Raw genomic sequence first — 57,671 nt, forward strand, 5'->3', positions numbered from 1 at the left:
CACAACAGTAGCAAACTCTATTGAGAATCATTATGAAAGGATTCTGAACTTCTTTGTGAACAGGAGTACAAATGCAGCAGCGGAAGCATTTAATGCTAAAATCAAAGCATTTAGGGCATCATTTAGAGGAGTAGTGGATATGAGCTTCTTCCTTTTTAGGCTAGCAAAGGTATATGCATGAAGGGAATTGACTAAACTTAATCCCCCAAGAATTACAACTGAGCCTTTATTTTCGGCATGATAATGTCCAGTATCAAAAGGTCGAAAGGTTCGTCCTGAAGGATTTTCCAACCAGCGTTTCCGTCATGACAGACGGTTACCGTATGTCCGAACTCTTTTAACCCCCGTTCAATGAAAGAGGCGATGTTTATTTCATCTTCAACTAATAATATCTTTGCCATCATTCAGATTGTTTATGCGCAAAGATACTTTTTTCCTGGCATCTGAAGAAAGAAATTCGCCCTACATTTAAGTGTTTCTCCTTTTTGAGTTGTACTGTTTTTCTGAAATTGCAAGGATACTTATCGCGCTATCCGGGATAATTATCCCTTTGCTTCCTGATACATAAAGCGTTTGATTGACTTTTTCGCAGTCTTTTCAAATTCCTCGAAATGGATCTTTATCTTGCTTATTTGAGAATAGTTAGGAAGCTGTTGATTCAACTCGATACGGTTTTGTTCCATCACTTTCTGAATATCCGTCTGCTGCAATCCATGAGCGAAAGCGTCATCGAAATCCGGATAAATCATTGCTACCAGCTTTTCATGTTGTAAGACAATCAGTGATTCCGCAACATACGGCATATTATTCAGCTTGCTTTCAATTTCTTCCGGATAGATGTTCTGTCCGCTAGAGGTGAGAAGCAGGTTTTTGCTACGTCCGCGAACTGTTACATAACCTTCTTCATCCAACGTGCCGAGGTCACCGGTATGCAGCCAGCCGTTAGCATCGATAATTTGCGCGGTAGCTTCCGGATTTTTATAATAGCCCAGCATCATGTTCATTCCTCTACATACGATTTCTCCGGCATGCGTTTCCGGGTCCGGCGAGTCAATACGAACTTCCATCCGGCTGGTTGCCTTACCACAAGAAGCAAGTTTCAGTGTTTCCCAACGACTGGAGCAAATGATAGGACCACATTCGGTCATACCGTAAGCGATTGTATAGGGGAATCCTATCTTTTTAAGGAAGGCCTCAACTTCAGCATTGAAAGGAGCGCCTCCGATAATAATCTCGTCAAAGTTTCCACCGAAGATTTCCATGGCGGCCTGCCGTGCCAGCGATTTGATTTTATCATTCACGATAGGTACTTTAAGCAATAACTTACCGATTGTGCTGTCTACTTTAGGAAGAATATCTTTCTTAATAATCTTTTCCACAATCAATGGCACACAAGAGATCACTCTTGGCTTGATTTCAGAGAAAGATTGAGAAATGATTTTCGGAGACGGCATGCGCGTCAGGAAATAGATGTGCGCACCTGCAGAAAATCCGTAAAGGAAATCATATACCATACCGAACACATGCCCCATAGGCAACATGGAAACGATATGATCGCCCGGTTTAACGGGAAGCATCTCGAAGCAGTAAGCCACATTCGACCAAAGACTGCGATAGGGGAGCATCACTCCTTTAGAGTAACCTGTGGTGCCGGAAGTATAATTGATAATAGCCAGTTCTTCAGGATGATCCTTCCGGTAGCAAATATGTTCCGGGCGGAAGTTCTTGGGATATTGTCGACCATATATTGCATTCCGGTGTTCAAAAGCATAAGTGAGTTTCTCGTTGCGTGATACTAATGGTGAGAAATCTGTTAGTAAAGCAATACCCTCTAATAAAGGCATGGCGTCCTCATTCAAATTTTCCCAGGCTTGGTCACCGACAAAAAGTAATTTGGCTTCGGAATGGTTGACGATATTATGAATATTATCTGCCTTGAATTCATGCAAAATAGGAACAATAACGGCTCCATAAGTAATCGTTGCCAGGAAAGTAACCGCCCAATGAGCACTGTTACGTCCGCAAACGGCAATTTTATCTCCCGGCTGGATGCCGGCACTTTCCAAGACAATGTGAAATTTAGCGATTTTACGCGCTACATCCTTATATTGAAGGGTAATTCCTTTATAGTCAGTTAAGGCATCCTTGTCCCAGTTTTTGATGATGCTTTGCTCAATATAATCAATGAACTGATGTTCTTGTTCCATTCGATTTTTGCACATTTAGTTTAAAACTGCGCAAAATTAATACTTCGCTGATGTAAACCGAATTTTAAATTCAAGTTTTACGGTTAATTAACGGAGGGGGGATGAACAATTTTTACGGCTTGCTAAGGCGTTTTCGTGTTTCTTCCTTAAAACTAGTCTGTTGGCCTATTTAAAACATTTCGTCTCCACGCATGAATTAAGAAACGAGTGTCTTGTAGGGACAAGAGGCTTCATGCGTGGAGACGAATCAGTTATAGTGTATAGAATCAATCTTTTCGGATGTTAGTCAGAATCAGTCTCTTCTTCTTTTGATTTTTCGGAGATGAGCAGCAGTTTATCTCCTTCATGCAGTTTCAGTGTTCCGTTGGGAATCAGGAACTCATCTCCGCGCTTCACAATCATTACCAGCGTGCCTTTCGGGAGATTCATATCTTTCAATGTATCTGCTTCTTCCAGCATACTTTTAGTAATAGTCATATCACTAAGATCAGAGTCTATTTCTTCCGGGAGTTCCACTCCGAAATCATTTCCTGTTTTTTCCAGTGGTTTGGAAAGATTCAAGATCCGAGCTACGAAAGAAATCGTTGTTCCCTGTACCACTAATGACACGATGGTAATAAAGAAAACAATGTTGAAGATGAGGTTCGAACCCTCTACGCCCGCCACTACCGGATAAGTGGCAAAGATAATAGGAACTGCACCGCGCAATCCTACCCAGGAGACGAAAATACGTGATTTCATCGTAATTTTCCGGAATGGAAGCAAACAAAGGAATACGCTTAACGGCCGGCCGATAATAATCATAAAGACACCAATCAACAATGCCACAGCAGCTACTTCCAACATCTCGTGCGGATTGACAAGCAATCCCAGGCAAAGGAACATGATGATTTGAAACAACCAGGTCAGTCCGTTCATAAAGGTGTAGATATCCTTACGATGCATGATTTTATTGTTTCCTACCATGATACCGGCGATATATACGGCAAGGTATCCGTTACCTTTCAGTAAGTCGGTGATGGAGAAAGTGAAAAATACAAATGCAAGTAATAAGATAGGATATAAGGCCTGATTGTCAATATTGAGCTTGTTCAACATTCGGATAGCGAGCTTTCCGAGTACATATCCGGCAGCCGCACCGACGATAAACTGGATGGCAAAAGAACCGACTATGGCTCCGGCTCCCATACCAGACGACTGAATGAACTGTATCAGGACAATGGTAAGCATATAGGCCATCGGGTCATTACTTCCGCTCTCCAGTTCCAGCATGGGACGGAGGTTGTGCTTTAAATTCATCTTCTGTGAACGGAGAATGGCGAACACCGAAGCCGAGTCCGTAGACGACATGGTAGAGGCCAAAAGCAGGGAAGTGGTGATAGGTAAATAAATATTAGACCAGCTCATACCTGATATCCACCAGATAAAGAGCCCGGTGAAAAGAGCTGTGAGTAGTACTCCGACAGTGGAAAGCACGATACCGGGACCTAAAATAGGTTTGATTTCTCTGAATTTCGTATCCATACCTCCCGAGAAAAGGATAATGCTTAGGGCGACCATGCCGATAAACTGCGCGTCTTTCGCGTCGTGGAATTGCAGGCCGAGACCGTCACTCCCAAACAACATTCCTACTACGAGGAACAATAATAAAGTAGGTACTCCGAAGCGATATCCGGTTTTTCCAACAACAATGCTGACGAAAAGTAAGATAGAACCGATAAGTAAAGTGTTTTCTGCTGTAAATATCATAGGCAATATATTATAAAGTTATAAAATTGTCGTTTTAATTCTCACCGTGCGAAGTTACACATTATTAACAACAAATAAAACCTCTTTTTAGATGTATTTTTGTGAAAAAAGGGAGTTAAATTGTCTAAAAAGACTAATTTTGCAGAGATTAATCTACATTATACTTATGGATTCAAATAATCTTACACCTTTGAGGAAAGGGGTGGTGGGGGTACAATTCTTGTTTGTGGCTTTCGGAGCTACGGTACTCGTGCCGTTATTGGTAGGGCTCGATCCTTCGACAGCTCTGTTTACAGCAGGTATTGGTACGCTTATCTTTCATGCCGTTACGCGTGGAAAGGTTCCTATCTTTTTGGGAAGTAGTTTCGCATTTATTGCGCCTATCATTAAAGCGACAGAACTTTATGGGCTGCCCGGCGCCTTATCCGGCATGGTTGGAGTTGCATTAGTTTACTTTGTGATGAGTGCGCTTGTCAAATGGCAGGGAGTGCGGGTGATTGAACGGTTGTTTCCTCCTGTTGTCATAGGACCTGTCATTATTCTGATAGGTTTATCATTGGCGGGAACAGGAGTGAATATGGCAAAAGAGAACTGGGTGCTGGCTCTGCTTTCATTGGTGACTGCGGTTGTCGTTTCGATGAAAGCTAAAGGACTTTTGAAGCTGATACCTATTTTCTGTGGAATTGTAGTGGGGTATCTGGCTGCATGGATCTTCTATGGTTTGGATTTGTCCGGCGTCAGAGATGCCGCTTGGATTGGATTACCGCAGTTTGTCTTTCCTAAATTCTCATGGGAGCCGGTGTTATTTATGATTCCGGTAGCTATTGCTCCGGTGATAGAGCATATTGGTGATGTCTATGTGGTGAATACGGTTACGGGAAAAGATTTCGTGAAAGACCCGGGATTGCACCGCACCTTATTGGGTGATGGTCTGGCTTGTCTCTGTGCCGGATTGCTGGGTGGTCCTCCTGTGACTACTTATTCGGAAGTGACAGGAGCCATGTCATTAACAAAGATTACCAATCCGCAAGTGGTCCGAATAGCTGCCATCTCTGCTATCTTGTTCTCCGTTATCGGTAAAATCAGCGCATTACTAAGATCCATACCTAGTGCGGTACTGGGTGGCATTATGCTGTTGCTTTTCGGGACGATTGCCTGTGCGGGTATTGGTAATCTTGTGAATAACTGTATTGATTTGAGCCGTACAAGAAATATCGTTATCGTGTCTTTGACACTGACTGTCGGGATTGGTGGCGCTGCTTTTAGCTGGGGTGATTTTTCTTTGTCCGGTATCGGATTGGCAGCTTTGGTAGGAGTAGTTCTCAATTTGATATTGCCCAAAGAAGATTAAAAAAGGAAATCACTATAAAAGGAAGCCGGTATTCGAGAAGAAAGAATAAACGCAGGATTCCCGGTTATATATAAAAAAGATAGTGACGGTATATGATGGAAATAGTGACGGTATCATTACCGTATAGCGTCACTATCCTTATCATATACCGTCACTATCTTTTAGAAGGAAATTTGCCTGTAAAATACCCTTCTGTTCCCTTATCATTTATGATAGAAACTTCACAATATCTTCATCCACTGTACTGATACCTCCGATCCCAAATTGCTCGATCAATACGTTCTTTACATTCGGTGAAAGGAAAGCGGGAAGAGTAGGTCCTAAATGAATATGTTTCACTCCTAAAGCCAGCAATGCCAATAAAACAATGACCGCCTTTTGTTCGTACCATGCAATGTTGTATACGATAGGTAACTGATTCACATCGTCCAACCCGAAGATTTCTTTCAGTTTTAGAGCGATTACAGCCAGTGAGTAACTGTCGTTACATTGTCCCGCATCCAATACTCTCGGAATACCGTTGATATCACCTAAAGCTAATTTATTGTATCTGTACTTGGCGCAACCTGCCGTAAGAATCACTGTATCACCGGGTAGCTTTTGAGCAAATTCCGTATAATATTCACGGCTCTTCATACGTCCGTCGCATCCTGCCATTACAAAGAACTTACGGATGGCTCCACTTTTCACGGCATCCACCACTTTATCCGCTAAAGCCGTCACCTGTGCATGAGCGAATCCACCGATGAGTGTTCCGTTTTCGATGGCTACGGGTGGTTGGCATTGTTTAGCATGAGCAATCAGGGCAGAAAAATCTTTCGGTTTTCCATCTTTGCGTTCGGGGATATAATGCGCGCCTTCCAGACCGCAGGCTCCTGTGATGTAAATGCGGTCTTTGTAGCTGGCATTCGCACGTGGCGGAACAATACAGTTACTTGTAAACAGGATCGGACCGTTGAAACTTTCAAATTCCTCTTTTTGTTTCCACCAGGCATTTCCGTAGTTTCCTGCCAGATGCTTATACTTCTTTAGTTGAGGATAATAGTGCGCAGGCAGCATTTCACTGTGCGTATATACATCTACCCCTGTACCTTCCGTTTGCTCCAGCAACTCTTCGAGGTCTTTTAAATCATGTCCGCTTATCAATATACCCGGATGATTACGGACACCAAGATTCACTTGTGAGATTTCCGGATTACCGTAACTGCTCGTATTTGCCTTGTCCAGCTGTGCCATTGCCGATACTCCATGTTTTCCTGTTTCCAGCGTTAATTGAACCAATTCTTCCACAGTAATATCATTGCGGGTCAATTCGGACAATGCGTGCTGCATGAAAGCAAATATCTCCGGTGACTGATAACCCAGGTTATGCGCATGCTCTACGTAGGCAGCCATTCCTTTCAGGCCATAGTGTACGAGTTCTTTTAGTGAGCGTATATCCTCGTTAGGCGTGCGAAGCACACCGACCGTTTTTGATTTTTCTTCAAATTCCTCTTCGTTTCCATCCCAAAGACATTCGTCAGGAGCATTTTCGATCTTTACCTTACCGGCAAGTTCCTTTTTCAGTTTCAGTCCTTCTTTGATTTTTTCGGTGATCGCTACTTTATCAAAATTGGCGTTAGTGATGGTGATGAACAAAGCATCATAGATAAATTTGTCTGCTTGTTCGGAAGACTGTCCCTCTTTACGCAGATGTTCGTTGTAGACAGCAATTCCACGTACTACAAAAAGCAGCAGGTCTTGCAGGTTAGCCACTTCGGAAGTTTTACCGCATACACCTTTTAAGGTACAACCCGTACCCATTGCGGTTTCTTGACATTGATAACAGAACATACTCATAACTTTTACGTTTTTAATTAGTCCAACAGTTTATTTATTGAACGCAAAAGTAGAGGAAAGGTTTCAGGTGATTCTGTAACCAATGTTACAACAATGAATATTTTTATCTCAAATACTCACAATTAGATAAATGATTTTTAAATCGGAGCATTATTGGATGAGCCGGACCAGTTCTTCTTTCTGTAAGATAGTGATATGTTTACGATCCGCTATCAATAGTCCGTCTTCCTGCATGTGTGCCAGTTCGCGGGCGAGGGAAGGGCGGGAGACTCCGAAGTAATCACTCAACTCCTGTTGCGAACGGTCGAGGGTGATATGTGTCTGTTGTTGCTGTTTGTACAGGCGGAGCAGGTAGGAGGCAAGTTTCTGACGAATGGTCTTGAATGACATGAAGAAAAGTTTATCTGATAAAGTCCGTGCATAATTGGCGGAGAGATTCATATAGTTTTCCAAAAACTGCTCGTTCTTGCGGAACAAACTCAAAACACTTGGTTTAGGAAGCTCGATCACCTCTGTCGGTTCATTGGCAGTCACCTCCACCGGATAGCGGTTCTGCTCACCGAACAGGAACAGAGGGGCAATCGCTCTGGGAGCAGTTATATCTTCTACCTTGATAAGACGTCCCGAATAGTCAATCATTTCTCCACGCACACTTCCTTTGGTCAGGATGACAAGACGGTTGCACACATCTCCCTGTCGCGCCAGGATTTCTCCTTTCTTATAAGAACGTGTATGAAAACTGATCTCTTCCAGATCGGCAAGAAGTCTTTCCGGAGTGATTCCACGGAATAGCGGATTATTGACTAGTGTAGGTATCATATATCAATCGTTATTTGAATTTTAAAATAAACGTTGTCTCTTTCTCTCGTAGTAACGTAAGGCTTCCTCCCGAAAGGCGCATGATTTGGCGGGAGATACTAAGTCCGATTCCGCTACCGCCTTCTTTGGTCGTAAAGAAAGGAATGAAGATATGTTCTGCTATTTCCGCTGGGATTTCGGGGCCATTGTTCTTTATTTCAATCCATATTTCTTCCATGTCATTGCAGGACGCCTTCAATTCAATTCTCCCATCCGGCTGATTGCCGATTGCTTGAATTGCGTTCTTCAAAAGATTGATAACTACCTGTGAAATAAGATTCTCATCTGCATATACGATTAAGTCCGCAGGAGTAATCTCTGTGTGGAAACGGATATGCTCACATGGATGCTGATGACAGGCAAGTTCAACCATTCTTTCTATGAATGCTTTCACATAGAACAAGGAGGGTTCCGGTGTCGGTATACGTGTGAATTGCCGGTATGATTCTACAAAGGCAAGCAACCCTTTTCCGGTCGTACTGATTGTTTGCAATCCGTGATTTATTTCTTCGTCTTTATTCGCTGATATTGAAAGAAGCGTATCGCAAAGGGAAGTGATGGGAGTCACAGAGTTCATGATCTCATGTGTCAGTACCCGTGTCAGCCGGATCCATGAATCTATTTCTTTTTCATCCAGTTCGGTATTGATATCATTCAGGGCAAGGATGCGCAGATGCTCTTTGCGTACATTGATTTCCGACACACGGATGGATAAGTTAATCGTTCCCCGTTCATTGTGAAATATGACTTGTAGTTTGTCCCCCGGGCGACAGTTCTCTATTTTCTCCATAAGCTGCGCATCCACTTGACTTAACTGGCGGATATGTGTAAACACATTCAGCCCTAAAATACGGAGTGCTTCTTTGTTCTTCTGATAAACGGCTCCATTGTCATTGAGCACTACTAATCCTGTACTGACAAAGTCGAGAATCAGTTCGTAGTATTTCTCTTGCTGGGCTGTTTCAGCTTTCACGCTATATAAGATATGTCCCACGCGGTTGAGCGCCCGGTTTATTTCTTTGCTTTCGGGAGTACCGTTTTCTTCGGTAAAATGAAACGTATTATCATTATTCTCGAGCGCATCAATCATAAAAAGCACCTGTTTGGTGTGGAGACGATAAAGGCGGATTTGCCAAAGTACGCTAAGAACTAATAAACAAAGACTGACTCCTAACCAGCTGTATGATTGATGTATACCGAACCACACGGACGATATACAGAAAAGTACCGTCAGCAGGACTCTGAACCAATATTGAACACCTACTTGTTGAAGCTGCACTGTCATAATCCGAACTTTTTCATCTTGTTATAAAGAGTTTGCCTGGTTATTCCCAGTTGGGCGGCTACTGCCGATAAGTTTCCTGCACAAGTGTCGAGCGCTTTCCGTATCATCTGCATTTCCATCTCTTCCAGCGTAGAAATACTTTTCTCCTGACTCTCTGTCCGTGGAATGGATAATTGGAACAATTCGGCGGGAACGAGCGGACTGTCATTGATGATAACGGCCTTTTCAATCACGTGTTCCAGTTCACGGATATTACCATACCAAAGGTGTGCTTTCAATTTATCTTTAGCGTCGGGAGTGAACTTCATCAATGCCTTGTCATATTGCTTGCAAAAGCGTACCATGAACCTTTCGGCCAATGGAATAATATCTTCTTTCCGTTCCCGCAAAGGAGGAATCTCTACATGAATGGTATTGATGCGATAGAGCAAATCTTCCCGGAATTCACCTTTCACTACCATCTCTTGCAGATTCCGGTTGGTTGCGCATATCAGTCGGATATGAATGGGAATCGGCGTGTTGCTTCCCACTCGCACAATGCTTCGTCGTTGGAGGACGGTCAGTAGCTTTGCTTGCAGGTGATAAGGCAGGTTGCCTATTTCATCGAGAAACAGCGTACTATTATCGGCAGCCTCAAATTTGCCGGTCCGGTCGGTGTGTGCATCGGTGAAAGAACCTTTAACGTGTCCGAAAAGCTCACTTTCAAATAAAGACTCTGTGATAGTTCCCATATCCACTGCAATCATTTCTTTATATTTGCGGTTGGAAAGGACATGAATCTCTCGTGCCAGCATTTCTTTCCCTGTTCCGTTTTCGCCCGTTATCAGGATATTGGCGTCAGTGATGGCTACCTTTTCAATCAGTGCGCGGAGTTGTTGCATCACTTTGCTTTCTCCCCAGTACATAGGTGAGTGGGTGGTTTCTTCTTTGCCGTCCGTTTTCTTGTTGTTGTGCGTAGAAGCTGCTGCGGTTTGCAGGGTTTCCACCAGTTTTTGGTTATCCCAAGGCTTGACGATAAAGTCGGTTGCTCCTTCTTTAATCCCCCGGATAGCCAGTTCGATGTCGGCATAAGCCGTAAAAAGTACGACCGGAAGTTCCGGACGTACTTTCTTTATTTCATGCAACCAAAATAAACCCTCATTGCCGGTGTTGATGCCTGATGTGAAATTCATATCCAGCAGAATTACTTCCGGGGCTTCTTCCCTTATGACACTGGACAGGGTGACAGGAGAGGAGAGTGTGACAACCTTGGAAAAATAATTTTTCAAAAGGATTTGTAAGGCAGTCAATACTCCTTTATTATCGTCTACAATGATGATTGTTCCTGATTTACTCATTTTCGTTTAAGTTTGCAATGCGCAAACTTACGAAAAAGTAAGTTATAAATCATAATTCATAAATCATAAATTCTTTTATAACCACTGGAACTTCAATCCGAATGATAAACTAAGATAATCACGGGGACGGAGATAGCTATTGTTTACTGCACTGATAACATACAGGTCGCACGTACTTATTTCATAGAAAAAAGTCACCGACTTGGCTAAAAATCTACGTTGCGGATCAATATCGTATGTCAACCGTTGTCCCATGAAAACATGAAAACGTACTTTGCTGGAGAAACCATAGTAACCTTTTGGATAACGTTCCGGCTCATTCACCCAAAACTGGTCGCCAAACACGGTATTCACATAAAGCCCGCAGGTAAGAGGTTCCGTAGAGAAGCCCTTTCCGATATTAATGCTCCAGGGCATATAGTTCTGCTTGAGCGTCATGGTTACTTTGGCCTTCTTTGACGAATATTTCGGTATAAATCCGAGCAATATATCCGTTTCCCACTGATTATGTTTCCCGTAATCCCATCCCGTACCGAAAGAAAGCAATCCCATGTTTCCGGCATACTGTATTTTGGAGTGCGTCGGGATAATCCGTTCCCAGTGACTGCGGAAACGGTGAATCCGGTTATCGTAACGACTGTGTTTCACCTGCTTCGGTGTAACCGGCAATACAGAGTCCGCTCTGATGATCGTAAATATAGAATCTCCTGTGCGAAAAGTGATAATTGAATCATCTTTGATAATGAAACGGAGTGAATCATCCTTGTACGAGTTGATGATTGTATCTGCTTTACAAGTAGCTGAAATCAGACCGGGAAGTAACAGAAGTACGGATAATACTCCTGCGCGCAAGATATAGTTAGTATTTAACCAGTTCATATTCATATTTTTCCGGGGTTATTGTAAATACCAGATAAGTACGGTAATCCATACAATCACTGGTAACATAATGTATTCCATCATCAAAGATCACATCGTCCTGATAATGGTGGGTGTGAGCAGCTGTGCAAACTTGTATTCCCGGGTATTGTCTGATATAATGTTGAAATACTTTAGCCACATTATCATTGAATACATCTGTGTAGGGGCGTGCGTGCATACTAATGACTGTTTTTTTGAATTCGTCCTGTCTGTTCGTTAACTCTTGTTCCATAAAGGTGAAGTTCGGCACCGGTTCAGAGTAGTCATACTCCAATGCATTGGTGTTCAGACAGATAAATTTGACGTTGCCTGCAATAAAAGAGAAGTTAGTGGGACCGAATACTGCCTTGTATGTTTCTGCTCCCGTCCCCAAACAATCATGGTTGCCGATAAGGACTACATAAGGCACGTTAAGTCCGTTCATGATATCCCTTTGCCAGAGAAACTCTTTGGTTAGTCCGAAGTCACTCATATCGCCTCCGTGAATAACGAAGTCGATATCATTCCGTTTATTAATCTCTTTCACGAAATCTTCCGTTTCATCGTACCATCGTTGTGAGTCGCCCATAGTCACAAAGCGTATGGTCGTTTTACCCTGGCAGTTTGCTTCTATTCTTTCGATATTATGTGCGTTGACCTCTGTTTCGCCGCTGATACGGACGTCATATGGATGGTAATCTATCATGCCGCATCCGGAAAGTAAAAAGCACGATAAGAATACATATACATTCTTTCTCATCATAATTATTTTGTTTATAGTCTAGAAAACTAAATGCAAAGATAAAGTTTTCTATTTGGATGGACAATCGGCTAACAGGCAAATAGGACTCTTTGAACAATAAATGGGAGATATGGAACAGTATCGATTTGTCTAATAATCAGACAGGACCGTCTAATTATTAGACAATGCTTGGGAAACTAGGAAAAGATAAATGATTGAAAATGAATAGCCATTCTTGTTTGGCATACTTTCTGCATGACTAAAAACGTCAATAGTAAAACTGGAAATAAATCTATGTAGAACAACATCATAAATAAACAAGATGATACAGATTGAAAATATTAGTAAAGTATTCCGTACTACCGAAGTGGAGACGGTCGCATTAAATCATGTAAACCTTGAAGTAAAAGAAGGAGAATTTGTTGCTATCATGGGACCGTCTGGTTGTGGGAAATCCACCTTATTAAACATCCTCGGCCTATTAGATAACCCCACTGAAGGCTCTTATCTGTTGATGGGAGAAGAAGTAGCCGGTCTGAAAGAAAAGGAGCGTACCCGTGTCCGTAAAGGTAAACTGGGCTTTGTATTCCAGAGCTTTAATCTGATAGACGAATTGAACGTCTATGAGAATGTGGAACTTCCGCTCACTTATTTAGGTCTTAAATCTTCCGAACGTCGCCGAATGGTAGAAGACATTCTAAAAAGAATGAATATCAACCACCGTGCTAAACATTTTCCTCAACAGCTTTCCGGCGGACAGCAACAACGGGTGGCGATAGCCCGCGCGGTTGTAACCAATCCTCAACTCATCCTTGCCGATGAGCCTACGGGTAACCTTGACTCAAAGAACGGAGCGGAAGTGATGAATCTGTTGACGGAACTGAATAGAGAGGGGACAACCATTATCATGGTGACCCACTCACAGCACGATGCCAGTTTTGCACATCGTACCGTACATTTATTCGATGGAAGTATTGTAGCAAGTGTAAAGGCATAAACAGAGAACCAACCATGAGACAAATCTATTATACTATACGTACCTTATTGCGTGAATGCGGATCGAATATCATACGAATCATTTCCCTTTCTTTAGGGCTTACTATCGGTATTCTGCTTTTTTCGCAGATAGCCTTCGAACTAAGCTATGAGAAATGCTATCCGGAGGCGGAACGCCTGGCACTCGTACGTTGTCAGATGACTAATCTTAGTACAGGCGAAACCGCAGGTGATGATGGAGAGATCGGTTATGACTATACTGTTTTCGATGTGGTGGCACCTACTTTGGCAGAAGAAATGCCGAAGGAAATAGAAGTAGCCAGTAGTGTCCTTTCGATGGGAAGTGCCAATATTTATTATGAAGATAAACTGTTGCCCGATGCAGATTACATCTTTGCGGATACTTGTTTCTTTCAGACTTTCGGCATACCGGTGTTGGAAGGCAATCCCAAAGATATGATTATGCCCGGAAGCGTTTTTGTTTCGGAGCATTTTGCCCGTGAGACGTTTGGAGATGAAAGCCCTGTTGGTAAAGTGCTTTCTGTTGAAAAACAAAACACACTGACCATACGTGGGATCTACAAAGATGTACCGGAAAACACGATGCTCACCCATGATTTCGTGATATCTGTTCATCAGAATGGAGGGTATCATGCAGGAGCCGGCTGGAGAGGAAATGATGTCTTTTATGCTTTCCTTCGTTTGCGCCATGCTTCGGACATTGACAAAGTGAATGCTGACATTCAGCGGGTGATCGGTAAATATACCGCATTAGAGTTTGATGGCTGGAAAATTGAATTTAGCGCCATTCCATTGGTGAAACGTCATCTGGCTTCTCCCGATGTACAAAAGCGTTTGGTCATTTACGGATTTTTGGGCTTTGCTATCTTCTTTGTGGCTATCATGAACTATATGCTGATATCCATTGCTACTTTAAGCCGTCGTGCAAAAGGAGTGGGAGTGCATAAGTGCAATGGAGCCAGTTCCACTCATATTTTCAGAATGTTTATGGCAGAGACGGGAATCCTTGTCATTCTTTCCGTATTGCTTAGTTTCTTACTGATAATCAATGCGCGTGGTCTGATTGAAGATTTACTTTCCGTCCGTCTTTCCTCACTTTTCACTTGGGAAACGTTGTGGGTACCGTTGCTCACTATCCTTGTTCTCTTCATACTGGCAGGTGGCATACCGGGACGATTATTCTCCCGTATCCCTGTCACGCAAGTATTCCGCCGGTATACAGATGGGAAGAAAGGGTGGAAGCGTTCGTTGTTGTTTGTGCAGTTTACAGGAGTTTCTTTCGTCTTGGGATTGTTGCTGGTCACTCTGTTGCAGTACAGTCATCTGATGAGCCGTGATATGGGTATCGTCGTGCCCGGATTAGCTCAAGCGCAGACATGGTTGCCTAAAGAATCGGTGGAGCATATTAAAGACGATTTGAACCGCCAGCCGATGGTAGAAGGAGTGACCGTTGCCGTGAATGGGGTGTTGGGCGAGTACTGGACACGCGGACTGATGGGAAATGACGGTAAGCGGATTGCTACCCTTAATTTCAACTCTTGTCATTACAACTATCCTGAAGTAATGGGTATTAAGATTATAGAAGGTACTACGCTGAAAAAGCAGAACGACTTATTGGTAAACGAAGAACTGGTGCGTCTGATGAAATGGACCGACGGAGCAGTAGGTAAAACAGTGAATGACATTCAAGGAACGATTGTAGGCGTATTCCGTGACATTCGCAATAACAGCTTTTATGGGTCGCAATCTCCTATTGTCCTAATTGGAGATGAAAATGCCAACCACGCCTTTGATGTCCGCTTGAAAGAACCATATAACGAGAATCTGAAACGTCTGAACGAGTTTGTAGAAAACACCTATCCGAATATATCCTTGCGTTTTATCCTAGTAGATCAAATGGTGAAAAATATCTATAAAGACGTATACCGCTTCCGCAATTCCGTCTGGATCACTTCCGCCTTTATCCTGCTGATCGTTATCATGGGATTGATTGGCTATGTGAACGATGAAACCCAGCGCCGGAGCAAAGAGATAGCTATCCGGAAAGTGAATGGAGCCGAAGCATCTCATATCCTCGGATTACTGACACGTGACATTTTATACGTTTCAGTGATTTCTATCCTAGTAGGCACTACCGTTTCTTATTTTGCAGGACAGGCATGGCTCGACCAATTTGCCGAGCAGATTGATTTGAATCCATTGCTTTTTGCTGCTACGGCCTTGTTCGTCCAATTACTGATTGTAATCTGTGTTGTTCTGAAAGCATGGCATATCGCGAACGAGAATCCGGTCAATAGCATTAAAGCAGAATAAGCCGAATAGAATAAATGGCAGAATAGGGCAGACACCGCCTTATTCTGCTACTACCGGATGCTGTTTGGAAACCTTCTTGATGTAAATCATCAGACTGACAACGGCTGTAATAAACGCCAGCGCATCCGATACCGGCATACTGATCCAAATTCCTTCCAATCCCCACCAGTTAGGGAACAGTAATAAGCAAGGCAAAAGATAAAGCAACTGCCGCGTCAGCGAAAGGAAAATACTGATTTTAGCCTTGCCGATACTTTGGAAGAAGTTACCGATTACAATCTGTGCCCCTACAAACGGGAACATCAACACAGTCAGCCGGATACCGCCTACCGCCAAATCAATCAACTCATCGCTATCGGTGAAGAGAGCCGATACGGCATGAGGGAAAAACTCACAAATCACGAACCCGCTGCTCGTAATCACTACCCCGGAGATAATCCCCAGTCGCAACGTTTGTTTCACCCGGTCTATCTTTTGTGCGCCGAAGTTGTAGCCCACGATTGGCTGCATCCCCATAGTCAGCCCCAACACAATCATTACATAAAGCGTCAGCAACCGATTGATGATACCATACGCGCCGATAGCCATATCGCCCCCATAATTTTGCAAACTGTTATTGATGATAATCACGATGGCACACGCACACACATTCATCAGGAATGGAGACATACCGATGGCGAAGATACTTTCTACAATCCTCGGTTTCATTTTCCAGATATTCCCTTCAAAATGCACCGTACTGTCTTTCTTGGTGAAGTGGCTCACCACCCACACCATACCAATCAACTGCGAGATAACCGTTGCCGTAGCCGCACCCCTCATTCCCCATTCGAAGTGGAAGATAAAGATAGGAGCGAGGATGATGTTAGCCACCACCGTTACCATTGAAGTAAGCATAGCCTTTTTGGGGTATCCGGTAGCGCGCATCACGTTGTTCAGCCCGATCATTGTGTAAGTGATGGGAGTTCCCAGCAAAATCACCTGCATAAAGCTGCGTGCATACGGAAGGGTGTCGGCGCTGGCTCCGAAAAAAGTCAGTATATCATCCAGGAAGATAAAAGATAGAATACCGAAGAAAAGAGAATTTGTGATACAAAGCATCAGCGTATGTGACAAAATTTCCGTAGCTCCTTTCATATCCTTCTGTCCCAGACGGATAGAGGCGAGGGTAGACCCACCAGCCGAAACCAGTGTACAGAAAGCGACAACAAGATTCATCAGCGGGAAGCTGATAGCCAGTCCGGCAATAGCCATCGGTCCTACGCCATGTCCGATGAAGATACTATCAATGATGTTATAGATAGAAGTAATCGTCATTCCGATAATCGCAGGAATGGAATATTGTAACAGCAATTTGCCGATACGTTCTTTGCCTAAAATGTGCGGGTCGTTCTTGCTCATGCGCCAGTAGATTTTGTTGGATAAAAACGTATGTTACGTTTTTTTTAGCTTTGCAAAGGTACGAATTATTTGCCTGATTCGATGATTATTCGGAACTTTGCGGCGATAGATACACAAGGTTTAACGTTTTAGTTTAATATGAATACAACGAAAACAATTGCAGCACTTTTCGACTTTGACGGTGTCATCATGGATACAGAAACGCAGTACACTGTTTTTTGGGACGAGCAAGGACGGAAATATCTGAATGAAGAAGATTTCGGACGCCGTATCAAGGGACAGACGCTATTACAAATCTATGAAAAGCATTTCGCGGACAAACCCGAAGCGCAGCTCGAAATAAGCGCTGAACTCAATGTTTACGAGAAAAAGATGTCCTACGAATACATCCCCGGAGTAGAAGCCTTCATAGCTGATCTTCGTCGGAACGGTGCAAAGATAGCCGTAGTCACCAGCTCCAACGAAGAGAAGATGGCCAACGTCTACAATGCCCATCCCGAATTTAAAGGAATGGTAGACCGCATCCTGACAGGAGAAATGTTTGCCCGTTCAAAACCCGCTCCCGACTGTTTCCTGCTGGGAATGGAAATCTTTGAAGCCACCCCCGAAAACTCCTACGTCTTTGAGGATTCTTTCCACGGCCTGCAAGCCGGCATGACTTCCGGGGCAACCGTGATCGGACTTGCCACCACCAACTCACGCGAAGCCATCACCGGAAAAGCCCATTATATAATAGACGACTTCACCGGCATGACATACGAAAAAATGATATCTCTCCATAAATAACGGCATTATTTTTAAATAGTTACCTCACTTATATTATATTAATAAATGAAATAAGAAAAATAACCGAGATAAATAAAAATAGTGAGACCCACCCATCCTTTCAAATGCCTTCCAACTATCCAAGCGAAGCATTTGAAAGGATTTTTTGCTTTTCTTTCCCAGTTATGAATTAAATGTTATAACTTTGCCGCAATTTTTGAAAGCGTCCAAATGCGCAGACATCAATGACATAAATCATAATTCATAAATCATAAATTAAAAAGACATGGCTGGTTATATATCAGATGACACAAGAAAGGTGACTACTCATCGCTTGGTTGAAATGAAACAGAGAGGCGAAAAAATATCTATGCTGACTGCGTATGATTACACAATGGCACAGATTGTAGACGGTGCGGGAATGGACGTAATCCTGGTAGGCGACTCCGCTTCTAACGTAATGGCAGGTAACGTGACTACATTACCTATCACGCTCGACCAAATGATTTATCATGCCAAATCCGTAGTACGTGGTGTAAAGCGTGCGATGGTGGTAGTTGATATGCCTTTCGGATCTTACCAGGGCAATGAGATGGAGGGACTTGCTTCCGCTATCCGCATCATGAAAGAAAGTCACGCTGACGCATTGAAGCTCGAAGGCGGTGAAGAAATCATCGACACGGTGAAACGTATCGTATGCGCCGGTATTCCTGTGATGGGACATTTGGGACTCATGCCTCAATCCATTAACAAATACGGAACCTATACCGTACGTGCCAAAGACGAAGCCGAAGCCGACAAACTGATTCGCGACGCCCATTTATTGGAAGAAGCAGGCTGTTTTGCCATTGTACTCGAAAAAATCCCCGCTACCCTTGCAGAGCGTGTAGCTTCCGAGCTCACTATTCCTATCATTGGAATCGGTGCCGGCGGTCACGTAGACGGTCAGGTATTGGTTATTCAGGACATGCTTGGCATGAACAACGGATTCCGTCCGCGTTTCTTACGTCGTTATGCTGACTTGTACACGGTGATGACCGACGCCATCAGCCGTTACGTTTCCGACGTGAAGAATTGCTACTTCCCCAACGAGAAGGAACAATATTAAGATAGTATATGGCAGTTAAATTGTGGACAGTTCATTTTATGCGGATATGTGTAGCTAATTTGCTGTTGTTTATATCCTTGTATGTGTTATTTCCGGTACTTTCCGTAGAGATGGCCGACCGTCTCGGAGTGCCGGCCGCACAGACAGGAGTAATCTTTCTTTTTTTCACCTTGGGGATGTTCCTCATCGGTCCTTTCCATGCCTACCTGGTAGATGCCTACAAACGTAAATACGTATGTATGTTTGCCGCTGCCCTGATGGTAGTGGCGACGATTGGGTACGCCTTTGTGACGAACTTCACAGAACTAATCCTGTTGAGTACCGTGCAAGGACTGGCCTTTGGCATAGGCACTACTGCCGGTATTACCTTGGCTATCGACATCACCAACTCCACACTGCGGAGCGCGGGAAATGTCAGCTTCTCGTGGACGGCACGTCTGGGAATGCTTTTGGGGATTATCCTCGGAGTGTGGCTCTATCAAAGCCACTCATTCCAAAACCTGCTCACTGTATCTGTCATAACCGGAGCTGTAGGAATTCTCATGCTATCGGGGGTATATGTACCTTTCCGTGCGCCGATTGTCACTAAACTCTATTCCTTCGACCGCTTCTTATTGCTTCGTGGATGGGTTCCCGCTATCAACCTGATTCTGATAACATTTGTTCCGGGCTTACTGATTCCAATGGTACACCCTTTCCTAAACGATTTCGTACTCGGAAACGTGGGAATCCCCGTACCGTTCTTTGTCGGCACAACCCTCGGATACATTATCTCCCTGTTCATCGCGCGCCTGTTCTTTTTTAAAGAGAAGACACTGCGCTTGGTCATTATAGGAATCGGGTTGGAAATGGTAGCCATGTCCTTATTGAACACAGACCTTTCAATAGGCATCTCTTCCGTACTCTTGGGATTGGGTTTAGGTTTAACCATGCCGGAATTCCTGATGATATTTGTGAAACTATCCCATCATTGCCAACGCGGAACAGCCAACACTACCCATTTGCTGGCAAGCGAAGTTGGTATCTCCCTGGGTATTGCTACTGCGTGCTACATGGAATTGGATACAGACAAGATGCTCCATACCGGACAGATGGTAGCTTCTATCGCTTTGCTGTTCTTCGTATTGGTCACTTATCCTTATTATATAAAGAAGAAGGTAAGATAAAATAGACAGAAGAACAAAAGAACATATTTCAGGAGTGATGATTATTTTTTGATTTTCATCATACGTATCCAAAAATATGTTCTTTTGTTCTTCTGTCTTAACTTTAATTCCTGCTCACCTGTTTTACTCCCTTCACCGTCCGTAATTTTTTGATAAGAGCCTCCAAACGCCCCGTATCACCCACCATTACTGTCAGTGTGCCAGAGAACAACCCATCGTTCGAATCAATACCGATAGAACGTAGCGTGATACCATTCTCTTTCGAGATGATCGAAGTAATATTTGTCACGATACCAATATCATCATGTCCTACAACGCGCAGCGTGATCGGATATTGCGTACCTTCCGACTTGCCCGCCCAGCGAGCCTTCACAATCCGGTAGCCGAAGCGTTCGCGCATCTGGTTCGCGTTCGGACAATCCGACCGGTGTATCTTGATACCGCCGCTCACCGTTACGAACCCGAACACATCATCGCCATAAATCGGGTTACAACATTTAGCCAGTTTAAATTCCAGTCCTTTCAGATTCTGGTCAATCACCAGTACATCCTCTTTAGATGTCGTTTCCTCCTGCGCGGTCTGCAAATTATACCCTTCGGCACTCCGATAAACAATTTCATCGTGCGTATCGCTGTCCCGTTTTTGCTGCTCAATGTATTTATCCAGAATCTCGTTCACATCCAGTCCGCCATCGGCAATCCGTTGATAAAACTCCGTCACGTTCTTGAATCCCAAACGCTTGATGAGGCGCATCATGGTCGCTTCATCATACTCCAGTTTGCGGTTCTTGAATTTTCGTTCCAGCGTCTCTTTGGCAAACGCATGTTGGCGTGCCACCATTTCTTTGAGCGCCTGGCGTATCTTGGTGCGTGCTTTGGAAGTCGTCACGATGTTCAGCCAGTCCTGTTTCGGAGTCTGGGTGTTTGAAGTCATGATCTCCACCTGGTCGCCGCTGTTCAACTTCTGCTTCAACTGCACATTCTTGCCGTTCACTTTCGCGCCGATACACTTGCATCCCAACTTACTATGTATATGGAAAGCAAAATCGAGCACCGTAGCCCCTTTAGCCAGCTTGAACAAATCCCCCTTGGGCGTAAAGACAAACACTTCATCCTCGTAGAGATCCATCTTAAACTGATCCATCACCTTCATCGAGTCGTTGTCCGCGTTCTCCAATGCCTCCCGCACGGAAGTCAGCCACTCGTCCAAGCCCGTTTCTCCTTTGATACCTTTATATCTCCAGTGCGCAGCCAGTCCGCGTTCCGCGATCTCATCCATCCGTCGGGTACGTATCTGCACTTCCACCCATTTCCCTTCCGGGCCCATCACGGTGATGTGCAACGACTCGTAACCATTACTCTTCGGTATTGAAAGCCAGTCGCGCAGACGCTTCGGGTTCGGCTGGTACATATCCGTCACAATCGAATACACCTGCCAGCACTCCTGTTTCTCCTTCGCCGGGTCCGGTTCCGAATCCAGGATGATACGGATGGCGAACAAGTCATAAATCCCCTCAAAAGGAGTCTTTTGCTTCTGAATCTTGTTCCATATCGAATGAATCGACTTCGTGCGTCCCTTGATGTCGAACTTCAGTCCCGCTTCCGCCACCTTCTTTTGGATCGGTTCGATAAAAGCGGCGATATACTTGTCGCGGGAAGCCTTCGTTTCATTCAGCTTATCCTTGATGAAATAATATGTCTCTTTCTGCGTATATTTGAGAGACAAATCCTCCAGTTCCGATTTCAGCTTATACAATCCCAGCTTGTGAGCCAGCGGAGCATACAGGTATGCTGCTTCGTTTGCCACCTTGATCCGGTCCTCCTCGTTGCCTGTATCCTTTATTTTGCGCATCACGTTCACGCGGTCGGCAATCATAATCAGGATTACGCGCATATCCTCCGCAAACGACAGCAGCAGATTACGGAAATTCTCCGACTCGATGGCAGGGCTTTTGGCATACAGCTCGTTCGTCTTCACCAATCCCTTGATGATGCTTGCCACGTCTTCACCATATTCGGCGTTCACCTCGTCGATAGATAATACATGACCTTTCACGATTTCGTGCAACATGATCCCGATCAGGCACGAACCTTTCATACCGATTTCCTCGGCAACGATCACTGCTGTTTGTAAATCTCTGATGACGGGATTCATCCCGAAGTTATTGCGTTGCAGACCGTTACATTGGGCCGCCTTGATAAGATGTTTCTTTAACTTTTGGCAATCTCTCCAGAAAATACTGTCTCCGGCAGACTGCAATAAATGTCGATAGAGTGAAAAAAGCTCCTTTTTTTCCTCCAATGTAAAAAAGTCGTCCATATTCAATCTTGTTAATTCGATGTAAAAGTAGTTTTTTTTCCGGTTATTCGGCAAGAAGTAAATAACATTTTGTATTTTTGGGCATCAATTAATAAAATTAGATATTATGATAACGACACAGGACAAAGAGTTGCTTGCCAAGAAAGGCATCACGGAAGAGCAAATTGCAGAACAATTAGCATGCTTCCAGACGGGATTTCCCTTTTTAAAACTGGATGCGGCAGCTTCCATCGAAAAGGGCATATTAGCTCCCGACGCAGAAGAACAGAAGGCTTATCTGGCCGCCTGGGATGCATATACAAACACAGATAAGACTGTTGTGAAGTTCGTGCCTGCCTCCGGTGCTGCAAGTCGTATGTTTAAGAATCTATTCGAGTTTCTGTCCGCCGATTATGACCAGCCGACTACCAAGTTCGAACAGGCTTTCTTTGACGGAATCAAGAATTTTGCTTTCTATGACGATCTGAATGTGGCCTGCCAGCGTATCTCCGGAAAAGACATTCCCGGACTGATGGAAGAAGGCAACTATAAAGCAGTGGTGTCCGCCCTGCTGGAGACTGCAGGACTGAACTATGGCGCACTACCGAAAGGTCTGCTCAAATTCCATAAATATCCTGAAGGCTCCCGTACTCCGATGGAGGAACATCTTGCCGAAGGCGCTCTGTATGCAGCCGGCAAGAGCGGCAAAGTGAACGTACACTTCACCGTGTCTACCGAACACCGCGAACTTTTCAAGAAGCTCGTGACGGAAAAAGTGGACGACTTCGCCAAACGTTACGGCGTAGACTATTACATCACCTTCTCCGAGCAGAAGCCAAGTACCGACACCATTGCTGCCGATATGGACAACCAACCGTTCCGCGACAACGGCAAACTGCTGTTCCGTCCCGGTGGTCATGGCGCGCTGATTGAGAACCTGAACGACTTGGACGCAGACATCATCTTCATCAAGAACATCGACAACGTAGTGCCCGACCGTTTGAAAGCCGACACCGTTACGTATAAGAAACTGATTGCCGGAGTGCTCGTGACCCTGCAAAAACATGTATTCGAATACCTCACGCTGCTCGACAGCGGCAAGTATACGCACGACCAGATGATGGAAATGCTTCAATTCCTGCAAAAGAAACTCTTCTGCAAGAATCCGGAAACAAAAGATCTCGAAGACTCCGTACTGGCCATTTACCTCAAAAACAAGTTCAACCGTCCGATGCGTGTCTGCGGAATGGTGAAGAACGTAGGCGAACCCGGCGGCGGTCCGTTCCTTGCTTACAATAGCGACGGAACCATCTCCCTGCAAATCCTCGAAAGCTCGCAGATCGACATGGACGATCCGGAGAAGAAAGAAATGTTCGAGAAGGGTACGCACTTCAATCCGGTAGACCTCGTATGCGCTGTGCGTGATTATAAAGGACATAAATTCGACCTGGTGAAATATGTAGATAAAGCCACCGGCTTCATCTCCTACAAATCGAAGAACGGTAAAGACCTGAAAGCCCTCGAACTTCCCGGTTTGTGGAATGGTGCGATGAGCGACTGGAATACCGTCTTTGTAGAAGTTCCTCTTTCTACCTTTAACCCGGTGAAGACAGTGAATGACTTGTTGCGTGAGCAACATCAGTAATTGTATATCTATGTTCACCACAGATTACACGGATTAACACAGATTCTTAATTACCGATAATGGTTGAGATATAAAAAGAAAAAAGGATGCATCCGAATTCAATCTGTGTTAATCTGTGTAATCTGTGGTGAAACTTAAAAAAGAGTGTTTAGAATGAATCAGATAGAGAAGATCATCGATATTGCTACTTGGAACAGAAGAGAACATTACGAACATTTCAGTGCTTTTGACGATCCTTTTTTTGGAGTGACGGTCAACGTAGATTGTACGCGCGCGTATCAGGAAGCCAAAGACAAAGGCGTTTCCTTTTCCCTGCTCGTCCTTCACCGCATCGTGACTGCCGCGGCTGCCGTGGAAGAGTTCCGCTACCGCATCGAAGGCAATCGAGTGGTGTGTTATGACAGTCTTCTGCCCGAAGCCACTGTGGGGCGTGCCGACCACACCTTTTCTTTTGCCGCTTTTGAATACGATCCGGACGAACTCGTCTTTATTCGTCGGGCAAAAGCCGAGATGGAACGCCTGCAAGCCACTACGGGACTCAACAAAGGAGGTACGTTTCATCCCAACGCCATTCATTATTCGGCTGTGCCGTGGCTCTCTTTCACCGATATGAAGCATCCCACCAATATGCGTTCGGGCGACAGCGTTCCCAAAATCTCCACCGGTAAATACTTCCGCGAAGGAGAAAGGCTGATGATGCCCGTTTCCGTCACTTGCCATCATGGATTGATGGATGGCTATCATGTAGCGCAGTTTATCGAGAAGCTCCATTTATAAACTTCGTTCTGAAAAAGACTAACCAGACTATGATATGAGAGTAAAGATACCCAGACGGGAAATCATCCTATTCTGTTCCGCCTTGCTTTTCCCCGTTGCTTCGCTGTGCGCGCAAGAAGTGGGGCAGGAGGTGAAAGAGGTCAGGCAAGACGTGGAGCAACTCCAGCAGGACGTCCGCGAACTTCGTGAAGAAGTGCGTCGATTGCAGGAAGAACTTCATGGATTCCGGCGCAACAGTTTCCCGCAATGTGGCATGGACACGGTAGCTCCTTACGTTCCCCATCGGTTCATTCACCGGTTGGGGATAGAAGCTCGGCCGCAATACGTGTTCCCCACCAATCCTTTCCTGCAAGGAGAGAACGAACGGTGGAAGCCCATCCAAAGTTCCTTTGCCGCTCATTTGAAATATTCCTTCAAGTTTCGTCCCAATACCTGTGCCGACCGTATCTACGGCGGAGCCTACCAAGGCTTCGGCTTGGCCGTCACCACCTTTGGCGACCGTAAGCAACTCGGTGATCCGGTGACGTTCTATGTCTTTCAGGGCGCACGTATCGCCCGTTTCAATCCCCGTCTTTCGCTCAATTACGAGTGGAATTTCGGCCTTTCTGCCGGATGGAAACCATACGATAACGATTACAACTCCTACAACGGAGCGGTAGGTTCACGGGTGAATGCGTATCTCAATGCAGGTATCTACCTCAATTGGTCGCTTTCCCGTTATTTCGATTTTATCATCGGCGGAGATTTTACGCATTTCTCCAACGGCAACACCAAATTCCCCAACGCAGGAGTGAACACCACCGGAGCGAAAATCGGTCTGGTGTACAACTTCAACCGTGAAGAATCCGACCTGACCAAGTCTTTGGTCAAGCCGTATATTCCCCGTTTTCCCCGTCATATCAGTTACGACCTTGTGTTGTTCGGCTCGTGGAGACGGAAAGGCGTGTACGTAGAAAGCGGGAAGCAGATAGCTTCGCCGGGCAGTTACCCCGTGGCGGGATTCAACTTTGCCCCGATGTACAACCTCAACTATAAGCTGCGATTCGGCGTCTCGCTGGACGGTGTTTATGACGGTAGTGCCAATGTGTACACCGAAGACCGGATTGTGGAGTACGATTACGATGGAGGCAGCGGCACTTCCGAACGCAGGTTTCTTGTGCCGGGCATTCAGCATCAGCTTGCTCTCGGACTTTCGGGACGGGCGGAGTATGTAATGCCGTTTTTCACCATCAATGTCGGTTTGGGAACGAATGTGCTGGGGCGTGGCGATTTGCGGGGGCTGTATCAGGTCTTTGCGTTGAAGATAGACGTGACACGTAGCTCTTTCCTTCACATCGGTTACAATCTCCAAAACTTTCAGACACCTAATTATCTGATGCTCGGCTTGGGATTCCGTTTCAATAATAAGTATCCTAAGGTGCGTCATTAGAAATGTCCGTCCGGTGGTCTGTCGAATCAAGTAAGGAATCTCAAAATGGAAAACATTATTCAAAAAATAAGAGAAATCTATCCGGTATCCGATGAAGCGCTTCAGGCGCTTCAGGCGAATATGGAACTGCGATATTATCCTAAAGATACCTATATCGTCCAGTCGGGGGTAACAGACCGCCTGGTTTATTTCATTGAAGAGGGCATTGCCCGTTCCGTATTCCATCACAACGGACAGGATACTACTACGTGGTTCACGCTAGAAGGCGACATTACGTTCGGCATGGATTCGCTCTACTATCAGCAACCGTCGGTGGAGAGCATTGAAACGCTTTCCGATTGCAAAATCTACGTCATCCATATCGACAAGCTGAATATGCTCTACGAAACCTATATCGACATAGCCAACTGGGGGCGTATCCTGCATCAGAATGTCAATAAAGAACTTAGCCACATGTTTGTGGAACGGCTCCAGCTTTCGCCTAAAGAACGGTATGAGCAGTTCAACCGTCGCTATCCCGGACTGATAAACCGGGTGAAGCTGAAGTATGTGGCTGCCTTTTTGGGCATTTCCATCTACACGCTTAGTCGGGTACGTGCTAAAAAATAGTTTTCGGTAGGGCTTTTTTGCTTTTAAGCAAAAGAACTTCGTTTCGCAAACCGTATCTTTGCCATCTGAAAATACTAACTAACTAATAGAAAAACAGATGTCGAACATTTCTTCTTCAGCCTTTGCAGATACCAAAGCACATTATGATCTTCTTGACGGACTTCGCGGTGTAGCGGCTCTTATGGTGATATGGTATCATGTATTCGAGGGATATGCTTTTGCCGGTGGTGGCAATATCGAGACTCTCAACCACGGTTATCTTGCCGTGGATTTCTTCTTTATCCTTTCGGGTTTCGTGATCGGTTACGCTTATGACGACCGTTGGGGCAAGAGTCTCACCATGAAAGATTTCTTTAAACGCCGTTTGATACGTCTTCATCCGATGGTCGTTATGGGTGCCGTATTGGGTGCTATCACATTCTGTATTCAGGGTTGTGTGCAATGGGATGGAACGCATGTAGCCATCTCCATGATTATGTTGTCTCTTCTTTGCACGATATTCTTCATTCCTGCCATGCCGGGGGTGGGATATGAAGTTCGTGGCAACGGTGAGATGTTTCCGTTGAACGGCCCTTGCTGGTCGTTATTTTTCGAGTATATCGGTAATATCCTGTATGCGTTGTTCATCCGTCGCTTGTCCAACAAGGCGCTGACGGTATTTGTGGTGTTGCTGGGGGTAGCATTGGCAGCGTTTGCCGTCTTCAATGTCTCCACTTATGGAAACATAGGAGTGGGCTGGACGCTGGACGGGGTTAACTTCCTGGGCGGCTCCCTACGTATGCTTTTCCCTTTTTCGCTGGGTATGCTGATGTCGCGTAACTTCAAGCCTATGAAGGTGAGAGGTGCTTTCTGGATCTGTACCGTTGCATTGATTGCCCTGTTCGCTGTTCCTTATCTCGAAGGAATGGAGCCGCTTTGCATGAATGGTGTTTATGAAGCGTTTTGTGTGATTGTGGCTTTCCCTATCATTCTTTGGATAGGAGCGTCGGGCACCACTACGGACGTGCAATCGACAAAGATATGCAAATTTCTGGGGGATATATCCTATCCGGTTTATGTGATCCATTATCCGTTGATGTATCTGTTCTATGCATGGCTGATTGAGAATAAGCTCTATACGTTGGGCGAGACTTGGCACGTAGCCGTGTGCGTCTTTGTCTTGAGTATCGTGCTTGCTTATCTGTGCCTGAAACTGTATGACGAACCGATACGTAAATATTTGGCAAAACGTTTCTTGAGTAAGAAACGATAGTTTCATTGTTATGTATCTGAAAAACATTTCATAAAGCTAAAAAAGAACTCCAACCAAGTGGCGGATAAAGTCGCATTGGTTGGAGTTTTTTATCAATAGAATAAGTTTTCTCTTCGTCAGTAAGTGAGACTGATTCTATGTCTTTGCATTTTAGATGTGAAACGATATAGATTAATAGAGTTGCTTGCTCATTTTATAATTGGTGAGACACATTTGATTAGCTTTCCGTTTTTGTTCTTCATCAACCTGAAAACCTTGTTTCTCGAAAAACGGTTTTGCCGTGATGCTAACCTCCGATGTTAATCTTTTCGCACCTCTTTCTCGTGCGTATGCTTCGAGATATTTATACAAAGATGTCGCAATGCCTTGATGCTGAAAGTCCTTATGGACAAACAGCGTGTGCATATATCCGTCGTCGTTGACAGAGCCGAAGCCTACAATCACACCTTCTTCATTTTCTGCAACCACGTAATGTTGCTCTTCGAAAAGCTCACCCCAATGTGATGTATCGTCTCCGCACGAAGCCCAGTCTGCTACTTCTTCGGCTGTATAATCTTTTCGGTTCACAGTCAGGACTGTATGCTGATATAGCTCTTGTAGTGCTGGAATGTCAGACAGGTTTACTTGGCGGATTCTATTCATCTTATCTCTAAATTTCTTTTTTAGTAAACTTCTACTTTCTCTGCAATTCTCTTAGCCTTGTCGCGCAACGCATCCAAATCAGCATCGAGCGGAGCGTAGCAAAGCACCACACCCATACGACGGTTGACGCGTGTAAACGGTTTGCCGAATATACGTAGATAGGTATCTTCTTCTTTGGTCACTTCTTCCAGTCCACGATATTGAGGGCGCTCCTGGCTGGCAATCGGAGAGAGGATGACGGCACTTGCGCCTATTCGTTCTTGCTTGATGCCCGGAATAGGCAGACCGAGCACGGCACGCAGGTGCAATTCAAATTCATTCAGATTTTGTGTTCCTGCCAAAGTTACCATGCCGGTATCGTGCGGACGTGGAGAAAGTTCGGAGAAATAGACTCCGTTTTCATGGCTTAGGAAGAACTCAACTCCCCAAAGTCCTGCGCCTGTCAACGCGCGGGTTACTTTTTCTGCCATCTCTTCCGCTTCTTTCAAATGAGCAGGATCGATGTGTGCAGGCTGGAAACTTTCGCGATAGTCGCCACCTTTCTGCACGTGTCCGATAGGAGGGCAGAACAGGGTGGGGCCGTTCTTTTGAGTAACGGTGAGCAGGGTGATTTCGCTGTCGAATTTGATAAATTCTTCAATGATAACCTCGCGGATATCGCCACGGCTTCCGCTGCATCCGTATTCCCAGGCGTGTTCAAGTTCGTCGGCACTCTTCACCAGCGACTGTCCTTTACCGGAGGATGACATCAACGGTTTAACGACACAAGGGAAACCGACTTTAGCGGCAGCTTCTTTCAGTTCGTCCAATGTTTTGGCGTAGAAGTATTTGGCTGTTTTCAGTCCGAGCTCTTTGGCGGCAAGGTCGCGGATAGCTTTACGATTCATCGTGAAGTTCACGGCACGGGCGCTGGGCACTACCTGTATGCCTTCTTTTTCGAAGTCATACAAACGTTCTGTGCGGATCGCTTCAATCTCCGGAACGATAATGTCCGGCTGGTGTTTCTTTACGACACGCTCCAGTTCTTCACCGTTCAGCATATCGAATACTTCAAATTCATCAGCCACTTGCATAGCAGGTGCTCCCGCGTATGAGTCGCAGGCAATGATGTGTTGACCTTTACGTTGAGCTGAAATTACAAATTCTTTTCCTAGTTCTCCGGAACCGAGTAACAGTATTTTCTTCATCATTTTGAGTGTTTTATATTAGTGGTGCAAAATTACAGCAAAAAAACGAGATTATAATTGTATATGCGTTGATTATATTTAAAGATTGGTGTGAATTTTAGTGTGTAAACGTGGAATATAGAGAAATGGATAGTGAGAAAATAGGAAATATGGCTTTAAACTTTCTTAAGGAAAGCGTGGAAAAACAATGTTCGTTGTGCTCGAACACAAAACTAGTTGTTTGTGCTACTATTTTGTGTCATGGCTAAATCCTTGATTTTAAACAATGAGAAAGGAAACTGGATACGGAAATTTAGTTTATTGATAGTTAAAATCTATTTTGCTATTGATTTGTAGTCGAAATTCGTCTAAATTGGTCAATCTGTAGTTGTTATTAGTCTAATAAGTGTTAGCGAACGACAAATAATGAAAAAGGAGTAACAACGATACGGAATTGTTTCTACATTTGTGCAGTTGTTTCTTTAACTATTTCTAGTGGTAGAAGTTTCTAGGATATAGAAAATAGTTGAACAAAAAATTAATTCAACTGTTTATTATAATATTGAAATTAGGTAAAACGCGAAAATGTTTATTCCTTATCATATTATAAGGTCAAAAAGGAGAGAAAAGAATAATATAAATAAAAGAGATTGCTTATGTCACAGATTATCGGACATATCTCGCAGGTGATCGGCCCTGTGGTCGATGTGTACTTTGAAGGTACGGATGCGGAACTGGTGCTGCCAAGCATCCACGACGCACTGGAGATAAAGAGGCCAAACGGCAAAATACTGGTTGTAGAAGTTCAGCAACATATCGGCGAAAATACGGTGCGTACTGTAGCAATGGATAGTACCGACGGACTTCAGAGAGGCATGAAAGTGTATCCCACCGGAGGCCCGATCACTATGCCGATAGGCGAACAGATTAAAGGACGATTGATGAACGTAGTCGGTGATTCGATCGACGGTATGAAAGGACTCAACCGCGACGGTGCGTATTCCATTCACCGGGACCCCCCTAAATTTGAGGATTTGACAACTGTGCAAGAGGTGCTCTTCACGGGTATCAAAGTGATCGACCTGCTCGAACCGTATGCCAAAGGTGGTAAAATCGGTTTGTTCGGCGGCGCCGGTGTGGGAAAAACCGTATTGATCCAAGAACTTATCAATAATATCGCCAAGAAACATAACGGATTCTCCGTATTTGCCGGAGTAGGTGAACGTACCCGTGAAGGTAACGACTTGCTGCGCGAAATGATCGAATCCGGCGTTATCCGCTACGGCGAAGCATTCAAGGAAAGCATGGAGAAAGGCCACTGGGATCTTTCGAAAGTAGATTATAACGAACTGGAGAAATCGCAAGTGTCGCTGATTTTCGGTCAGATGAACGAACCTCCGGGCGCACGTGCTTCGGTGGCACTGTCCGGACTGACGGTAGCGGAATCTTTCCGCGACGCCGGTAAAGAAGGTGAGAAACGCGATATCCTGTTCTTTATCGATAATATCTTCCGTTTCACGCAAGCAGGTTCGGAAGTGTCCGCCCTTCTGGGACGTATGCCCTCCGCCGTTGGTTATCAGCCTACGCTGGCCACGGAAATGGGTGCGATGCAGGAACGTATCACGTCCACCCGCAAAGGTTCTATCACCTCCGTACAAGCGGTGTATGTGCCTGCCGATGACTTGACCGACCCAGCTCCTGCAACGACTTTCAGCCACTTGGACGCAACTACCGTACTCGACCGTAAGATCACTGAACTGGGTATCTATCCGGCTGTCGACCCGTTGGCGTCTACGTCACGTATCCTCGACCCGCACATTGTAGGTCAGGAACATTACGACATAGCGCAGCGAGTGAAACAAATTTTGCAGCGTAACAAGGAATTGCAGGATATTATCTCTATTCTCGGTATGGAAGAACTCTCGGAAGAAGACAAGATGGTAGTGAACCGCGCCCGCCGTGTGCAGCGTTTCCTTTCGCAACCGTTTGCCGTAGCCGAACAGTTTACAGGCGTTCCGGGTGTGATGGTGGGTATTGAAGATACCATCAAGGGATTCAAGATGATTCTGGACGGAGAAGTGGATTATCTTCCTGAACAGGCTTTCTTGAATGTCGGTACGATTGAGGAAGCAATAGAGAAAGGTAAGAAATTGCTGGAACAGGCGAAAAAATAAAAATATAGAGTGATGAAAGAACTGCATTTGAGTATAGTATCGCCCGAAAAGAGCATATTCGACGGAGATGTGAAGATTGTCACATTGCCGGGCATGATCGGTTCGTTTTCTATTCTGCCGGGGCATGCGCCCATTGTATCGTCGCTGAAAGCGGGAACGTTGAGTTATACGACGATGGAGGGAGAAGAGCACACGATGGATATTCAGGGCGGTTTTGTCGAAATGAGTAACGGCACGGTTTCTGCCTGTGTTTCCTGACGGAAGCCTTCCGGCACAAAGACCAAGTATCTAAAGATTGAAAAAAACGAGATAATAACCTTACAGAAAAACACAGTAACATGATGAATATTAGTAAAACTAAACGGAACTTTATCTGTTGGCATACCTTATTTGCAGTGATTAGTGCGGCGCTCGGAGCTGTTATCCTACACTTCGCTCTGCCGGGGCATTATTTCGGAGGGTATCCGTTTATACCGGTTTATTTTTACTTCTTCGGGTTGGCCAGCATCTATATGTTCGACGCTTGCCGGCGGCACGCTCCGCAGAGATTGTTACTGTTGTATTTGGCAATGAAGATGATAAAGATGATTCTTTCGCTGATTCTGGTCTTGATTTATTGCCTTGCTGTACGCGAAGAAGCCAAAGCTTTTTTACTGACGTTTATCTCGTTCTATTTGATATATCTGATATTCGAAACCTGGTTTTTCTTCTCTTTTGAGATGAACCAGAAACGGAAAAAGAAAAATAAGAAGAAACATGAAACAGTTGCATAACATAGTAGCTCCGTTGATTCTGTTCTGCCTGATGGCAGCGGTCAGTTTGCCGGTTCTTGCGCAAGAGCAAGAGGGGGAAGTGGTGGCGCAGCAGACGCAGGACGAGATTACTCCGAAGGAGGAACAGGAGAACACGGTTGATGTGAAAGAAATTGTGTTCGGGCATATCGGCGACTCCTACGAATGGCATATTACAACATGGGGTAACACGCATATTACTATACCGTTACCTGTTATTGTTTATAGTAGCACTTCAGGTTGGCACACGTTCCTTTCTTCTCGTCTCGAAGAGAATGGAGGTACATATGAAGGACTTTCCATCGCTCCCGCAGGAAGCAAGTATGAAGGCAAACTGGTAGAGTATGACGCCGCAGGCGAACAGGTTCGCCCCTGGGATATTTCCATTACGAAAGTGACGTTTGCCTTGTTGTTCAACAGCGTATTGCTGCTCGTTATCGTGTTGTGTGTGGCACATTGGTACAGGAAACGTCCGCAAGGAGCCAAAGCACCGGGAGGATTTATCGGATTCATGGAGATGTTCATCATGATGGTGAACGACGACATCATCAAGAGTTGTGTTGGACCCAACTACCGGAAGTTCGCGCCCTATCTGCTGACAGCGTTCTTTTTCATCTTTATCAATAACATGATGGGATTGATTCCGTTTTTCCCCGGAGGCGCGAATGTGACGGGAAATATCGCTATCACGATGGTGCTGGCAGTCTGCACGTTCCTCGCAGTCAACATCTTCGGTACGAAACATTATTGGAAAGATATTTTCTGGCCCGATGTACCTTGGTGGCTGAAAGTGCCTGTGCCGATGATGCCGTTCATCGAGTTCTTCGGAATCTTTACGAAACCGTTTGCTTTGATGATCCGTCTTTTTGCCAATATGCTGGCCGGACACATGGCGATGCTGGTGCTCACCTGCCTGATCTTTATCTCGGCAAGCATGGGGCCTGCGCTGAACGGCACGCTCACGGTGGCTTCCGTATTGTTCAACATCTTTATGAATGCGCTTGAACTGCTGGTGGCTTTCATCCAGGCTTACGTATTTACGATGTTGTCGGCAGTGTTTATCGGACTGGCACAGGAAGGAGCCAGAGTGAAAACAGAAGAATAATCAATGAAACGCGGTGAAAACGTGACTGAACGAATACGGAATAAACGCGCGGAATGAGGAATTAAATAATAAAAACAAGAGAAAATATAAACCATTTTAAAACTGAAAATTATGTTACTATCAGTATTGTTACAAGCCACTGCAGCAGCAGTAGGAGTTAGTAAATTAGGTGCAGCTATCGGTGCAGGTCTTGCAGTAATCGGAGCTGGTTTGGGTATTGGTAAGATTGGTGGTTCGGCAATGGAAGCTATCGCACGCCAGCCGGAAGCATCGGGAGACATTCGTATGAACATGATTATCGCCGCCGCCTTGATTGAAGGTGTGGCCCTGTTGGCGGTAGTAGTTTGTCTGTTGGTGTTCTTCCTCTAATCAGGTATATAACAAGCGGATTTCGCAGGCGTAAAACCCTGTTTCTAAATGGGGGAGATCCTCATGCAATGGGCAGCCGCGAAATCGTAAATTGTAAATCGTAAAATCGTAAATAAAGATTATGTCATTACTATTACCTGATAGTGGCCTGCTGTTCTGGATGTTTCTCTCATTCGGGATTGTGTTCGTGATATTGGCGAAATACGGCTTCCCCGTCATCATCAAGATGGTGGAAGGCCGTAAGACCTATATCGACCAGTCTTTGGAGGTGGCGAGGGAAGCTAATGCCCAGTTGTCTAAACTGAAACAAGAAGGCGACGCATTGGTGGCAGCCGCCAACAAAGAGCAAGGACGCATCTTGAGGGAAGCAATGGAAGAACGTGACAAGATTGTTCACGAGGCCCGTAAACAAGCCGAAATTGCCGCACAAAAAGAACTTGATGCGGTGAAACAACAAATCCAGATGGAGAAAGACGAAGCAATCCGCGACATCCGTCGCCAGGTGGCCATGCTTTCTGTTGACATCGCCGAGAAAGTGCTCCGCAAGAGTCTTGAGGACAAGGATGCACAGATGGGCATGATCGACCGCATGCTGGATGAAGTACTAACCCCGAATAAGAACTAAGGAAGATGGAAGTCGGAATACTCTCAATGCGTTATGCAAAAGCTATCATTGAATACGCACAGGAAAAAGGTCTGGAAGACAGGTTGTATCAGGAGTTTCTGACCCTGTCGCACAGCTTTTGTGAACAGCCCGGTCTGCGCGAAGCGCTTGATAATCCCGTCATCACGACCAAGGAAAAGTTGGCGTTAGTCTGCACAGCTGCCGATGGTGACGGTAAATCGACCAGAGAGTTTGTCCAATTTATCACTTTGGTACTGCGAAACAGGCGTGAAGGCTATCTGCAATTTATCAGCCTGATGTATCTGGATCTCTACCGGAAGTTGAAACATATTGGCGTAGGAAAGCTGATTACAGCCGTTCCTGTCAATAAGGAAACAGAAGACCGGATCCGGTCGGCTGCCGCACATATCCTGCATGCTCAGATGGAGCTGGAAACGGTGATAGATCCTTCTATCGAAGGTGGGTTTATCTTTGATATCAACGACTATCGGTTGGATGCAAGCGTTGCCACGCAGTTGAAGCGAGTGAAACAACAATTTATTGATAAGAATAGGAGAATTGTATAATGTCTGAAAATATAAGAGTAAGCGAAGTATCCGATATATTGCGCAAGCAGCTCGAAGGAATCAATGCCAATGTGCAACTTGACGAAATCGGTACGGTGCTCCAGGTGAGTGACGGCGTAGTGCGTATCTATGGACTACGGAACGCCGAGGCCAATGAATTGCTGGAGTTTGACAATGGTATCAAAGCAATCGTGATGAACCTCGAAGAGGACAACGTGGGTGCTGTACTGTTGGGCCCGACGGACAAAATCAAAGAAGGATTCGTCGTGAAGCGTACCAAACGTATCGCCTCCATCCGTGTAGGAGAGGGCATGCTGGGACGTGTGATTGACCCGCTGGGCGAACCGCTCGACGGCAAAGGATTGATTGGCGGCGAACTGTATGATATGCCTTTGGAACGTAAAGCTCCGGGAGTAATCTATCGTCAGCCTGTGAACCAGCCGTTGCAGACCGGATTGAAGGCTGTGGACGCCATGATTCCTATCGGTCGCGGACAGCGTGAGTTGATTATCGGCGACCGCCAGACAGGAAAGACTGCCATTGCGATTGATACGATTATCAACCAGCGCACTAACTTCCTGGCAGGCGACCCTGTATATTGTATCTATGTAGCTATCGGTCAGAAGGGTTCTACTGTTGCTTCTATCGTTAATACGCTTCGTGAGTACGGAGCACTGGACTACACGGTGGTTGTAGCTGCCACGGCTGGTGACCCGGCTGCGTTGCAGTATTACGCTCCGTTTGCAGGTGCTGCCATCGGCGAGTATTTCCGTGATACCGGGCGTCATGCGTTAGTGGTTTATGATGACCTTTCCAAACAGGCGGTGGCTTATCGTGAGGTTTCGCTGATTCTTCGCCGTCCGTCCGGTCGTGAGGCTTATCCGGGTGATATCTTCTATCTGCACTCCCGTCTGTTGGAACGTGCTGCCAAGATTATCAGTCAGGAAGAAGTGGCACGCGAAATGAACGATCTCCCAGAAAGTCTAAAGGGGATTGTGAAAGGTGGCGGCTCGCTCACAGCATTGCCTATCATCGAAACGCAAGCAGGTGACGTATCGGCTTATATCCCGACGAACGTGATTTCTATCACCGACGGACAGATATTCCTTGAGACTGACTTGTTCAACCAGGGTACGCGTCCGGCTATCAACGTCGGTATCTCCGTATCCCGTGTAGGTGGTAACGCGCAGATTAAGGCTATGAAGAAGGTGGCCGGAACATTGAAGATTGACCAGGCGCAATATCGCGAGTTGGAAGCCTTCTCTAAGTTCAGCAGCGACATGGACCCGATTACTGCCCTGACTATTGATAAAGGACGTAAGAACGGACAATTATTGATTCAACCGCAATACAGCCCGATGCCCGTAGAGCAGCAGATTGCTATCCTCTACTGTGGTACGCACGGACTTCTACATGATGTCCCATTGGATAAGGTGCAAGACTTTGAACGCAGTTTCATCGAATCTCTGCAACTGAATCATCAGGAGGATGTATTGGACATACTGAAAACGGGCGTGATCGACGATAACGTGATTAAAGCTATCGAAGAGACTGCCGCTATGGTGGCGAAACAGTACTTATAATAGTGATTAGTTGGTTAGTGATAAGTGATTAGCTTACTGTCACCAACCACTAACCGCCAACTATTAATCACTATCACCAACTATTAATAATTAACCACTAACCAATAAAAAAATGGCTTCACTGAAAGAAGTAAAAACCAGAATAAATTCGGTAAAAAGTACCCGAAAAATCACTTCAGCAATGAAGATGGTGGCTTCTGCCAAATTACACAAGGCACAAGGAGCCATTGAGAATATGCTGCCTTATCAGAAGAAGTTGAACAAGATTCTGACTAACTTCCTAAGCGCGGACCTGCCCATCGAATCTCCTTATGTGCAGGAGCGTGAAGTGAAGCGTGTAGCAATCGTCGTCTTTTCTTCAAACACTTCTCTTTGTGGTGCTTTCAACGCCAACGTCATCAAAATGATGATGCAAACGATCGGGGAGTTCCGCACCCTGGGACAGGATAATATCTTGATATTCCCAATTGGCAAGAAGGTGGATGAAGCGGTCAAACGAATGGGATTCAAACCGCAGGAGACTTCTCCGACGCTCTCCGACAAACCGACGTATCAGGAGGCTGCCGAATTGGCTCACCGACTGATGGATATGTATGTGGCAGGAGAAGTGGACCGCGTGGAAATAATCTATCATCACTTCAAATCAATGGGGGTACAGATTCTTCTCCGGGAGACGTATCTCCCCATTGATATGACGAATGTGGTAAGTGAAGAGGACAGAATGAATAAGGAGGAGGTAGAGGAGCATGAAATTGCCAATGATTATATCATCGAACCGAACGCGGAAGAATTGATCGCCAGCTTAATACCAACAGTATTGAGCCAGAAGATTTTTACCGCTGCCGTTGACTCTAATGCATCGGAACATGCTGCACGTACCCTGGCTATGCAAGTGGCTACGGACAATGCAAATGAACTGATTCAGGATTTGACGAAGCAGTATAATAAGAGTCGCCAGCAGGCGATTACAAATGAGTTGCTGGATATTGTAGGGGGGACAATGAAATAGATTCCAAGGATTAATAACAATATTTTTTGATTCGGTATCCCATTTTTAAGATAAGCCTTAAAAATGGGATATTTGTATATATATTTGTGGCATAATTAGGCTTGATTATGGGTTTATGCCTAGACAAAACAAACTTAAAAATATATATAGATTATGAGAATTAAGCATTTATTGAACTTTTTCGTTGCAACGGTATTTATCGGTGTGGCAGTAGGATGTGCAGAAAAGGATTTGTATGATCCTAATTATGGGAAAGAACCTGTAAAAGGTCCTGAAGAATATTTTGGATTCGAAACACGTGGAGATGTGTCGCTTGATGTGAATTATGCATTACCCGGATTTGCGGCTCTTATTGAAGTCTATGACATTGATCCGATGGAAATTGTGGATAATACACCTGTAAAAAAACAAGGAGTGGAAGCTTTATTCAAGATTTACACAGATGAAAGCGGAAAGTTTAATGGAAAGATGAATATTCCTACTTCTGTAAAATCGATATACCTATATACGGAAAGTTGGGGATTACCAAGGTGTATGCCATTGGAAATAAAGGATGGTATGGTTAGTTTTGATATGTCAAATATAGGAGCTTCTACTGTAAAAGCAAAAAATAATACACGGTCTTATGGTTTTCAAGGGACGGTTCCTTATGTCTTGAATGGAAATAATAAACTGTATTCCTTATGTAAATGGGGAGAGGGAGGAAGTCTTGACAGTAAATATATGTCATTTGAAGAGAACGTTGGTGATGAAACGGTTGGAAGTTTGACGCAACGTTTGAAGAATTTCTTTAATCCTGATGGAATAGCGAATGTTGATAATATGAATTTAGTCACCCAATCCAGAACTACAAATATTACGGTAACACAAGATGGGACTGCATTGGATGTTATTTTCCTGAATCGGGATGCCATGTATAATAATTCGTTCGGGTATTATTATTATAAAACATCTAAGGAACCTGATATGCGCGGAATGTCAGATATGAAGAAGTATATCATATTTCCAAATGTTTCTTTCTCTGTATATGGAGGTCAGTTGCCTATTTTGAAATGTGGCAGTAAAGTACGTTTGCTCTATTTTGATGAACAAGGTAATGCTAAAGAGGAATTTCCAGCCGGTTATACGGTAGGATGGTTTATGTATGCTGATGGATATAATCAGAGTGAGAATGAAATTGATATAACAAAACAAGTTGCATCAGGTTTCTCTAATTTATTAGCTTCTAATCAGGTGTTGGGACAGCAGCGACAGAATTTTGTATCTGTAAAGGACGAGACAAGCGGCAAGGTTATTATCGGAGTAGAAGATGGGGCAAATAATAGTTATTGTGATCTTTTATTCTATGTAAATGCATCAAAAACTATTGAGGAACCCAATGACAGACCTGTTATAACTCCGGATGATGGAAATGAACCAGAAAAACCGGATGTAACTGAAACGAAGACCGGTACATTAGCTTTTGAAGATATATGGCCTGGCGGTGGAGATTATGATATGAATGACGTAATCGTAGAATATAATCGTGCCGTATCTTTTGATAAAAAGAACCAGGTAACTAAAATTGTAGATACATTTACTCCTGTACATGATGGTGCAGTGTTTGCGAATGCTTTTGCTTATCAGGTAGATAAGGGACAATTCGGTAAAATGACTTTTTCCGCTACTACGGAAGGGATACATACGGAATCTGCAACATCTTCTATTATTGTTTGTCCGAATGTGAAGCAAGCTATTCAAAAGGTATATACTATAACCCGTGAATTTACAGGCGGTTCTTTCAATAAGAAAGATTTAAAGTCATATAATCCTTATATCATAGTGAAGTATGCCGAAGGGCAAAAAGGTCGTACAGAAGTGCATCTGCCTAAGCATGAGGCAACATCTCTTGCGGACTTGTCTTTAGCAGGTACTCAAAAGGATGCTTATTACATAGATAAAGAAGGAGCTTATCCGTTTGCTATTGATATTCCTATCTTGAACTTTATTTCAGTAACTGAAAAAAAGAGTATTGATACCGAATATCCTAACTTTAAAGCTTGGGCAGATTCTAAAGGAGAAAAATATACGGATTGGTATAACAATCATGTAAATTAACTCTCAAAGCATATAACACAACATTTGGTGTTTTTATTGTTCTCTCGTCCCGGTCGTTATTTAATGAAAACGACCGGGACTTTCTTTTATCCGATTGCTTCTCATCTCTACCAGAAAAAGTTTGCTACTTTTATTTCAATCTCTATATAGTTTTCTGTACCTTTGCACAAAACAATATAACTTTCATGGAAAATAACCCGGAACTGCAGCTAGCTTGGCAGTTCATAGAAAATACAGGCACACATTTATTTCTTACCGGAAAAGCCGGAACCGGAAAAACGACATTTCTTAGACGATTGAAAGAACATACGCCCAAACGCATGGTCGTATTGGCTCCGACAGGGATTGCAGCTATCAATGCGGGAGGAGTAACGATTCATTCTTTCTTTCAGTTGTCTTTTGCCCCTTTCGTGCCGGAAACTACCTTTAATTCTTCCCAAACGCATTACCGTTACAGTAAAGAAAAGCGGAACATAATTCGTAGTATGGATTTGCTCGTTATTGATGAGATCAGTATGGTGCGTGCCGATTTGTTGGATGCGGTGGATGCAACTTTGCGGCGGTATCGCGATAGAGAGAAACCATTTGGCGGGGTGCAGCTGTTGATGATTGGAGATTTGCAGCAATTGGCTCCCGTCGTGAAAGATAATGAGTGGGAACTGTTGAGGAAGCATTACGAAACCCCTTATTTCTTTGCGAGCCATGCGCTGAAAGAAACGGTATATATGACCATTGAGCTTAAAAAAGTCTACCGGCAGAGTGACACATTCTTCCTGTCTTTATTAAATAAAATCCGGGAAAATAAGGCTGATGATGAAGTGTTGAATGAACTGAACCGTCGTTATCAGCCTGGTTTCCAGCCACAAAAAGAAGAAGGATATATTCGGCTGACGACACATAATTATCAGGCACAGAAAGTAAATGACCGTGAACTGGCATCTTTATCCGGCAAGGCGTATCATTTTCGTGCCGAGATAGAAGGAGACTTCCCCGAATATTCGTACCCTGCGGATGAACTCCTGACAATAAAGGAAGGGGCACAAATTATGTTCCTGAAGAATGATCCATCGTCCGAGAAACGATATTATAACGGTATGATTGGTGAGGTGGTCACTGTTAATGATGCAGGCATTATCGTGCGGGGGAAGGGGAATAAATCAGAATTTCAGTTGTTGCCGGAAGAGTGGGGAAATTATAAGTACGTGCTGAATGAGGAAACAAAGGAAATCACGGAAGTGATAGAAGGAACGTTCCGTCAATATCCTATCCGTCTGGCATGGGCTATTACGATACATAAAAGTCAGGGGTTGACGTTTGAGCGTGCCATTATTGATGCGCGTAACTCTTTTGCGCACGGACAGACTTATGTAGCGTTGAGCCGTTGCAAGACTTTGGAAGGGATGGTGTTGGAGTCTCCTTTGCGGAGGGAAGCCATTATTAGTGATGCTACGGTGGATAATTTCACCAAAGCGGTAGAGCAGAATAAGCCGGGCAGTCAGCAGTTGAACGATATGCAAAAGGCGTATTTCTTTGATTTGTTGAGTGATTTGTTTAATTTCTATTCGATCGATCAGGCTTATAAACGATTGCTTCGTTTGATAGATGAAGATTTGTATAAGCTCTTTCCGAAGCAGTTGGCAGAATATAAGGCATTGGAACCTCGCATCAAAGAGAAAATAGTGGAAGTGTCCCAGCGTTTTCGTAACCAGTATACCCGGTTGATACATGAGAGTGAAGACTATGCGACGAATCAGGAGTTACAGGAGCGGATTCGTTCCGGGGCCAGATATTTTCATAAAGAGTTGGCGCCGGTTCGGGCTTTGTATAATAAGACTAATATGCCTCTTGATAATAAAGAGTTGAGAAAGCTGTTGGCGGAACGTATGCAGGCGTTGGATGATGCGTTGTGGATTAAAGAGTCTTTGTTGGAGGCTGTGTCTGCAAGAGAGAGATTCGCTATTACGGATTATTTGAAGTTGAAGGCTAAAGTAATGTTGAGTCTTGAGGATGATTCTTCTTCTTCCGGTTCTTCGAAAGCGTTGAAAGAAAAGAAAGAGCGGAAGGAACGGAAAGAGCGTACACGTAGCGGTGCTGAAAAGGTGAAAGTGGAAGTGCCTACGGATATTTTGCATCCGGAGCTTTATCGCGCCCTGTCTGAATGGAGGACAGCCAAAACACGTGAGGTGAATCTTCCTGCGTATGTTATTATGCAGCAGAAAGCGTTGATGGGAATTGTGAATCTGCTACCGGATAATCCAAGAGCTCTGGAAGCGATACCCTATTTCGGAGCAAAAGGGGTGGAAAGGTATGGACTTGAAATATTAGGCATTGTCCGTAAGTATATGGCGGAAAATCAATTGGAAAGACCGGAAATAATGGATATGCTCATCTCTGATAATAGGGAAGCCGCAAGCCGACGGGAAGAGCTGAAGCAACGGAAAGAAGAACAGAAGCAACGGAAAGAGGAAGAAAAACAGAAGAAGGAAGCAGAGAAACAGAAAAAAGAAGCGGAGAAGGAGAAGAAAAAAGATACAAAATTAGTCAGCTATGAAATGTTCTGCCAGGGAATGAGCATAGATGAAATAGCCAAAGCTCGCGAATTGGTATCGGGAACCATTGCCGGTCATTTGGAATATTATGTCCGTTTAGGAAAGATTAAAGTGGAGAAAGTAGTGAAAGCTGAAAATCTGGCGAAGATTCGTAAGCATCTGGAAGAACATGAATACATGGGAATATTTGCCATTAAGGCAGCATTAGGAGACGATGTCTCCTATGCTGATATAAAGTTTGTATTGGCTGTTTCCGGGCATTAACTAATTATCTCTGGACCTAGCCCCAAACATAAAAATATCTCTGTCTTTCGTTCACAATGCTCATTCTTGCTCTTGTCAAACCATCGCAAGCAATATCAGAGATTACAGAAAAATGAAACGAAAACAGGAACACTGATATCAATCAGAATACCGTGTAAGATAGCGATGGGAATCATTTCTTTTCCCGAATATCTGCTGATGGAGGGCAGGAGTACATCCATCGAATTGACTCCTGCCGCTGAAATAGGAGCCAGTTTCCCGAAATACTTCTTGATGATTGGAGTACCGAGAAGTGCCATCATCTCACGGAAAATATTAGTCAACAGTGCGATAGTTCCTAATTCCGTAGCCAGTTGCAGCCCGATAGAAGGCTCTTTGAACTGGGTGATAAGGATAGAAGAGAGCGAATAGTATGCGAATCCGCTTCCCACTGCCATACAGTCGAACACGCTCCACTGGCGCAATAGCAGGCTTGCTAAAGCAGAAAACAGCAACGTACCGATAATCGTTCCCAACGGAATCAACAGCATTTTAGGATGCAAATGTGAAACAATCGCTTTCAGGTTCTTATTAGAACCGATACTGATTCCCACTTGCAGCATTAACGCATAAAGTATATACATTGAAACTGTGTGCGTATCAAACTGGAACTTGTTGAAAGCTCCCATGACACAACCTACACAAAAGAATAATATAACGATCAAACTTCCTTTCATTGTTCACCTCCTTCTTGAATAAACGCGTCTTTTTTCCTCTTAAAAGAAATCAGACTCCTTTTTTTATTATTCGCCTCCTTTTCTAAAAAACAATTGCAGTACCAAACGGGCAGCGATCAGGCTTCCCAATACACCGGACACGGCAAGAACAATTGCCTGCCATCCGAATTTACCGAGATTGTTTACAATCAGGCTATTAGAACCGATAGACACACCGAGAATGAAGAGCAACAAGAATATTGTAAGAGAAATTGTCTTTTCTGTCTTTTGCAAGATACTCCAGTTACGCAATACATAACCGATGCCGATTCCTAAAAACATAGTAGATATAATAGAGAACATAATGTATATATTTTTGGTTAGGTTAAACTGATTATTGACAACGCACAAGAGAATTTTCAAAGAAGATGATACATCTGCTTGAAAATCGGAAAGGAATACTGCTGTGAATAGTGAAACAAGTCAGCAGATAGTTCCTGTTAAGAAATAATAGGGTAATTTAGATGAATCCACTGAACCAATGTACATGCACGCAGCAAGACTTACAGAAAGTCGGTATTCCTGCAAGAAAAAGATTAGCGTTATGTAGTTGTAATGTTTGATTCATCATTGGTCTTTTTTGATTTTGGTGCAAAGATAATAACTTATTGCATATTTTCAAAATAAATATGCAATAAATGAAGCGAAAGAATTATTCGGAATGAAATAGATTGTTGTAAAAAGTAGTATTGTTTCCAATTCTACCACTGTCTTCAATTTGGGCACTATCCCGTATTTTGTGTAAATAGCCACTGTTCATCATTTGGAGACTCTCTTAATTATATAAATAGAAACCACAGAATTCCTCTTGTAGTTTTCTGTTTACGTAAAATGATGGATAGTCCTTGAAATTGCTATCTGTCTCTTCCTTATAAATGTTCCCAGTTCGCAAGAACCTCTTTTAGCTTCTGTGGCTTGTATCCAAGCATTGTTCGTGCTTTATCGATACTCATTCCGCTAAAACGGGGACGGGGAGTGGTTTCATTCATTTCCTCTGTCGTGACAGGATGGATAAGAGAGTGATCCAGTCCCATATAATCTGCTACCTGATAAGCAATCTCCGCAATGCTCATGCACTCAACGCCACAAATGTGAAAGATACCGTTCGTTGGATGTGCTATCAAACGCTGTACACCATCCGATACGTCTCCAACATAAGTCGGTGTCCGCCATTGATCGGATACGACACGGATTTCTTGTCCGGCTTTCAAACGGTTCATTACCAACTGGACGATATTACCGTGTTGTCCCGGCAGCGCTCTGCCATAAACGATTGCTACACGGACAATAGCATAACTGCTGCAAGTTTCTGCCACTTTCTCTTCTCCTTTCCACTTGGTATATCCGTAATAGTTGACGGGAGCGGGGATGTCTTCTTCTGTGTACAACGGTCCGGCATCTTCATTTATCTTTTCATCGAAAACAAACATCTTTCCATCGAAAACAAAGTCCGTCGATAGATGAATGAACCGGCTTTTATATTCTTCGCAAAAAACAGCCAGTTGGCTCACTGCGGTCACATTGGTAAGATAAGCCTCTTCATGATGCGTCTCGCAATAATCCGGCACGGACAGGGCGGAACAATTAATGACCACATCAGGCTGAACCTCCTCAAAAAGACACTTAATGTCCGCTTCATTCCGTATATCTGTTTCAATGAAACGATATTTCCCTACATCATTCGGAGAAATATCCGGATGCAGAGAGCACCCCGTTACCTTATATTGTGCATGAACAGACAAATCATTCAATATTTGGCGTCCGGTGAATCCATTGGCGCCGATAATCAATATCTTCTTCATTAGGTTCTATTTATATATAGTGTTATAGATATCAAGGCGCCATATCCGGACTTTTTGATGATACAATCATTGCGGAGACACGACTTTTTTGCACATATTTCTACAAAAATAGAAAATAATATCCATTGCGCAAATAGATTTCGTACTTCCCATCTTACTTTGCTCCCGATAACGAGATTTATATGAATGGATAAAAGAAAAGAAGTATGGAAAAAGTAATTATGGGAACACGTTTGCCCGCTAAGCTTTGGTTGAATGAAGTAGAAGACTCTTGTATGTCGCAGATTATGGATTTAACTTCACTTCCTTTTGCGTTTAAACATATTGCCATCATGCCTGATGCCCATGCGGGAAAAGGAATGCCAATTGGCGGTGTGTTGGCTACGAAGGGTGTGATTGTTCCCAATGCTGTGGGAGTGGATATCGGTTGTGGAATGTGTGCGATTAAGACCAATCGAAAAGCGGAAGATTTTAGTTATACGGATTTGACTTCCATCATGTCGAAGATTCGTGCGGCCATTCCCTTGGGATTCGATCATCATACTAAAAAGCAAGATCAGGAGTTACTTCCACAAGGATTCGACCTTGAGGAGATGCCTATATTGAAGAATCAGTACGAGGCTTGTTTGAAGCAGATAGGAACCTTGGGAGGAGGAAACCACTTTATTGAGATTCAGAAAGATACCGAAACGTCTGATGTGTGGGTGATGATTCACTCCGGAAGCCGTAACATTGGTTTGAAGGTTGCCAATCACTATAATAAGATTGCGCAATATTGGAATGAGAAATGGTATTCTGAAATGGTATCGGGACTGGCTTACCTGCCAATGGAGACGCAGATGGCAAAGGATTATTTCCGTGAAATGAACTACTGTGTGGCCTTTGCCTTTGCTAACCGTCAGTTGATGATGACCCGTATTTGTGAAGCCATCCAGGCTGTGAAACCTGAAACGGACTTTGAGCCTATGATTAATATTGCCCACAACTATGCAGCCTGGGAGAACCATTTCGATCAGGATGTGATTGTGCACCGAAAAGGAGCTACGCGTGCCTATGAAGGTGAGATTGGTATTATCCCCGGATCTATGGGTACTAAATCCTATATCGTTGAAGGACTGGGTAATCCGGAGAGCTTCAAAAGCTGTTCGCATGGTGCCGGCCGATTGATGGGACGAAAGGATGCCTGTCGCCGTTTGTCACTGGATGAAGAGAAAGAGCGAATGAACCAGCAAGGAATCATTCACGGACTCCGTTCGCAGGATGAACTGGATGAAGCGCCGGGAGCTTATAAAGATATTGCGCAAGTGATAGCGAATGAGCGGGATTTGGTGAAGCCGTTGGTGGAACTTGCTCCAATGGCAGTTATTAAAGGGTGATTGACAGATGTACCAAGAAGAGGAAAGCAAAGGCAATTTGGAGTATAGGTATAAAAAAAGGAGCAACGCCTTGCTCCAACCTTTGTTAACCTTAAATCTAATACTATGAAAAACACATTGCAAAGATACGGACTATTGCGAAACTAGCAAATAATCCAAGAAAAAAAGTATGTTTTATAACATTGATTAAGAATTTGTATTCTCGAATCTATTTTTATTAAGAGATTTGACTGATCACAGACAAGAGTAAAGCCTCCATTATCGTACTATTTCTTTTAGTAGCCTTAATGAGTGGCAACATACCACGCTGTTTCGTTCTTTTTCAAAGCAGCTGCACTAGTGCTTGGATCAGAAATAGTGATACCGGAGAAAGTATTGATTTTTTTTCGTTCTCCATAATAGGAGGATATTGCTGTAAAATAATACTCCGTATTCCTTTTATATGGAACTGTGCGTTTCAGTTGTTCGTTGAATTGCTCTAATAAATCAGGATCGGAGCATAGCTTTGCAACATAATCACCACAATCAAAGAATATGGAAGGTTTATATCCGTCTAAACTCTGCAAAGAAGAAATTAATTCTTCGTTAAACGTATAACGTTGATTTATTTCTTTCATAATGGCCGCCAGATTATCCACTTCCGAGCAATCTGTGACACTGATTGTTCCGCAGGGAGTGACATAATTTGAATAAAAAGAATAGAAACCATCACAAATCTTTTCATAATCTATGTTTCCTATTAAGTACTGGCCAATCTTGTCGTATGGCATGCCATAAGCCATAATTTCACTTGTGGATGCTATCAAGTGACTTGTTACGTTTTTGAGATCATAAGCAACCTCTACTGTCGACATATAGCAGTCGTCGAAAAGGATATACTCCATCTTCAATCCTGCGCTCGATATTCCTTCGGCAAGTGTAGTAATATCCGTCTGATACTTGGATTCTCTGCCTCCGAAGAGACGTGTCATAGGTGCATTTCCATATTCCCAATGTTTTTTGACTGTTTGCAGGCTACTACGTGATTGCGTTTTTGATACGGGGATCCATCCCATCCCGTGGCATCCGATAATCATTGCATATCGTTTGGCGGGAGAGTAGGTCTGTATATCATTCAGGATAGAAGTGATACCCTCGGCCGTTGTATAGCTGGGAGTCGGATAATTATAGCTTTTTAAAGCCTTCTGCACAGCTGCGCCTTTTTCGTAAGAAAGCTCATAGAGAGTGGCTTTGGTAGCCGTTGTACATATAAATACGAGAACCCGCTCGTTTTTCAATATATTCTGTCCGATAATACTTTTCAGATCAGCAATATTCTGATAGAAAAAGGAAGTCAGGTCAGTCGACCAGGGCAGATACATAAATACAGTTTGTTCATTATCCGAACGAACCACCGGGTCGGTAGGATCAGGATCTGTCGGATCAGTGTTATCCGTCTGCCTTGTGTTGGGAGATGTAGAAACCGGATCTTCTTTCTCACACGAAATCATGCCGAAAGAAAGAAATAATACGAAGAGGATTGATTTCATCAGACGATAATATTGTTGCATTGTTTCCATTATTCTACAAGGATTAAATTTTCTTTTTATATATAACGTAAAAAGAGAACTTTTTGATTTGCTTTACCGGGACATAATTGATACATCTCTCTTTGCAAAGTTACTGAAAAATAGCGTAATTCCAATACCGTCATTGATAAGAAAGAACAACTGTCCGGGAAATGGTATCTTAGGAAGTTAAAGAGGAGAGTTGACGTATGGACATAAAAAAAGGAGCAACGCCTTGCTCCAACCTTTGTTAACCTTAAATCTAATACTATGAAAAACACATTGCAAAGATACGGACTCTTGGGAAATTAGCAAATAATCCAAGCAAAAAAGTATGTTTCATAACATAGATTAAGAATTGGATATTTCAATTCAAATTTTATTAAGACTTTTTTGTTGCTTTGTCGTCCTCCAATCCTTTTAGATTTCATTTCTAGTTAGGTACTCTGAAGTCATTCGGAGAGCAACCGGTAACTTTCTTGAATAGCCGGCTAAAATACTGTGGATTCTGGAAACCTAGTTCTTGTGTTATCTGATTAACTGTTTTATCAGTATTCAGCAACCAGTCTTTGGCAATCTCGAAACGTTTGAACTCGATGTATTCTTTAAAAGATTTACCCGTTTCGTGTTTCAGCAAGTCGTTGAAATATTCAGGAGATAAATGAAGCATGTTAGCGCAATACTCATTTGAAAGCACATCGACAGCCGGTACCAGCTTCGTTTCGAAATGGTTATTTATCATTTTATCAAATTGTTTGATAATCGTTTTATTCACTTCGTTACGTGTAATGAATTGGCGTTCGTAGAAACGGACACAGTAATCCAGCAATAGCTCTATATATTTGGAAACTATTTTTTTGCTGTGGCGATCAATGCAACGTTCGAGTTCCTGCTTGATCTTGTCCATAAACTCCAGAATGATCTGTTTCTCGCGCAATGATATATGCAGTGCCTCTTCAGGCTGATAAGAGAAGAAAGTATAGTTATCTATATTAAGTCCGAGCGGAGTACCACAAATCAGATCGGGATGAAAAGCCAATATCCATCCTTTAGAGGGAAATCTTTTATTCTTTTCTTTCATACTGATAGACTCTCCGGGAGCCAGGCAGATCAAAGTACCGTCCGAGAAATCATAATACTGGTGACCATACACATAGGCCTCACATTTACACTCACTCAATAGAATCGTATAAAAGTCGAACTTGATGTCCGTATGAGGCGACAAGTCAGCCTTTGAGAGATCAATGACACTCACCAGCGGATGTAGTGTTTTGCTTCCCAGACAACAATTGCATTGATGCACGGTTCCTATTTTGAGTACTTTATCTCCCATGATGTTGAGACTCCTGTAGCTAAAAAATGCTTAGTTTCTTTGTTTATATTCGTTCGGGGTGCAACCGACATGCTTTTTAAACAATCGGCTGAAGTGTTGTGGATATTGAAATCCCAGTTCATAAGCCACTTGGCTGACTGTTTGAACACCTTCCAGTATTCTTTCTTTTGCCAGTTCGATAATCCGGCACTGGATATATTCCTGTGCAGTTTTTCCTGTTTCCTTCTTTATCAAGTCTCCGAAATAATTAGGAGAGAGACATGCCTTGTCTGCAAAATATTTCACGGATGGCAGTCCTTCGGTTATTGCCACTTGATTCTGGAAGTATTCGTCCAGCAATTGCTCGAATTTTACGATAATATCTTTGTTCGCCTGATTACGTGTAATAAACTGCCGTTCGTAGAAACGCATACAGTAATCCAGCAGCAGTTCGATGTTTCGCACGATGAGTTGCTTGCTGTGTTTGTCGATAGGGTGTTCCAGCTCGATCCTGATTTTATGTATGCAATCAGTTACGATTTCTCTTTCCTGGTCTGAAAGATGCAATGCTTCATTTACCTCATAAGAGAAAAAAGTATAGTTCTTGATATGCTGTCCTAATGAAGTTCCGCGGATTAAATCGGGATGAAACAAAACGCCGATTGACTTGGTGCGGGGAGCAGGCCTGTTGCGGTTGTCTATTCCGCTCACTTGTCCCGGTGCCATACAAACAACCGTTCCTTCCTGATAATCGTAATTCTTACGTCCATAAGTGAGGTCGCCACATTTTGCATCCTTCAGGAACAAGCAGTAGAATCCGATATTCATACGGATATATTCAACTGACCTGGTGGCTTTTGAGAAGTCGATTACATTCACCAAAGGGTGCAATGTTTCCAGTCCAAACAATTGGTCATACTGATCGACGGTTTCAATTTTTGTTATTTCATCCATATGCTTCTGTTATTAATCTGATACAAAGATAAAACATTTGAAGGTATCTTTTTAATTTCATTCAGCAAATCAGTAATATGGGTATAAGAATCAGTAATCTGTATACTACATAAACTTTCGGGCAGAAAAATAAATGGCAATGATTGCTGGAAGTAAATGATGGAATTGATATATTTGTTCCGGAGAATATAAAAAACAGGTTTTATGAAAGCATTATTTATTGGAGGTACAGGTACGATCAGTACAGATGTAGTGGCATTGGCGCAACAAAAAGGGTGGGAGATTACTCTCCTGAATCGTGGTTCGAAAAAGATGCCGGAGGGAATTCACAGTATCATTGCGGATATTAATGATGAAGAAGCTGTGGCAAAAGCCATCGTGGCCGAACATTACGATGTGGTTGCACAGTTCATTGGCTATACGGCAGAAGACGTGAAGCGTGATGTCCGCCTGTTCCAGAATAAAACGCGGCAATATATCTTTATCAGCAGTGCCTCTGCCTACCAAAAGCCATTGGCCGATTACCGCATAACCGAAAGCACCCCATTGGTCAATCCCTATTGGCAGTATTCCCGTAACAAGATAGAAGCGGAAGAAGTGCTGATGGCAGCCTATCGCACAAACGGTTTCCCCGTTACAATCGTCCGTCCCAGCCATACCTACAACGGAACAAAACCTCCCGTATCTGTACATGGCGATAAGGGAAACTGGCAGATCCTAAAACGAATCCTTGAAGGTAAACCTGTTATTATCCCCGGCGACGGTTCTTCTTTGTGGACATTGACTCACTCTAAAGATTTTGCCAAAGGTTATGTAGGACTGATGGCGAACCCTCATGCCATTGGGAACGCTTTTCATATCACTACCGATGAAAGCATGACCTGGAATCAGATTTACCAAACCATTGCCGACGCGTTGGGTAAACCTCTGAATGCATTACACGTAGCCTCCGATTTCCTTGCCAAGCATAGCGATCATTATGATTTCAGAGGTGAACTGTTAGGAGATAAAGCAGCTACGGTAGTCTTTGATAACTCGAAGATAAAGCGGTTGGTTCCTGATTTTATATGCAATACTTCCATGGCAGACGGATTACGACAAGCCGTACACTATATGCTTTCCCATCCGGAATCACAAATACCCGATCCGGAATTTGATTCATGGTGTGATCGTATTGCCAACGCAATAAGTGCGGCAGATAAGGCCTTCGAGCTTTCCTAATTCTGTGCCGAACTTACTTAATTTAATTCCGGACTGTCTGATCTAATCTATAGGACTACTTGGTTTTATTTCAGACTTCCGGGGTTTTATATTGAAGTTCCTTATTTAATAAGGCGCGTTTCGTCCTTGTTGCACTTCGATTCGTATTCCGAAATTACCATTTGCTGATTTCAGTTCGAATGCTCCCCGGAAATTATTTCTTTCCCAAGGCATAGCGCTACGGTTAGGCACTCGCCAGCCATCCTTATCATAATCTCCGTAGGTATTGATTCTCATTCCGTTTTTCAGTTTGAAAGACCCCATCTGCATAAACTGTGGAGAAGAAGACAGTCCCCAACCATATCCGTAGCCAAAGCCAGAAAAGCCGGAGAAAGAAGACGAAGAAAAAGAATCAGTGAATCCTTGCGAATAAGTAACATCTGTATTTAAACGAAAGAGCTGATTATAATCTTTCGTCATATTAGGCATCTCTAAATTAAACTTGGGAAGTTCGGGAGTTGCTACATTCATTAGCCCCATATCCAGCAGAAAGCCACCAAACTCTTTAATATTGGTGGATGGAGCATGACGAATACTATCGGAAGGAATTTCCGACTGTGCGGATGCAAAACCGACCGATAATATCAGCGAAAGAAATAGAATCAGTTTTTTCATCTTCGTAAAGGTTGATTTACCACAAAGATAGAGATTTTCAACCTGACTATTTGCTTCCGTTATGTTTTCTTAGAAAAAAACTATCTTTTCAGTTATTTACGATTAGGCGATTTACAATGTACGATTGAGGTTACTATCCTCAATCATACGATCGTAAATCGTCTAATCAGTTCATTCTTTTGATGCTTTCCATGTTTGGGCATATTCTTCCAACACACACTTGATACTTTGTCCGATTTTCACATAATCGGCCTCATTCAAATTAGCCAGTGACACACGCACACTCCATTTCGGTCCGGCAAAGCCACCGCCATTCAACAGCACGAGTGAAGTTTCGTTTGCCAGACGGAAAACCACATCCAGCGGATTGTATGTCTTTTGCAGATAAGCAACGAAGTCATCTCCGTAGAATTTCTTCGCCCATACCAGCATATCAATCTCCGAATAATATCCGGCACGCAGCGGATCCTCTACCAGTGTGAACCCCGTGTTATCCCACAACGCATGCAGGCGTCGATGAATAATTTCCTGCATCTTGGTTTTATAACTGTCTTCTTTATCCAGAAGCGAGAAGATGGCAAACAAACTCATCTGCATTTGTTGAGGCAGAGAAAGCCCTGCGGTATGATTCAGCGCAATCTGCCGGCTGTCAGCCACCATGCGGTCGATAAATTTCATTTTTTCCGGTTGCAGGCTAAGACTGGAATAACGTTTGTTCAATATTGATTTCTGCTCCTCCGACAGGCGGGCAATCATTTTGTCGTAGATGTTGTCTTCGTGTAAAGCAATCACTGCGGTTCTCCATCCCGTAGCTCCGAAATATTTGGAGAACGAATAAACGCAAAGCGTATTGTGTGGCAATTCTGCCATCAATGAACGGAAATGAGGGATAAACGTTCCATACACATCATCCGTAATAATCATCAGGTTCGGATTGTCATTCTTCACAATGTTGATGATACGTTCGGTAGTCTCCCTGCTAAGTGCGTAACTGGGCGGATTACTTGGATTGGTGATAAATAGCGCTTTGATCCGCGGATCTTTCAACTTGTCTATATCTTCATCCTTATACTGCCAGGTGTGCAATCCGTCAGGAGTCATCTGGTCGGCGGAAATTTCGGTAACGTCAAACTGATAGCGTCGCAATTCCGGGATTTCTATATAAGGAGTGAACACGGGAATCATCAAAGCAATGGCATCTCCCTGATTCAACAGGAAATTCTCTTGCAAAGAATCGAACAGATAACACATGGCTGCCGTACCTCCTTCGGTGGCGAAAAGGTCAAAAGTCCCTTTCGGCGGACGGCGGTCACACATCTCTTGTGCCAAGTAATCCTGCACGATTAACTCTGTAAAATGTAAAATACGGTCGGGCACAGGATACTGGTCGCCGATGACCGATTCCGCCCATTCGTGAATCAGCGTATCCGGATCGGCAGCATGCTCCATCAACATATAATTGTAGCCCTCTTTCAGCAGATTAGCCCCCGGAGCTTTTTCATTCTCTTTCAGGAAAGCCTCGAAACGGGCAGCTATTCCAGCCTTTTGCGGAATACCTGCTATTCCTTCTTCCAGTGAAAACGCATGGCGACATTCGCAAAGTCCGAATTGTCCCAACAGAAAAAATGCTTCGCGTGGTTCGGTAGCAATCCAGTTCGGATTACCTCTTCCCGCATTCAGCATGGTATGTGCTATTTTCTTAATGCTTTCGTCTGCCATATCGATCAGTTTGTTTTTCAGCTCGAACGGGCTGATCGTTTCCATTTTCTTGGCATAACTTTTCGTAATGGCAGGGTTATTTGTTTTCTTTTCCATAATGATATTTATTTATATAGTTTTACATAAGCAACACGATGACGACTCCCCAGATAATCAGTAGCGTATTGCCGACTGCATACGTCACTGTATACCCTAATGCGGGTGTATCACTTTCCACTGCATCCTGAATAGCCCCCAGTGCCGCTGTTGTGGTACGTGCTCCTGCCGTGCATCCCAATGAAAGGGCAGGGTGGAATTTGAACAGGTATCTCGCCATCAGCAATCCTGCGAGAAGAGGGATGGCAGTTGCCAGTGCACCGACAATAAACAGACTGACTCCGACTTCTTTGAATCCGGCTATAAAACTGGGGCCTGCAGCAATGCCGACCACTGCGATAAACATATTCAGCCCTACATTATTCAATACCCATAAAGAGGGTTCGGGGATACCTCCGAAAGTAGGATGCTTGCTGCGTAACCAACCGAACAGAAGTCCGGCAATCAATGCGCCGCCACTGGTAGAAAGACTGATAGGAACACCTCCCAGATGGATAGCCAGTGCACCGAAAAGACCACCGAGCAAAATGCCCAGCCCGACGAAAATCATATCCGTCTGATTGGTCGGACGGTCAATGTAACCCATTTGTTTGGCAGCGTCTTCCACTTCATGTTTAAGACCGGTGAGCTCGAGAATATCTCCCGAATCCACAACTGTTTTGGATAATACCGGAACATTGATTCCGGCACGCTTGATGTTACGGATACTGACTCCGTGCATAAATTTCTGTGCCCGGATTTTGGCTACCGTTTCGCCGGCAAACGTCCGGTGAGTCACCATTACGGGAAGAGTTTCCGCCGGAAAATCCAATAATTGTGCGTCGATCACTTCCGGACCGATCCAGTCTTCTTCTCCGATTACAAACTCACGGCGTCCGCTTAGTACCACTTCGTCATTTTTGCGAAGAATCAGGTTCGGATCAACATCTTTCACCACTCCTCTTTGACGAATCCGTTCTACAAACAGCCGTTTATCATTCTTACATAAATATGTTTCGAGTTCACTGACTTTCTTTCCTTTGCCGAACCATTCATTGGTGATTTTATAGGCACGGAATACCACCGGACGAAGAGCCGGGGAAAATCCGGGTTCATCAGCTTCCGATGTTCCCATTTGAGCCTCCAGTTCTTTGCAGTCGGCTTTCACCTTATCCAGTCCGCCCAGCATTTTAGGGCCGAGAGAAGCCAGAATCCATGCAGAACCGGCTGTACCGAAGATATAAGTTACAGCGTAAGCTACCGGAATCGCATTGATGAATGTTGCTTTTTGTGCATCGCTGATTCCCAATTGGTTGATTGTATCGCTTGCCACGCCGATCACGGCGGATATGGTCTGTGAGCCTGCCAAAAGTCCGGCAGCTTCCCCTACATGGTATCCCATGATTTTGGCGAGTATCCACGGTGCCACCAGGCTGACAATACACATCAGTACAGCGAATCCCACCTGTGGCAGCCCATCCTTTTTCAATCCGCGGAAAAACTGTGGACCTACCTTATAGCCGACGGCAAACAGGAAAAGCAGAAAGAACACAGCTTTCATCGGGCCATCCACAGTGATATTCAGTTGCCCGACCAACACGCCGACCAGCAGAACACTGGTGACTGTCCCTAATGAGAATTTCCCTATTTTGAGTCTGCCCAGCCAGAATCCGGCAAAGAGCGTCAGGAAAATAGCAAGTTCAGGGTGTACCCTTAGTTGATTAATAATCCATTCCATAATTAAGTTGTTGTTTTAGGTTATGTCATTTACAACAGTTATTGCGTGAAAAGAGTTTATAGTGTTTATGATAAATAGATATATAAATATCCGATGAACTTTAAATTTCTCTATTTCGCTTTTTTGTTATACTTTTGTTCTTTCAAAAATAAAACTAATCATATTCTGTATGAAATCAGACATAGAAATTGCTCGCAGCATTGAGCTGAAGAAGATTAAGCAAGTTGCCGAAGGTGTCGGAATTCCTCGCGAGGAAGTGGAGAATTATGGCCGCTACATCGCAAAGATCCCTGAACAACTGATTGATGAAGAGAAAGTGAAGAAAAGCAATCTCATCCTGGTCACTGCTATCACGGCAACCAAAGCGGGCATTGGCAAAACTACCGTATCTATCGGTCTTGCTTTGGGACTGAATAAAATTGGAAAGAATGCGATTGTCGCTCTTCGTGAACCGTCTCTCGGTCCTTGTTTCGGAATGAAGGGAGGAGCGGCCGGTGGAGGATATGCACAAGTGCTTCCGATGGATAAGATTAACCTTCATTTCACAGGGGATTTTCACGCCATCACCTCTGCTCATAACATGATTTCGGCTTTGCTCGACAATTATCTCTATCAGAACCAGGCAAAAGGTTTCGGATTGAAAGAAATCCTTTGGCGGAGAGTGCTTGATGTGAACGACCGTTCGTTGCGCAGCATCGTTGTCGGTCTTGGACCTAAATCTAACGGGATTACCCAAGAGTCCGGTTTCGATATTACTCCTGCTTCGGAAATTATGGCGATTCTTTGTCTTTCCAAAGATGTGAGTGATTTGCGTCGTCGTATCGAAAACATCCTGTTGGGCTTCACTTATGATGACCAGCCTTTTACCGTAAAAGATCTGGGAGTGGCAGGAGCTATCACTGTGTTGCTGAAAGATGCCATCCATCCTAATCTGGTGCAGACTACGGAAGGAACCGCTGCTTTTGTACACGGCGGTCCGTTCGCTAATATTGCGCATGGTTGTAACTCTATTCTGGCCACTAAATTGGCAATGTCTTTCGGCGATTATGTAATCACAGAAGCCGGATTCGGTGCTGATCTTGGTGCAGAGAAGTTCTACAATATCAAGTGCCGCAAGAGTGGACTCCAACCGCGTCTCACGGTGATTGTCGCTACGGCACAAGGATTGAAGATGCACGGAGGTGTCAGTCTCGACCGTATCAAAGAACCGAATATGGAAGGACTGAAAGAAGGATTGCGTAATCTGGACAAACATGTTCGTAATCTTCGTTCATTCGGTCAGACGGTTATTGTAGCTTTCAATAAGTTTGCGTCCGACACCGATGAAGAAATGGAATTGCTGCGTGAGCATTGCGAACAGTTGGGAGTCGGTTTTGCCATCAACAATGCGTTCAGTGAAGGAGGAGAGGGGGCAGTAGACATGGCCCGCCTGGTGGTAGATACAATCGAAAATAATCCGTCCGAACCTTTGCGTTATACATATAAGGAAGAAGATAATATACAGCAGAAGATTGAAAAGGTGGCTACTA

At 44.0% G+C, this 57,671-nt stretch carries 47 protein-coding genes and 1 pseudogene (1 of these 48 cut by a window edge); 26 read left to right on the top strand and 22 right to left on the bottom strand.

Annotation, left to right across the window (positions count from 1 at the left end; all coding sequences use genetic code 11):
* The coding region (locus HMPREF0106_RS25805; protein ID WP_083787896.1) for a transposase at positions 1 to 181 on the top strand (181 nt) is incomplete at its 5' end.
* Between the two features lie 46 nt (positions 182 to 227).
* Here HMPREF0106_RS25805 and HMPREF0106_RS16645 read toward each other — a convergent pair.
* The 3 genes and pseudogenes from HMPREF0106_RS16645 to HMPREF0106_RS16635 form a co-directional block, all read right to left on the bottom strand.
* Positions 228 to 401 (bottom strand): annotated as a pseudogene (locus HMPREF0106_RS16645) (response regulator transcription factor); the annotation flags it as partial.
* A gap of 141 nt (positions 402 to 542) precedes the next feature.
* Positions 543 to 2,207 (bottom strand): long-chain fatty acid--CoA ligase, encoded by a 1,665-nt coding sequence (locus tag HMPREF0106_RS16640; RefSeq protein ID WP_004316977.1) that lies wholly within the window; start codon positions 2,205 to 2,207, stop codon positions 543 to 545.
* 282 nt (positions 2,208 to 2,489) lie between these two features.
* Positions 2,490 to 3,956 carry a potassium/proton antiporter gene (locus HMPREF0106_RS16635; protein ID WP_004316976.1) on the bottom strand — a complete coding sequence of 489 codons (1,467 nt, stop codon included), beginning with the start codon at positions 3,954 to 3,956 and terminating at the stop codon, positions 2,490 to 2,492.
* Positions 3,957 to 4,122: 166 nt separating this feature from the next.
* Here HMPREF0106_RS16635 and HMPREF0106_RS16630 point away from each other — a divergent pair, with 166 nt between their 5' ends.
* On the top strand, positions 4,123 to 5,307 hold the full coding sequence (locus HMPREF0106_RS16630; RefSeq protein ID WP_004316975.1) for a uracil-xanthine permease family protein: 1,185 nt from the start codon (positions 4,123 to 4,125) through the stop codon (positions 5,305 to 5,307).
* Between the two features lie 207 nt (positions 5,308 to 5,514).
* Here HMPREF0106_RS16630 and hcp read toward each other — a convergent pair whose 3' ends face one another.
* The 6 genes from hcp to HMPREF0106_RS16600 all read right to left on the bottom strand — a co-directional run bounded on the left by hcp (position 5,515) and on the right by HMPREF0106_RS16600 (position 12,289).
* Positions 5,515 to 7,146, bottom strand: coding sequence for a hydroxylamine reductase (gene hcp, locus HMPREF0106_RS16625; RefSeq protein ID WP_004316974.1), 1,632 nt, complete (start codon positions 7,144 to 7,146; stop codon positions 5,515 to 5,517).
* Positions 7,147 to 7,296: 150 nt separating this feature from the next.
* Positions 7,297 to 7,965, bottom strand: coding sequence for a Crp/Fnr family transcriptional regulator (locus HMPREF0106_RS16620; RefSeq protein WP_004316973.1), 669 nt, complete (start codon positions 7,963 to 7,965; stop codon positions 7,297 to 7,299).
* 10 nt (positions 7,966 to 7,975) lie between these two features.
* Positions 7,976 to 9,289, bottom strand: coding sequence for a sensor histidine kinase (locus HMPREF0106_RS16615; protein ID WP_008770635.1), 1,314 nt, complete (start codon positions 9,287 to 9,289; stop codon positions 7,976 to 7,978).
* Positions 9,286 to 10,626, bottom strand: coding sequence for a sigma-54-dependent transcriptional regulator (locus HMPREF0106_RS16610; protein WP_004316971.1), 1,341 nt, complete (start codon positions 10,624 to 10,626; stop codon positions 9,286 to 9,288). Before HMPREF0106_RS16610 ends, HMPREF0106_RS16615 begins: the two co-directional genes overlap by 4 nt.
* Before the next feature lie 75 nt (positions 10,627 to 10,701).
* Positions 10,702 to 11,505 carry a hypothetical protein gene (locus HMPREF0106_RS16605; protein ID WP_008017978.1) on the bottom strand — a complete coding sequence of 268 codons (804 nt, stop codon included), beginning with the start codon at positions 11,503 to 11,505 and terminating at the stop codon, positions 10,702 to 10,704.
* Entirely contained in the window at positions 11,486 to 12,289 is an 804-nt protein-coding gene (locus HMPREF0106_RS16600; RefSeq protein ID WP_004316969.1) for a metallophosphoesterase family protein, read from the bottom strand. Before HMPREF0106_RS16600 ends, HMPREF0106_RS16605 begins: the two co-directional genes overlap by 20 nt.
* Positions 12,290 to 12,590: 301 nt before the next feature.
* Between HMPREF0106_RS16600 and HMPREF0106_RS16595 the strand changes: the two genes are divergently transcribed.
* Positions 12,591 to 13,265, top strand: coding sequence for an ABC transporter ATP-binding protein (locus HMPREF0106_RS16595; RefSeq protein ID WP_004316968.1), 675 nt, complete (start codon positions 12,591 to 12,593; stop codon positions 13,263 to 13,265).
* Positions 13,266 to 13,279: 14 nt separating this feature from the next.
* Positions 13,280 to 15,598 (top strand): ABC transporter permease, encoded by a 2,319-nt coding sequence (locus HMPREF0106_RS16590; RefSeq protein ID WP_004316967.1) that lies wholly within the window; start codon positions 13,280 to 13,282, stop codon positions 15,596 to 15,598.
* Between the two features lie 39 nt (positions 15,599 to 15,637).
* Here HMPREF0106_RS16590 and HMPREF0106_RS16585 read toward each other — a convergent pair whose 3' ends face one another.
* The gene (locus tag HMPREF0106_RS16585; RefSeq protein WP_009039523.1) at positions 15,638 to 16,999 is read right to left on the bottom strand and encodes an MATE family efflux transporter; all 1,362 of its coding nucleotides are present in this window, start codon (positions 16,997 to 16,999) and stop codon (positions 15,638 to 15,640) included.
* 138 nt (positions 17,000 to 17,137) lie between these two features.
* On the opposite strand from HMPREF0106_RS16585, the gene HMPREF0106_RS16580 reads away from it, so the two are divergent.
* The 3 genes from HMPREF0106_RS16580 to HMPREF0106_RS16570 all read left to right on the top strand — a co-directional run bounded on the left by HMPREF0106_RS16580 (position 17,138) and on the right by HMPREF0106_RS16570 (position 20,038).
* Positions 17,138 to 17,785 carry an HAD family hydrolase gene (locus HMPREF0106_RS16580; protein WP_004316965.1) on the top strand — a complete coding sequence of 216 codons (648 nt, stop codon included), beginning with the start codon at positions 17,138 to 17,140 and terminating at the stop codon, positions 17,783 to 17,785.
* Positions 17,786 to 18,050: 265 nt separating this feature from the next.
* Entirely contained in the window at positions 18,051 to 18,872 is an 822-nt protein-coding gene (gene panB / locus HMPREF0106_RS16575) for a 3-methyl-2-oxobutanoate hydroxymethyltransferase (protein ID WP_004316964.1), read from the top strand.
* 8 nt (positions 18,873 to 18,880) lie between these two features.
* Positions 18,881 to 20,038: an MFS transporter gene (locus HMPREF0106_RS16570; protein ID WP_004316963.1), complete on the top strand. Its 1,158-nt coding sequence runs from the start codon at positions 18,881 to 18,883 to the stop codon at positions 20,036 to 20,038.
* A 103-nt stretch (positions 20,039 to 20,141) separates the two neighbouring features.
* Here HMPREF0106_RS16570 and HMPREF0106_RS16565 read toward each other — a convergent pair whose 3' ends face one another.
* Complete coding sequence (locus HMPREF0106_RS16565) at positions 20,142 to 22,358, bottom strand: RelA/SpoT family protein (protein ID WP_004316962.1); 2,217 nt, start codon at positions 22,356 to 22,358, stop codon at positions 20,142 to 20,144.
* Between the two features lie 106 nt (positions 22,359 to 22,464).
* Here HMPREF0106_RS16565 and HMPREF0106_RS16560 point away from each other — a divergent pair, with 106 nt between their 5' ends.
* From HMPREF0106_RS16560 to HMPREF0106_RS16540, 5 genes are all read left to right on the top strand, one after another.
* A complete protein-coding gene (locus HMPREF0106_RS16560) occupies positions 22,465 to 23,982 on the top strand; it encodes a DUF4301 family protein (RefSeq protein ID WP_009039524.1) in 1,518 nt (505 codons plus the stop codon).
* Positions 23,983 to 24,135: 153 nt separating this feature from the next.
* On the top strand, positions 24,136 to 24,759 hold the full coding sequence (locus HMPREF0106_RS16555) for a chloramphenicol acetyltransferase (protein ID WP_004315311.1): 624 nt from the start codon (positions 24,136 to 24,138) through the stop codon (positions 24,757 to 24,759).
* A gap of 34 nt (positions 24,760 to 24,793) precedes the next feature.
* Entirely contained in the window at positions 24,794 to 26,188 is a 1,395-nt protein-coding gene (locus tag HMPREF0106_RS16550) for an acyloxyacyl hydrolase (RefSeq protein ID WP_004315310.1), read from the top strand.
* 45 nt (positions 26,189 to 26,233) lie between these two features.
* Positions 26,234 to 26,797, top strand: coding sequence for a Crp/Fnr family transcriptional regulator (locus HMPREF0106_RS16545; RefSeq protein ID WP_004315309.1), 564 nt, complete (start codon positions 26,234 to 26,236; stop codon positions 26,795 to 26,797).
* A 97-nt stretch (positions 26,798 to 26,894) separates the two neighbouring features.
* A complete protein-coding gene (locus HMPREF0106_RS16540) occupies positions 26,895 to 28,049 on the top strand; it encodes an acyltransferase family protein (RefSeq protein WP_004315308.1) in 1,155 nt (384 codons plus the stop codon).
* A 171-nt stretch (positions 28,050 to 28,220) separates the two neighbouring features.
* On the opposite strand, the gene HMPREF0106_RS16535 is transcribed toward HMPREF0106_RS16540, so the two are convergent.
* Positions 28,221 to 28,691, bottom strand: coding sequence for a GNAT family N-acetyltransferase (locus HMPREF0106_RS16535; RefSeq protein ID WP_008639984.1), 471 nt, complete (start codon positions 28,689 to 28,691; stop codon positions 28,221 to 28,223).
* Between the two features lie 20 nt (positions 28,692 to 28,711).
* Complete coding sequence (gene purT, locus HMPREF0106_RS16530; protein WP_032851210.1) at positions 28,712 to 29,878, bottom strand: formate-dependent phosphoribosylglycinamide formyltransferase; 1,167 nt, start codon at positions 29,876 to 29,878, stop codon at positions 28,712 to 28,714.
* A gap of 635 nt (positions 29,879 to 30,513) precedes the next feature.
* Between purT and atpD the strand changes: the two genes are divergently transcribed.
* From atpD to HMPREF0106_RS16475, 11 genes are all read left to right on the top strand, one after another.
* Positions 30,514 to 32,031 (top strand): F0F1 ATP synthase subunit beta, encoded by a 1,518-nt coding sequence (atpD, locus tag HMPREF0106_RS16525; RefSeq protein WP_004315305.1) that lies wholly within the window; start codon positions 30,514 to 30,516, stop codon positions 32,029 to 32,031.
* Between the two features lie 12 nt (positions 32,032 to 32,043).
* The gene (gene atpC / locus HMPREF0106_RS16520; RefSeq protein WP_008639988.1) at positions 32,044 to 32,289 is read left to right on the top strand and encodes an ATP synthase F1 subunit epsilon; all 246 of its coding nucleotides are present in this window, start codon (positions 32,044 to 32,046) and stop codon (positions 32,287 to 32,289) included.
* A gap of 80 nt (positions 32,290 to 32,369) precedes the next feature.
* Positions 32,370 to 32,804 (top strand): hypothetical protein, encoded by a 435-nt coding sequence (locus HMPREF0106_RS16515; protein WP_009039527.1) that lies wholly within the window; start codon positions 32,370 to 32,372, stop codon positions 32,802 to 32,804.
* The gene (atpB, locus tag HMPREF0106_RS16510) at positions 32,788 to 33,927 is read left to right on the top strand and encodes a F0F1 ATP synthase subunit A (RefSeq protein WP_008639990.1); all 1,140 of its coding nucleotides are present in this window, start codon (positions 32,788 to 32,790) and stop codon (positions 33,925 to 33,927) included. Before HMPREF0106_RS16515 ends, atpB begins: the two co-directional genes overlap by 17 nt.
* Before the next feature lie 111 nt (positions 33,928 to 34,038).
* Positions 34,039 to 34,296, top strand: a complete 258-nt coding sequence (atpE, locus tag HMPREF0106_RS16505) for an ATP synthase F0 subunit C (protein ID WP_004295758.1) — start codon at positions 34,039 to 34,041, stop codon at positions 34,294 to 34,296.
* Positions 34,297 to 34,417: 121 nt separating this feature from the next.
* Entirely contained in the window at positions 34,418 to 34,921 is a 504-nt protein-coding gene (gene atpF / locus HMPREF0106_RS16500; protein WP_009039528.1) for a F0F1 ATP synthase subunit B, read from the top strand.
* A gap of 5 nt (positions 34,922 to 34,926) precedes the next feature.
* Positions 34,927 to 35,487, top strand: a complete 561-nt coding sequence (locus HMPREF0106_RS16495; protein WP_008022606.1) for a F0F1 ATP synthase subunit delta — start codon at positions 34,927 to 34,929, stop codon at positions 35,485 to 35,487.
* Positions 35,487 to 37,070, top strand: a complete 1,584-nt coding sequence (gene atpA / locus HMPREF0106_RS16490) for a F0F1 ATP synthase subunit alpha (protein WP_004315299.1) — start codon at positions 35,487 to 35,489, stop codon at positions 37,068 to 37,070. Before HMPREF0106_RS16495 ends, atpA begins: the two co-directional genes overlap by 1 nt.
* Before the next feature lie 112 nt (positions 37,071 to 37,182).
* On the top strand, positions 37,183 to 38,079 hold the full coding sequence (locus HMPREF0106_RS16485) for a F0F1 ATP synthase subunit gamma (RefSeq protein ID WP_008022604.1): 897 nt from the start codon (positions 37,183 to 37,185) through the stop codon (positions 38,077 to 38,079).
* Between the two features lie 153 nt (positions 38,080 to 38,232).
* Complete coding sequence (locus HMPREF0106_RS16480; RefSeq protein ID WP_008639992.1) at positions 38,233 to 40,176, top strand: LruC domain-containing protein; 1,944 nt, start codon at positions 38,233 to 38,235, stop codon at positions 40,174 to 40,176.
* Between the two features lie 185 nt (positions 40,177 to 40,361).
* Positions 40,362 to 42,989 carry a helix-turn-helix domain-containing protein gene (locus HMPREF0106_RS16475; RefSeq protein ID WP_008639993.1) on the top strand — a complete coding sequence of 876 codons (2,628 nt, stop codon included), beginning with the start codon at positions 40,362 to 40,364 and terminating at the stop codon, positions 42,987 to 42,989.
* A gap of 95 nt (positions 42,990 to 43,084) precedes the next feature.
* Here HMPREF0106_RS16475 and HMPREF0106_RS16470 read toward each other — a convergent pair whose 3' ends face one another.
* The 3 genes from HMPREF0106_RS16470 to HMPREF0106_RS16460 form a co-directional block, all read right to left on the bottom strand.
* Entirely contained in the window at positions 43,085 to 43,705 is a 621-nt protein-coding gene (locus HMPREF0106_RS16470; RefSeq protein ID WP_004315295.1) for a lysine exporter LysO family protein, read from the bottom strand.
* 66 nt (positions 43,706 to 43,771) lie between these two features.
* The gene (locus HMPREF0106_RS16465) at positions 43,772 to 44,047 is read right to left on the bottom strand and encodes a LysO family transporter (protein ID WP_004315294.1); all 276 of its coding nucleotides are present in this window, start codon (positions 44,045 to 44,047) and stop codon (positions 43,772 to 43,774) included.
* A gap of 566 nt (positions 44,048 to 44,613) precedes the next feature.
* On the bottom strand, positions 44,614 to 45,546 hold the full coding sequence (locus tag HMPREF0106_RS16460; protein ID WP_009039529.1) for an SDR family oxidoreductase: 933 nt from the start codon (positions 45,544 to 45,546) through the stop codon (positions 44,614 to 44,616).
* A 206-nt stretch (positions 45,547 to 45,752) separates the two neighbouring features.
* Here HMPREF0106_RS16460 and HMPREF0106_RS16455 point away from each other — a divergent pair, with 206 nt between their 5' ends.
* Entirely contained in the window at positions 45,753 to 46,922 is a 1,170-nt protein-coding gene (locus HMPREF0106_RS16455) for an RtcB family protein (RefSeq protein ID WP_008022591.1), read from the top strand.
* 284 nt (positions 46,923 to 47,206) lie between these two features.
* Here HMPREF0106_RS16455 and HMPREF0106_RS16450 read toward each other — a convergent pair whose 3' ends face one another.
* The 3 genes from HMPREF0106_RS16450 to HMPREF0106_RS16440 all read right to left on the bottom strand — a co-directional run bounded on the left by HMPREF0106_RS16450 (position 47,207) and on the right by HMPREF0106_RS16440 (position 50,735).
* Entirely contained in the window at positions 47,207 to 48,481 is a 1,275-nt protein-coding gene (locus HMPREF0106_RS16450) for a clostripain-related cysteine peptidase (RefSeq protein ID WP_032851188.1), read from the bottom strand.
* 421 nt (positions 48,482 to 48,902) lie between these two features.
* Entirely contained in the window at positions 48,903 to 49,802 is a 900-nt protein-coding gene (locus HMPREF0106_RS16445) for a helix-turn-helix domain-containing protein (protein ID WP_009039531.1), read from the bottom strand.
* 30 nt (positions 49,803 to 49,832) lie between these two features.
* A complete protein-coding gene (locus tag HMPREF0106_RS16440; RefSeq protein WP_008022585.1) occupies positions 49,833 to 50,735 on the bottom strand; it encodes a helix-turn-helix domain-containing protein in 903 nt (300 codons plus the stop codon).
* A gap of 204 nt (positions 50,736 to 50,939) precedes the next feature.
* Here HMPREF0106_RS16440 and HMPREF0106_RS16435 point away from each other — a divergent pair, with 204 nt between their 5' ends.
* Entirely contained in the window at positions 50,940 to 51,956 is a 1,017-nt protein-coding gene (locus HMPREF0106_RS16435; RefSeq protein ID WP_009039532.1) for an SDR family oxidoreductase, read from the top strand.
* A gap of 105 nt (positions 51,957 to 52,061) precedes the next feature.
* Here the strand turns inward: HMPREF0106_RS16435 and HMPREF0106_RS16430 are convergent, their stop codons facing one another.
* From HMPREF0106_RS16430 to aspT, 3 genes are all read right to left on the bottom strand, one after another.
* Positions 52,062 to 52,610 (bottom strand): hypothetical protein, encoded by a 549-nt coding sequence (locus HMPREF0106_RS16430; RefSeq protein ID WP_009039533.1) that lies wholly within the window; start codon positions 52,608 to 52,610, stop codon positions 52,062 to 52,064.
* A gap of 171 nt (positions 52,611 to 52,781) precedes the next feature.
* Positions 52,782 to 54,425, bottom strand: coding sequence for an aspartate 4-decarboxylase (aspD, locus tag HMPREF0106_RS16425; protein WP_009039534.1), 1,644 nt, complete (start codon positions 54,423 to 54,425; stop codon positions 52,782 to 52,784).
* A gap of 22 nt (positions 54,426 to 54,447) precedes the next feature.
* A complete protein-coding gene (gene aspT / locus HMPREF0106_RS16420) occupies positions 54,448 to 56,142 on the bottom strand; it encodes an aspartate-alanine antiporter (RefSeq protein WP_009039535.1) in 1,695 nt (564 codons plus the stop codon).
* 169 nt (positions 56,143 to 56,311) lie between these two features.
* On the opposite strand from aspT, the gene HMPREF0106_RS16415 reads away from it, so the two are divergent.
* On the top strand, positions 56,312 to 57,671 hold the 5' portion of the coding sequence (locus HMPREF0106_RS16415; protein WP_008640016.1) for a formate--tetrahydrofolate ligase. 308 nt of this gene lie beyond the right edge of the window; only the first 1,360 of its 1,668 coding nucleotides appear in the window; the start codon lies at positions 56,312 to 56,314; its stop codon lies off the right edge, out of view.

This window comes from Bacteroides sp. D22 (genome assembly GCF_000163675.1).
Classification (GTDB): domain Bacteria; phylum Bacteroidota; class Bacteroidia; order Bacteroidales; family Bacteroidaceae; genus Bacteroides; species Bacteroides xylanisolvens.

Excerpts from the sequence above, each read along its gene's own strand:
- aspT (WP_009039535.1), bottom strand. The coding sequence starts at position 56,142 with ATGGAATGGATTATTAATCAACTAAGGGTACACCCTGAACTTGCTATT.
- HMPREF0106_RS16615 (WP_008770635.1), bottom strand. The coding sequence starts at position 9,289 with ATGACAGTGCAGCTTCAACAAGTAGGTGTTCAATATTGGTTCAGAGTC.
- hcp (WP_004316974.1), bottom strand. The coding sequence starts at position 7,146 with ATGAGTATGTTCTGTTATCAATGTCAAGAAACCGCAATGGGTACGGGT.
- HMPREF0106_RS16430 (WP_009039533.1), bottom strand. The coding sequence starts at position 52,610 with ATGAAAAAACTGATTCTATTTCTTTCGCTGATATTATCGGTCGGTTTT.
- HMPREF0106_RS16445 (WP_009039531.1), bottom strand. The coding sequence starts at position 49,802 with ATGGGAGATAAAGTACTCAAAATAGGAACCGTGCATCAATGCAATTGT.
- atpE (WP_004295758.1), top strand. The coding sequence starts at position 34,039 with ATGTTACTATCAGTATTGTTACAAGCCACTGCAGCAGCAGTAGGAGTT.
- HMPREF0106_RS16590 (WP_004316967.1), top strand. The coding sequence starts at position 13,280 with ATGAGACAAATCTATTATACTATACGTACCTTATTGCGTGAATGCGGA.
- atpF (WP_009039528.1), top strand. The coding sequence starts at position 34,418 with ATGTCATTACTATTACCTGATAGTGGCCTGCTGTTCTGGATGTTTCTC.
- HMPREF0106_RS16605 (WP_008017978.1), bottom strand. The coding sequence starts at position 11,505 with ATGAACTGGTTAAATACTAACTATATCTTGCGCGCAGGAGTATTATCC.
- HMPREF0106_RS16545 (WP_004315309.1), top strand. The coding sequence starts at position 26,234 with ATGGAAAACATTATTCAAAAAATAAGAGAAATCTATCCGGTATCCGAT.
- HMPREF0106_RS16480 (WP_008639992.1), top strand. The coding sequence starts at position 38,233 with ATGAGAATTAAGCATTTATTGAACTTTTTCGTTGCAACGGTATTTATC.
- HMPREF0106_RS16475 (WP_008639993.1), top strand. The coding sequence starts at position 40,362 with ATGGAAAATAACCCGGAACTGCAGCTAGCTTGGCAGTTCATAGAAAAT.
- HMPREF0106_RS16600 (WP_004316969.1), bottom strand. The coding sequence starts at position 12,289 with ATGATGAGAAAGAATGTATATGTATTCTTATCGTGCTTTTTACTTTCC.
- HMPREF0106_RS16535 (WP_008639984.1), bottom strand. The coding sequence starts at position 28,691 with ATGAATAGAATCCGCCAAGTAAACCTGTCTGACATTCCAGCACTACAA.
- HMPREF0106_RS16610 (WP_004316971.1), bottom strand. The coding sequence starts at position 10,626 with ATGAGTAAATCAGGAACAATCATCATTGTAGACGATAATAAAGGAGTA.
- atpB (WP_008639990.1), top strand. The coding sequence starts at position 32,788 with ATGAAACAGTTGCATAACATAGTAGCTCCGTTGATTCTGTTCTGCCTG.
- HMPREF0106_RS16620 (WP_004316973.1), bottom strand. The coding sequence starts at position 7,965 with ATGATACCTACACTAGTCAATAATCCGCTATTCCGTGGAATCACTCCG.
- HMPREF0106_RS16635 (WP_004316976.1), bottom strand. The coding sequence starts at position 3,956 with ATGATATTTACAGCAGAAAACACTTTACTTATCGGTTCTATCTTACTT.
- HMPREF0106_RS16640 (WP_004316977.1), bottom strand. The coding sequence starts at position 2,207 with ATGGAACAAGAACATCAGTTCATTGATTATATTGAGCAAAGCATCATC.
- HMPREF0106_RS16485 (WP_008022604.1), top strand. The coding sequence starts at position 37,183 with ATGGCTTCACTGAAAGAAGTAAAAACCAGAATAAATTCGGTAAAAAGT.
- HMPREF0106_RS16585 (WP_009039523.1), bottom strand. The coding sequence starts at position 16,999 with ATGAGCAAGAACGACCCGCACATTTTAGGCAAAGAACGTATCGGCAAA.
- HMPREF0106_RS16515 (WP_009039527.1), top strand. The coding sequence starts at position 32,370 with ATGATGAATATTAGTAAAACTAAACGGAACTTTATCTGTTGGCATACC.
- HMPREF0106_RS16440 (WP_008022585.1), bottom strand. The coding sequence starts at position 50,735 with ATGGATGAAATAACAAAAATTGAAACCGTCGATCAGTATGACCAATTG.
- HMPREF0106_RS16570 (WP_004316963.1), top strand. The coding sequence starts at position 18,881 with ATGGCAGTTAAATTGTGGACAGTTCATTTTATGCGGATATGTGTAGCT.
- HMPREF0106_RS16450 (WP_032851188.1), bottom strand. The coding sequence starts at position 48,481 with ATGGAAACAATGCAACAATATTATCGTCTGATGAAATCAATCCTCTTC.
- HMPREF0106_RS16630 (WP_004316975.1), top strand. The coding sequence starts at position 4,123 with ATGGATTCAAATAATCTTACACCTTTGAGGAAAGGGGTGGTGGGGGTA.
- atpC (WP_008639988.1), top strand. The coding sequence starts at position 32,044 with ATGAAAGAACTGCATTTGAGTATAGTATCGCCCGAAAAGAGCATATTC.
- aspD (WP_009039534.1), bottom strand. The coding sequence starts at position 54,425 with ATGGAAAAGAAAACAAATAACCCTGCCATTACGAAAAGTTATGCCAAG.
- HMPREF0106_RS16560 (WP_009039524.1), top strand. The coding sequence starts at position 22,465 with ATGATAACGACACAGGACAAAGAGTTGCTTGCCAAGAAAGGCATCACG.
- HMPREF0106_RS16455 (WP_008022591.1), top strand. The coding sequence starts at position 45,753 with ATGGAAAAAGTAATTATGGGAACACGTTTGCCCGCTAAGCTTTGGTTG.
- HMPREF0106_RS16540 (WP_004315308.1), top strand. The coding sequence starts at position 26,895 with ATGTCGAACATTTCTTCTTCAGCCTTTGCAGATACCAAAGCACATTAT.
- HMPREF0106_RS16465 (WP_004315294.1), bottom strand. The coding sequence starts at position 44,047 with ATGTTCTCTATTATATCTACTATGTTTTTAGGAATCGGCATCGGTTAT.
- HMPREF0106_RS16470 (WP_004315295.1), bottom strand. The coding sequence starts at position 43,705 with ATGAAAGGAAGTTTGATCGTTATATTATTCTTTTGTGTAGGTTGTGTC.
- HMPREF0106_RS16495 (WP_008022606.1), top strand. The coding sequence starts at position 34,927 with ATGGAAGTCGGAATACTCTCAATGCGTTATGCAAAAGCTATCATTGAA.
- panB (WP_004316964.1), top strand. The coding sequence starts at position 18,051 with ATGGCTGGTTATATATCAGATGACACAAGAAAGGTGACTACTCATCGC.
- HMPREF0106_RS16595 (WP_004316968.1), top strand. The coding sequence starts at position 12,591 with ATGATACAGATTGAAAATATTAGTAAAGTATTCCGTACTACCGAAGTG.
- atpD (WP_004315305.1), top strand. The coding sequence starts at position 30,514 with ATGTCACAGATTATCGGACATATCTCGCAGGTGATCGGCCCTGTGGTC.
- HMPREF0106_RS16435 (WP_009039532.1), top strand. The coding sequence starts at position 50,940 with ATGAAAGCATTATTTATTGGAGGTACAGGTACGATCAGTACAGATGTA.
- purT (WP_032851210.1), bottom strand. The coding sequence starts at position 29,878 with ATGAAGAAAATACTGTTACTCGGTTCCGGAGAACTAGGAAAAGAATTT.
- HMPREF0106_RS16550 (WP_004315310.1), top strand. The coding sequence starts at position 24,794 with ATGAGAGTAAAGATACCCAGACGGGAAATCATCCTATTCTGTTCCGCC.
- HMPREF0106_RS16555 (WP_004315311.1), top strand. The coding sequence starts at position 24,136 with ATGAATCAGATAGAGAAGATCATCGATATTGCTACTTGGAACAGAAGA.
- HMPREF0106_RS16580 (WP_004316965.1), top strand. The coding sequence starts at position 17,138 with ATGAATACAACGAAAACAATTGCAGCACTTTTCGACTTTGACGGTGTC.
- HMPREF0106_RS16565 (WP_004316962.1), bottom strand. The coding sequence starts at position 22,358 with ATGGACGACTTTTTTACATTGGAGGAAAAAAAGGAGCTTTTTTCACTC.
- HMPREF0106_RS16460 (WP_009039529.1), bottom strand. The coding sequence starts at position 45,546 with ATGAAGAAGATATTGATTATCGGCGCCAATGGATTCACCGGACGCCAA.
- atpA (WP_004315299.1), top strand. The coding sequence starts at position 35,487 with ATGTCTGAAAATATAAGAGTAAGCGAAGTATCCGATATATTGCGCAAG.